The organism is Neochlamydia sp. EPS4 (assembly GCF_000813665.1).
GTDB lineage: Bacteria > Chlamydiota > Chlamydiia > Chlamydiales > Parachlamydiaceae > Neochlamydia.
This window is the reverse complement of sequence record NZ_JSDQ01000041.1, coordinates 1-57,671: the sequence shown is the minus strand read 5'-3', so window position 1 is coordinate 57,671 and position 57,671 is coordinate 1. Positions and strand designations below refer to the sequence as shown.

Genomic DNA, 57,671 nt, shown 5'->3' with positions numbered 1-57,671 from the left:
AGATTTCTTCTTATTTTGTTTATAGCTAAGCGCTTACTTATCTTTTCTTGTATTTTTTAGCCTGATATTTTTTCCAAAATTTTGTTTCATTTTTCGTTATAAGAAACTTTTTACACACACCTTCTAAACAAAATTTCCACAGAATTAGTCCTCCTAGCTCTCCATTTTTAGGGCATAAAGCGTACAAAAAGCATACAAAAAAGGAGGCTTACTAGCTGTTTGCAAAATTTAGAAGTGTTCTTATTTTTATATTTGCTTTTGGTGAGCGTTTTATTTACGATGCTAATCTTTAAAAAATTAGGGATTCCATGAAAATTTATACTCTTAGCAAATCCCGCTCCATTCTTGTGGCCGGCTGTAAAAGCTATAAAAGAAAATATAAGGCCTTAGCTTTAGAGCAAAAAGCTACCTTAGAAAACCTTTTAGAGAATTTGGATCAAGCCATTCTTCAAAAAAATAAAGAAGAGGCTAGTAAATTAGCACGTATCCTAGAAACGTATAACCAAGTAACTTTAAAAAAATCCTTATTTGAATACCTCCGAGAATTTGGCGTAGTTATCATCATCGCCTTATTGATGGCCACCCTTTTACGTCAGCTAGTATTTGAAGCCTATGAAATACCGACAGGTTCGATGAGACCTACTTTCCGAGAACAAGATAACGTGTTAGTTAGCAAAACAAGTTTTGGTATTAACACCCCTTTTACGACAGGTCACCTCTATTTTGATCCTTCTCTTGTACAAAGAACCGGGATTGTAATTTTTTCAGGGGATAATATTGATTTGCCGGATACTGACTCTCACTACTTATGGCTTTTTCCTTATAAAAAACGCTACATTAAACGCTGTATGGCTAAGCCTGGAGATACAGTTTATTTTTATGGCGGTAAGATTTACGGAATGGATAAGAATAAAGAAGATCAGGCCGAGCTACGTAATAGCCCTTGGATAAAAGATTTAAGTTATATTCCTTTTTTTTACCTAGAAGGTCTAGTAACGCGTCCGAGAAAAAATCAATTCGTTTTTAATCAAATGCACCAATCCATCGGCCGTATGACTATCCTCCCTTCCAATCAGGTAATGGGTGAAATATACAATGGCAAGGAATGGATTAAAGATGAGCCCCTGGCTTCTGTCATACCTCATCAGGAGATCAAAACCTACAGTGATTTTTGGGGGTTTCGCAATTTTGCGCTTTCTCGTCTTCTAAATCAACAGCAGCTAGTAGATCAAGAGTTGTTTAATCAAGATGAAGTTAGCCCAGGCCTTCTTTATTTAGAAATGCGGCATACTCCTTGCCTTAATTACCCGGAAACGCTTTTCCAGCAAAGTCGATTGGGTATTAAGCCCCTGGTAGGTGCTTTTACCACAATCATTCCTTTATCTCAAAACCATATCGATACCTTAATGAACACTATGTATACGGCTCGTTTTGTGGTGCGGGAAGGACGTGCTTCACGCTATAGCTACAATTCTTCTAGCGTAGCCAAGGATAGCCCTTTAATGCCGACAATCCCTGACGGCACGTATGAATTCTACAATGGTATCGCCTATCAAATAGGCCTTGCAAGCCTGGCTTGGGAACTTCCTAGAAACCACCCTATTTATAGTCGTGATCCTGCTCATGTTCAGCTGCTATACAATCTTGGCATGGAAATGAGCACTCATTATGAACCTACAGCTGCTAACCAATTTTTATATCCTGCACGTTATGCCTATTTTAGGGACGGAGCTTTATGCACCTTAGGTGCGCCAATTTTTATGCCAGAAGATCCTTATCTTCTTGACTTTAACGAAAATGAGAAGATGCGAGAAGAGAAAGCTCCAAAAGCTGCACCCTATATTGCTTTTAAGGACCATGGAGCGCCTTTAAAAGAAGATGGCTCCTTAGATAAAGATTTTATTGAAACTTTTGGCCTAAAAATTCCTGAAGGATACTATCTAACTTTAGGAGACAATCATGCAATGAGCGCAGATAGCCGTGTTTTTGGCTTTGTACCAGAAGCTAATTTACAAGGCGCCCCTGATTGGATTATATGGCCGCCAGGGCCACGGTGGGGTACGCCTCCTCAGAAGCCCTATCCTTGGTTCAATGTTCCTCGCTTGATCGTGTGGACAGTTCTTAGCCTAATTAGTATCATTTGGTATACGCTACGCTCCTATCGCTTGAAGAGACCTCTTTTTAAAAGATTATAAAAAAACTAAGCTGTTTTTTAATAATGCGTTCTTGAACAACCCTTTATGCAATCATATACTTAATAAAAAGCTTGTTTTTAAGGAGAGAGTCAGCTTGGGGAAAGGTTAATTTCTATTTTGGTAAGGTATAAGCTAAGGATGGGGCTTTTGTAACTAACCGGACGCTTTTGAGCAGCACTTTATGCAAACATCTATTCAATAAAGACTCATTTTAAAGAAAAAATGAAGCTTTTAAAAGATTAATTCTCTTTTTTAGATTCTATTAAGGTATTTTAAACGGAATAATAGGCTTAAAAAAAAACTTAACCTACATATTCAACTTTCTGGAAGCTGTCTTGCTACTTAACGATAGGGGCTTTATAAAGTACGGACTGCATAAGAAGTAGCTTAAAAGCGTATAGTTAGAAGAGCTTCTTGCAGCTTTTAACTGCCTAGGCATAATAGAGCTGCTTTTTGGCTAACCTCGAAAAGAAAAATTTAAAAGAAAATAAACCAATATTCTTTAAACAGCCGAAAGATATCTCTTGGTTTTAGTTTAACAAGCTCTCCCGCTAACTTAAAAAACACGTGATATTTCTTGAACTTTTTAAATAAAGACTAGGATTTAATAGACTTCCACTAAGCTAGAGTTTAGGAAAGCTAAAGATTCTAATTTATATCCTGCGCTTAATGTAGTGTTTGGTTTTTTCTATGAAACCCTCCCAATGAATCTTTCCTTCAACAATTTTCAAATTCATCTTTAACCAACCGATTGGCTGGCCAGAGAGAGCTAATTCATCAAGTTTTACCCTATCTTTTTCCGTGCATAAGATCCACTCAGCTCCCTTTGCCTTAGCTCTTTCACAAAATTGGATTAAACTTTCTGTAGTAAAAGTTAAATGATCTAACATGAATTCGGTATCCACCGGCTCTGCCCCTAATTGTTTCACAGTTTGATAAAAATAATCAGGATGAGCGATTGCGCAAAAGATTCCTACTTTTTTTCCTACTAACTCCGCTAAGGGCTGTCCCTGTAAATCCAATACCTCTGCCACTTCCATTTTTGTGGCTATCAGCGGAGCTTCTGAAAACTTGCGAATCTCTTTTGTTATTGACTGAAACTGCTCTTTATCTTGTATATGATTAAGGACAATCAAATCTGCACGAGAAAGAGAAGAAACAGCTTCCCGCAGAAAGCCACGTGGTAGAAAGTACCCCTGGCCAAAGGGGTCTAAAGCATTAACAACCACAATCTCATAATCGCGAGCTAATTTACGATGCTGCATCCCATCATCTAGTAAAATTAGCTGGGCTCCTGCCCTAACCGCCATCTTGGAAGATTGCTGGCGGTTTTTACCTACAATGATATGAGCTTTTGGTAAATTCTGTGCTAAAAGGTAAGGTTCATCCCCACAATAAGCTGCAGGATGTACAGGTCCGTTGCCATAGCTTAAAATCACCGGTAAAGGAAGATGCTCGGCTTTAGAACGATAACCTCGCGATAAAATAGCAAGAGTAAAGTCATTGGAAAAAGCTTGTGCCACCATCAAGGTAACAGGAGTCTTGCCAGTACCTCCAACCACAATATTGCCAATGCTAATCACCACGGGCACAGGTGCATGATACTGCTTACAACAACCTTGATCAAACGCCCAATTGCGGCCAGCTATAATCAGTTGATAAATCCAGCTAAGAAATCTAAGTAAAGTTTTGGCTATATGAGCCAAAGCCCCTTGCTTTTTACCTTGAATAAGATCAACCAAATAAAGTTCTAGCTTTTTTAACATACAAGTTTAAGTCATAGATTACAGGGTTATGAAGAGCCAAAACTTTTATTTACCTAAAGCGGATGCTGAAGAATAAAAAAGCCTATTTTCTACCAGTTCAATGATGATATGGATAGCAGCCATGTGTGCCTCTTGAATTCTATCAGAGGTTTCAAATCCATCAATAACTATTTCTAAATCTGCCATGCCTTTTAGCCGCCCACCGGTCTTTCCTAAGAATGCGATTATTTGCATTTGATAAAGACGAGCAGCTTCAAAAGCTTTAACAATATTCAAAGAATTTCCACTAGTGGTCAAGCCAACAAAGATATCGCCAGGCTTTCCCAACGCCTCTATCCCTCGAGAAAAAATATTTTCATAGCCTAAATCATTCCCCACGCAAGTAAGATGACCAGGTTCTGACAAAACAAGAGCGGGCAAAGCAGGTCGTGTCTGCCGAAAAACTCCTGTAAGCTCCTCTGCAAAGTGTGCGGCATCACATAAACTACCACCATTGCCGGCAATAATCAATTTATTTCCCCGACTAAAGCACTCTGCAATCAAAGAAGCTGCCTGCTGCAGGAAAGCTTGATTATGGGGCAATAAGAGCTTTTCAACGGCTTGGATGCTTTGCCGAATGGCCGTAAGGACCTTAGAATTAGACATTATTATTCTCAATTTTTAATAACATTCTTTAAATGCTAGCAAGCTTGCCTATTTCAAATCAAGAAAGGAAAAAGCAACGCTGTAATTCTTGCAAATAAGAATTTTAATATTATAAGGTAAACAATCTGCAGAAAGTTTTTTTATAAGTAAAAGTTTTCCCCGCGCTTTTGCTACAGGGTGTTTTCTATATCACATAAGTCCTATGAGATCAGAGGGTTAGATTTCATTTTAAAATTTTTATATCAATAAGTATCAGGGGTTATTAGCCGCGCATATATGCTATCGACAAATTAGGGAACAAGAAATGTGGCAAAAAATTTCGCAAACCGTTTTCTAGACGAGCTAAATTGAGTAAAGAAAAGATTTCACCCCCACCGAAAGAAGATTTTAGGTCCTCCAAGCAAGCCTTGTTATGTTTTTTTAAGATGAGTTTCCTTTGGCCCTTTTAAGATCTTAAGTAGGCCCTTATTTGAAGGCTCAGGATTGAAGAGGAAAATCATTCGGCCAAGTTAACCGCTATTGAACCGTAACAGGATATCAGCAAATAAGGTCAACTTTGTCTTAAAAAAAACCTTTGAGTGTGTATACCCGCTCCTTTAAAACCTGCCGCTCTACTTACAAAATGACTTTATAAAGTAGGGGGTTACATAAGAAGCAGCTTAAAAAACATATCAATGACGCTTCTTAGTCCTAAGGATTACACATTTATTAGCACTAGTTAGAATAAAATTCTCATCGAGTAGCTTTAACAATTGCAATAACCACATTGATGACAATATCCACAAGGCGTTTCCTCTTCAAAGTTTGAAAGGATTCCCGAACTTTCTTTGCTCAAAATCGTAGATATAATATCCATAATTAGGCAAATTAAACCTCCAAGGACAGGAATACTTTCAAAAGCTCCTCTTGCCATCCATTTAAAGCTTCGGGCGGTTAGTGAATGTAAGTGTATACTATTAAAAAAACGATACTCTTGAATCCCTTTATAAATTCGAAAAATCCCCATAGCAGTCCCAATGATAGGGACATAGCCTAAAACTTTAGAGGAGCGCGTAGTAGTAAAGCTTATTGTAAGTTTAGCGCCCGAAGGAAAAAACTGGATCAGTTTGTTTAAGGGGTAGCTTTCGGATTTCCAAGCAAACGGACACTCCATTTCTGACGTTAGAGACATTGGTTTTATCTCGGAGAACAGTTGAGATATTTGCTCTGCCTTCAAGAGGGGTTGAGATATTTGCTCTGCCTTCCAGAGGGATTGAGATATTGGCTCTGCCTTCCAAAGGGATTGAGATATTGGCTCTGCCTTCCAGAGGGATTGAGATATTGGCTTTGCCTTTGGTAACAGTCGGGATATTAGCTCTGCATTCGGTAAGCTTTGAGATATCAGTTCTGTTTTCGGAAACGTTTGAAATACTCGGGACGTATTTGATAACGTTTGAACCATTGGCTGTGTCATTGGTAACGTTTGAAATATCGGTTGTGCTGAGAAAATCGACATTTAATCACCTTAGTTAAATTTGTTGAATAACTTATAATTATAACTATCAAAAACAATAAAAACCAGCGATTTAATTTTCCACCCACACAAAATAATTATTAAACTTTCCCAAGGATGTATTAGTGCTAGCACCTGTAATTTATCCTCTTTAGGGACTCTAACGCCAGAATAGGAGAGAGGCTCTCCCCCTCCCGGCCTTCCTCTAAAATTGCTTTTTCTCCATCAATCTCCTTGTAAACCACTAGATTATATGTTGTACAAGGAAATGTCTTTATAAGTTACTGTGAATGAAATCCCATTTAGAGCTTGTCAAGCGTCACTGTTCATGCTAAAAAGGCAATAAATTCATTAAGTTTTGGAAGTAGCTTATTATAAAAGGCGATTCGAAACTAAAAGCCTGCTAAAAAGAAGAAGCTATCCATCCATTTTTTTGAGAATAGATACACAAAAATTAAGTTTATGATAACCTTCGCTTAAATTTATAAAGGTATCCAATGATCGGAATTTTTCTTTCTGCACTCGCCGCCCTCTTCATACTTTTTACTCCTTTTACGCCAGTTAACCTGCCGAATGAAAACTTACTAGGCTGCCTCTTATTGATAATAGGCACGGCTTTCTTTGTCCTCTTTTGTTTAACAATTGCTGGCAGCTTAATACCTCTGCAAAAAGCTGCGCAAAACTCCACGCCCTATTTATTAAGCTTATTTAAAAGAGATAAATATTTATTAGGTATTTATAGCTGGATAGTGCTCTTCGCCCTGCTAAGCTACATGCTTGCCTTAGATACCCTCTGGCTAAATTACCTACAAAAGAGCCACCGATTAGCTCTCTGGGTTTTTAGCATAGGAATCACCCTGGATATTTATTATACGCTTTTAAAAAGACTTATCACTTATTTAAATCCTTTGGATCAGGTGCTTTTATTCACCCAAATAGCCAAAGAGAGCATTCAAAACGATAAAAAATCAGAGCTTTGTGAAGCTGTGGAGGCGCTTACCGAAACAGCTTTAATATCTACTCATCATATGAACCCCACTCTTTGCAACCAAGCTTTACAAGCCATGCCAGACATTATAAGAAACTTCCTATCTTCCTCTAAAAGGATAGCACAGATAGCCGCAGATACGCGGGATAAAAATTCAGATATTCATGATCACACGAGTTATATATTGTATTATATATATGAACGTATCTCACTTATTAATGAAAAAGCCTTAGCAAAAAAGCTTGTGCAAGTGGCTGCTACCCTCGTAGCAGTATGGGGAAAGATAGTCCTTCATTGCGCAAAATTTGATTTAACCTTGGTCAACTATCCTCTCCACCTCCTAAGCTGCCATGCGAAGGCAGCGATCAATCAAGGCTTACCTGATATAGGTGTTAAAGCCAGCTTGACCCTTTTAGAAATAAGTAGAACCATTTTAGAAGAGATTGATTACACCTCTTTAAATTTAAAAGATCCTTTTTTTAGCCTTACCAATGGATTGGAAGAAATTACTCAATCTACTTTCCTTCAAGATAAAAGCATTAACCTGAAGATTCTAATGCAGCCTTTTCAAGATTTGAAAGGTTTATTTAACAATCCTAAACTCGCCGCCCACAGGGATACCTCTCTTATTATAAAGAACATTGACCGCGTGTTAGGAGAATATGAAGCCTTAGAGCTCGTCATGAAAACTATCCCGCCACTTCCAGACCTCCCTGAAGAAAAAAGTAAAATCTAAGATTTTAGGTTTATCTACATGCCCTTCTGCAACTCTTGCCTGCAATCTGTTGCTTTTTTCTTGAAGATAGCTTGCAGCTGATGATGCTGCTTGGTTATAAAAGCTTAAGCATCTCTTCGGGCAAGGTAGCATGCAGGGTAATAGACTTTCCTAAAGTAGGATGAGGAAACATTAACTCCGAATGATGTAAAGCAATACCTGGAGAAAAACAAGGTTTTTGGCTTCCATACTTAGCATCCCCCACAATAGGTTTTCCAATGGCAGCTAACTGAGCACGAATTTGGTGGTAGCGGCCCGTCTCCAAAATAACCTCCACTAAAGAAGTCTGGTTAGCATGCTTAAGAACTTGATAATGTAAGCGGCATAATTTTGCGCCAGGTCTATTGCCTGAAACTACTAGACTTTGATAGGCATCATGCAAAAGGTAATGCTCTAAAGTATCTACCGACTTTTCAGGAAGACCTTCGACGATTGCCAAATATACTTTACGAAATTGTTGCTGGCGTAGCGCAGCATTTAATCGGCTAAGAGCTTTACTAGTGCGTGCAAAAACTACAATGCCGCTTACAGATTTATCTAAACGATGAACCGCTTCTAGAAATATATTGCCCGGCTTATTATAAGTTTTTTTAAGCCAGGCTTTACAAACATCTTCTAAATTTTTTTGCTGAGTGCCACTAGGTTGCGTTAAAATTCCTGCAGGCTTGCAAACGACAAAAAGATGATTATCTTCATAAAGAATTTGGGGGTCCATATGACTTACCCTCGTCGTTGACGTAAAGCTTCATATAAAAGTAAGGTAGTGGCCATAGCCACATTTAGTGAATCGGCTACCCCTAGCATAGGAATTTTTACCTGAATATTAGCCTGCTGCATCCATGCCTCCGATAGCCCCAGCTGCTCGGTGCCAACAGCAATAGCTACCGGTTGCTTTAAGTCTGCTTGCGTATATTCTAACTTAGCGCTAGGAGTAGCAGCAACAATAGAGATGTTATGCTTTTTTAACCAATGAATGGTTTCATGGCCTTTGCTTTCTATCACGGGGACAGTAAACAAAGTCCCTACACTAGCACGAACTACATTAGGATTATAAATATCTGTACATTTATCGCAAACAATCAAGGCATCAAGATGAACAGCATCGGATGAACGTAAAATGGTACCTAGATTGCCAGGTTTTTCAATAGCTTCTGCCACCACTAAAAGAGGAGAATGAGTATTTTTCTTAATTAAGCTTGGTAACTGATCTAGCCCTCGCCGCTGTTGAGCAGCTATAGCAATTAATCCGTCGGGACGATCACGATACGACATTTTTCGAAAAATATTTTCCCGGCAAAGAAAAAGTTGAGCTCCTTTGCTACTTAAAGATTGGATCAAAGGCTTTTCATTTTCCCCTAAGAACAGCTCCTGGCAATAAAAGAGACTATCAATTTTATATCCTGCTTCATAAGCACGTAAAATTTCTCGATATCCCTCTATAATGAATTGCTCGGACTTATCACGTACCCGGCGCTCACGAAGGTCAATCACTTGCTTAACGCGAGAATTTTGTAAGCTGGTTAACGCAATGACTCTACCCTGCATATTGCCACCTTGCAAAAGTTCCACTAGGAATAGGAAAGGTTTCGGTAGAACCTTCTAATAACATTTCTCCTTCATCAATCGTTCCGGAAAGTCCATCTAAGTTTTGATGGAGAAGATGCTTCATCACTAAAGGAGAAAAGCCAGGAGTATGGCAAGAAAACAATATGAATAAAGGTTTGGGGGTCAGCAGCTCTCGACAGCTTCTTAAAAGCTTGTTGATCTCCTCCTCAATTTTAAAAACCTCTCCATTAGCCCCCCTGCCGAAGCTAGGAGGGTCGAGAATGATGGCATCATAGCGAGACCCACGTCTTAATTCCCGCCCCAAAAACTTGAAAACATCATCAATAATCCAACGAATAGGAGCTTTTTCCAGATGATTTAAAGCTGCATTTTCACGGGCCCAGGCTACCATTCCTTTGGAAGCATCTAAATGGCACACTTCTGCTCCAGCTTGTGCGGCTGCAAGAGTTGAACCACCTGAGTAGGCAAATAAATTTAACACACGCTTGCCTTTAATAGGCGTACTTTGAATCCACTTCCAAAAAGCTCTTTGCTCGGGAAAGATGCCTAGATGGCCAAAATCCGTTGGAGAAATTTTGAAGGCTATATCTGCCACTTTGATCTGCCACATATCTGGAAGCTTTTCTTTCCGAAAAGTCCATTTATTTTGTCCTTCTCGAGAAAAAAAAGCATGAGCATGATCCCAGCTTTCTTGAGAAAGGCGTGGCTCCCATACTGCTTGTGAGCATGGTCGTGATATTGTATAAGGACCAAATTGTTCTAATTTGTAACCGTTTCCACTATCTATTAAAGAATAAGTATGCATGCAATTTTTCATGGTTTCTAATATACACTACCAAGCAATAAATTATCTATAGTGGCCTCTACTTTCTATCTGCTTAAAAAGCTTCTTTTTCATTAATTTTTAGCTCCTCTGCCAGCTTATGAAAGCTTATTTTAAGCTGTGGCTATTTAGCAAAAGATCTTCTTATGCTAGCCTTTTAAAAAGTGGCTTTTATGGAGCTTTTCTATTCAGGGATTGAAGATTTCGTCGAGTGAGGAATTTGGACTTGCAAACCTCTATTTTCTAGCTGCGGATGTTGATTGATCCAAGAAAAACACTTTTTTCCTAAGCGCATAGGCACATTTATCAATTTATTTTTAATTAAGAAAGGGGTGGGTACAGTATATTTTCTTTGCCATTGTTGAATCAATCGAAACAAAGCCGTATTCGCATAAGCTTCTCCTACTTTATACACGGCATGGGTTTGAGGATCTTGATAAAGTTGGGGATATGAAAACTGCAGCCCCCACGAGACGGGATCTTTTCCTAACACCATCGAACGAAATTTGTTGTCAGCTACCGAATAATCGAGAGTGTGCAGCTGCAGCTGCACGACCGGTTTTGCAATGCGTATGAGTTGGCGATCGTTGCCTATTGACAAAGCATATAAATGATCTGCAGAAAAAGTCAGCACAGAAGTAAAGAATGTACGAAAATATTCCATTTCATAAGTTCGTCTACTTTTTAGTGATTGAATGTATTGAGTATAATTAGCTAGAAAAACTTCATGAGAAATTTGTCCTTCTCCGCTTTTTTCTACCTTTCCTATGGAAAAAATTTTAAAATCTCCTAGGGCTTGAAAAAGAGTCTGTATTTCATCTTCATCAATCAACATAGCTAACGAAAGCCATTTGGAGGCTTGATAAGGAACAGGACTAGATTTTACATTTAGCATAGTAGCAGGTTATATGGTGGACTTTTCTTTTTCAAAAAGGGAGCTAATTAATAGCCAGGCTACTCCCACTGTAATACAAGAGTCGGCTACATTAAAGACAGGAAAATCATACCCCCATAAAACAAAATGAAACATATCTATTACATGCCCATAGACAAAGGTATCGATAATATTTCCTGCCGCCCCTACGATAATTAGTAGAAGAGGCAGCCGCCAGCTTTTATTTCGATTATAAAAAAGAAAATAACCTATCAATCCCCCCATCATGAAGAGGCGCAAGACTAGCAAAAAGTCCTTTAACTCAGCAAACATTCCCCATGCAGCCCCATGATTAATGGCATGAGTGATAGAAAATTCCACTCCCAGAAAGTTTTTAAACAGTCCAATTCCTCCATAAGGATACCATAGGAACAAATGATTGGAAATAGGTAGGTAATAATAAGTAAGGTATTTTGTAACGATGTCTACCATTAAAGCGCTACATCCAATGAAAGCTAGCATCTGCCATGATAAACAAATGGTAAAATACTTAATCATGATCAAATTAAACCTTTCTCCAACTGCTCCTGGGCTTTTACAGTCATAGTAGCATAAGGAACTGCTTCCAAGCGAGCTAGCGGGATATCTTCACCGGTAAGATCGCAAATCCCATAAGTATTTTCATCAATTTTCTCCAATGCTCTTTCGATCTGTCGAAGAATATGATATTCACGGCTAGTCACCTCAAGGCTAATGGTTCTATCAAAATCATCCGTGCCTTGATCTGCTTGATGCTGAGAATAACCTGTAGCTTCATCAGGAGTTTTAACTTCAGCAGTCGAACCTTTCAAAATATGGGTTAGCTGGGCGCGCATTTCTTCTAGCTTCTTTTTAAATTGGGCAACCTCATTTTTCTTTAATCCCATGGGGACCTCCTATTAAAATATAACTTTTTAATTTTTTAGACTTTCCGCTAAAGGCTTTTCCGTCGAACAAGCCTGGGAACTTTTATTTAAACTTTCTTTAGGTTGAATGGTTTTAATTGCTTGCATAAGTTCTTCAATATCTTTAAATCGCTTATACACGCAAGCAAACCGAATATAAGCAATCTCATCTAATGCTTGTAAATGCTTCATGGCTATTTCGCCAAGTTCCTTAGTACTGACCACATGAACTTGGCGTTGTGAGAGCTCCTCACTAATTTCAGCAGCCAAAGCAATGACATGGTCATGACTAATAGTTGTATGACGGCATGCCGCCTCTAAACCATTCACCAGTTTTTGCTGTTGAAAATCTTCATAATGTCCATCACGTTTATGCACTTGTACCGTAAGTTCTACTGTCTCAAAAGTAGTAAACCTTCTTAAGCATCCTAAGCATTCTCTTCTACGTCGAATAGCATTTAGTTCAGCAGCATCGCGCGAATCGATAACCTTAAGCTCACGATGATGGCAAAAAGGACATTTCATTAAACACTCTTTTGTTACAGTTGTGCGTTCATATACATGATTTTTAACTCACATTGCAAGTATAAAATAATATACTTTGAAGCAAATTTTAATCTGTATTTATCGACGTTTTAAGGATCCATAAAAAACACCCATTTTACTCAACTTTTAGAGTATAAGTATACATTTTTATTCAATCCTTCCTTACATTTATTTCATTCCCTTTTTCTATCTCTCAAATGCCCTACATTTATCTTTTAACTTTCTAATGAAAGAATTAAGAAACTACCCTTCAAAAATTTTAAAAATAAATTATATCTTTAAAGTTTTGAGAAGGGATTATCTTTTAGGATAGCTTAAGCCAAGTAGCTTTCTTGGCAAAAGTCTTCCCTAGCATTTTGCTCTTCTAATTATCTTTACTCGATAAATATTAAGATAAAAGGAGGGTCTGTAAGGAGAAAAACTTATAAGGTCGAAAAAGATTCAATTACAGCCTCGACTTAAAAAAAAGGCCTCCTTCTAAACCCTTAATTTATAATCAAAGGCCAGCAGCCAAGCAAACAAGAGCATTTAAGACAAAAGACTCTATAGCTACATGGCTCCTCAGGCTATCTGAAAGCCTGTTGCTTATTAGGCTATTACTTTTCCAAGCTGTTCCTCCATTTGTTGGGCATCTCTTTCAATGCTTCTTAAAAGATTAGCTTAAAAAAATATAGCAAATTGGAATGTGATCGCATTAAGTGAGAATGGCCGCCAATTTCGCTTTTGCATTTTTTATCAAAAACTAGAAAACCTGATAATAAACATGGAAGAGTATCGCTAAGCTTATAGGAAGCTATCCATTCTTCTTTAACTTTCTTTGGCTTTTTGTGCAAACTAAAGTTTGATCTTTAGGAGCAACCAAACGCTCCCCTGTAAGCCAGGAAGAGAAATGGATATCTCCGTAATCTTATAACCTGTTAAAGGAGGGATCTACAAAGCTAGGGAAGCCAGTTTAAGAGAGCATAAAAATTAATTTAACCTCTTCTTTTTTTTATTTATAAATGGCTTATGAAGCTAATGAGAAAAGGCTACAGGCTCAAAAGTATAATATTTAAAGATGTTTAATCCATGCTTATCATATTTTTTGGCTCTAGGCTCGCTTAAAAAGCAGGCTTATATGCATATTTAAACGAGCAAATTTAAATGTCTGTAAAAAAAATTACTTTTTTTGTTTAAGCTTAAGTTGTTGATTTTAAAGCATTAACGCTTTAACTTTTTTCTTTTTTTGGCTTTTTGCTATATAAAGATGAAATTCCTGCTTGTCAGCAAATCCTTATCTTTTCATAATTCAAGTCATAAGGTGATACTACAAACTCTATTCTATCGTAGTGAATATGAGAACTGAAAATTACACCTGAAATTATCGCAATACGAACTTTCAAACTAGCAAGCTAGCAAGCGCCTAATATCTCTTATCACCTGTCAGTGTCCTTTTACTAACATTTGAAGGAGGTTATTTATGCCTACTAGAAAATCGTCTGGAGCAACTCGCCAAGAAGCAGGCCAAAAAGGAGCTGAAGCTCGTTCAGGTAGAAGTTCTTCTGATCGTGGTGGACGCGGTGGCCGTGGACATCAAGAGCCTATGAGCCGCCAAGAAGCAGGCCAAAGAGGCGGAAGAGCTGTCTCGGAAAAATATGGGCCAGAATTTTACCAAGAAATTGGACATAAAGGTGGCCAAGCTGTGGCTTCCAAATATGGTCCTGACTTTTATCGCGACATTGGCCACAGAGGAGGAGAAAAGGTAGCTTCCGAACGTGGACATGAATACTATCAAGATATTGGTCATCGAGGCGGACAAAGAGTCGCCGAAGAGTATGGTCCTGACTTTTATCGCGACATTGGCCGAAAAGGTGGCCGTGCCGTCGCTTCTAAATATGGTCCTGACTTCTATCGTGAAATTGGCCACAAAGGAGGAGAAAAAGTAGCTTCCGAACGTGGACATGAGTTCTATCAAGACATTGGTCATAAAGGCGGACAAAGGGTGGCTGAAGAGTATGGCCCTGACTTTTATCGCGAAATTGGCCGAAAAGGCGGTCGTGCCGTCGCTTCTAAATATGGTCCTGACTTCTATCGTGAAATTGGCCACAAAGGAGGAGAAAAAGTAGCCTCCGAACGTGGACATGAGTTCTATCAAGACATTGGTCATAAAGGTGGACAAAGGGTCGCCGAAGAGTATGGCCCTGACTTTTATCGCGAAATTGGCCGAAAAGGTGGTCGTGCCGTCTCTTCTAAATATGGCCCTGACTTTTATCGTGAAATTGGCCACAAAGGGGGAGAAAAAGTAGCCTCCGAACGTGGACCTGAGTTCTATCATGATATTGGTCATAAAGGCGGACAAAGGGTCGCCGAAGAGTATGGTCCTGACTTTTATCGCGAAATTGGCCGAAAAGGTGGCCGTGCCGTCTCTTCTAAATATGGTCCTGAATATTACCGTGAAATAGGCAGCAAAGGAGGCCATGCACGCGGGGGCTATGAGGAAGGTCATGAATCTGATGAAGATTATGAAGAGGAGGATGAAGGCTATAGAGGCCACCGAGGTGAAAGCCATGGCCGCTATCAAAGAGCTGGCTATCACAGCGAGGAGCCTCATTACGGCCATGAATCCGATGAGGATTATGAAGACGAAGATGAAGGCTATAGAAGCCATGGTGGCTACCAAAGTGGCCGTCACGGCGAGGAATCTCATCAAGGCTATGAATCCGATGAGGATTATGAAGATGAAGATGAAGGCCATAGAAGCCAAAGGGGTGCAAGCCATGGCTATAGCCAAAGAAGCCAGCACCAAGGTGCGGAAGCGCATCACGACGAAAGTGATGAAGAAGAAGGCGATGAAGAGTATAGCCACCAAGGTAGTGGCAAGATGAGCCGCCAGGAAGCTGGTCGTAAAGGCGGCCTAGCTACAGCCTCTCATCGTTCTCGCGAAGAGTATAGGGAAATGGGCCGTAAAGGCGGCCTAGCTCGCCGAGAAAATAGATAATAAAATTATTTACTTTCTCAAACAGCAGAAGAAGGGGTTGTTAAAAACAACCCCTTCTCTTTTTCTTTAAAAAAGATTGAGTGTATCAATCATTGCTCGCAAGATTCCAAAATCACGATGGGTATGCTGAAAAACCAGACGTGGTAAATTTAAATGGTCGATTTCCTGGGGTAATGGTCCGCTTTTCTCTATCTTTCCTTCAACCACCAGAAGTTGATAATGCTTATTTAGATACTCTACTTCTCGATCTGTTAGCTCCCTATTTAGACGGATGACAAGCTGTGAACCTACATAGCGACTAGAATGATAATGACGGTAAAACTGTTGGACATGTAAAACGGCATCTTCAACCGAGCGAGCAATGTAAAAAAGATTAAGATCCTCAGGACTAATCCAGCCATTAGCTAACAAATGCTCATCGATATTCATTTTCCAATGAGGCCAATAGACTCCATTTTTACTTTCAACTAGGACTAAAGGCATTAAATTTGCTTTTCCTGTTTGCATAAGAGTTAGCAATTCAAACAATTCGTCCATCGTCCCAAATCCCCCAGGAAAAACAGCTACTGCATCTGAATGGGTTAAGAACATTAACTTGCGTATGAAGAAATAACGAAAAACAATTAATTTAGGGTCGCCTGCAATAACTGTATTAGTGGGTGCCTCAAAAGGCAAACGAATAGAAAGGCCAAAGCTTGATTTTTTCTGAGAACCTTCTAAGCCTGCTTTCATAATTCCATCAGCTCCTCCTGTAATGCACATCCAGCCTAGTTCTGCAATTTGAGTGCTAAAGCTTTTGGCTGCAAAGTAATCAGGATGATTTTCGGGGGTGCGTGCTGATCCAAAAATACTGATACAACGCGACTGCTTAAATTTACTAAAGATGCGATAAGCATGCCGCATCTCCTTTAAGGAGCGATTAATAAGTTTTAATTGTCCGGTATCATTATTCTCGATAAGCAACTTAAGGCTCGTTTCAATCATCTGCGTGACTAGCTCTGCTTCGAACGTATCAGAAGGTTTTCCACACATTTCTATAAGATTTTTAATCGCCAGCTGAGCCTTCTCATCCTTAAGCTCTACCATAAACCTAACTCCTTTTTTTTCAGTGGCAAACCTATTCTTTTTTTAAGCAGAAAGCCCCTCAATTATCAAGCTAATAACCGCAAAAGAAAATAGCCATGCATAGCAAAATAAGCATTTATGAATCTACAGCAAATATAGCAATCTGCTAAAGAAGCAGGAAAAATATTTGTCTATTTTATAGCTAGCTGCTTGCTTTTTTCTTCCCTACTTATGCACTATAGATGATTAAACACTCGATAAAATGTTTTATGATTTTCTTATTACCTTTGCTACTCCTTCTTTTCATTTTAATTATTGTCTGGTCAATAAAAAATGGTATCGGTCCTATGCCTACTTCCCCTGCTGTAAAACAGATCTTAATGGACAAGCTGCCATTGCAGGAAAAAGGTCTTATTTATGAGCTAGGCGCAGGATGGGGAACTCTAGCATTCTTGCTTGCTCACAAATATCCTCAATGTACGATTCTAGCTTACGAAAGCTCTCCTATCCCTTATTTTTTTTGCCGCATACGCCATTTCTTTTCGCGTTCACCTCATTTGCATCTTCAGTACCATGATTTTTTTAAAGCTAACCTTACAGACGCCAAGATGATTATCTGCTATCTCTATCCTTTAGCCATGCAGAAATTAAAAAAGAAATTTGAGGAAGAATTACCTAAAGGGGCATGGGTAGTCACCCATACCTTCGCTGTTCCTTCTTGGAAAGCTGAGCAAATTATAGAAGTTCCCGACCTTTATTCCACTAAAATCTATATTTATAGATACACCTGATTCATTTTACTCCCTTCTACAACCTAGTAAACAAACTTTTTAGAGCGCTCTGAGGATAAATTTTAGGTAAACTTCAGCTTACCTTAAATAAAAAAACACACCACTATTTCGATAACCAACTATTTATAATAGAACCCATATTCTCCACGGTTTTTTGTAAGCATCTGAATCTGAAAAATTTATAAAATTTAAGTTTAAGGATTAACTTTTATAACACATTAGAAATCAGCAATTTAAATTTCAGGTGAAGAATATGGGATAGAATATACACGTAGCCTATGCACTTTTCGAAATAATTACCTAGAGGTCGAGATTTTTAAAAGATTTAAATAAATTTCGGCGACTCCTTAAATACTAAAATAAGTTTTCGCTGAGCGAGGAATAGGGATTTTTATGCAAGCATTCACCTTAAGCTCTTGCCAATCGCTGTTCTTAAAAATAAAAATATCTTTCGTGTTTCTCTATTACTTTGAAAACATTTCCTATTATTAATGTAGGCAAAAAGCACTCTTTTCAATTAATGTATGTAAAAAATAGGCCTTGTTGCGTAAATGATTTAATAGCTCGTATCCCTAAGTTAGCACCCATTGCCCTTTGGGCATTCCAAGCTTTATCATCTTATTCATAACCCAGGATTTGGCATATAATTCTGTTTGTTGATAGGCTAATTTCCTAGAGGGAAAGCCTCCTCCAAAGCTTCTTTTAAAGCGGTACATCGCCGTTTCGGCAAGCGATCTTCTGTGCTAGCCGCAAAGCTTCTTCCAGAGCTACCTGGCCTCCTCATCTTCTCCAAAGCCTTGAATGATTTTTAAAGCATCCTTTCTTTTTTTTTTATCCAGGGCTTGTCCTCCTCTTGGCTTAGCCTTCCTCCTCTTTTGGGAGGTACCAAAGGATCTATACCCCGCACATAAGATGATCAACAGAAAGCTTGTCTATCATAAGCGCCATCTCCATAAGCAGTTTGTACACTCTTTGGTAGCTCAAAGATCATTTGGCTTGCCATTGAATCATCGGCTTTATTGCTCCTCGTTAATTCACTTATAATAATCTCATGCGAATCTGGGCAAATGGCTAGATGAATTTTTCTCCAAATTCTTCACTTAGTTTTGCCATGTTGGCGCACTTTCCACTCTCCTTCGCCATAGACCTTTACCCCAGTGGAATCAAAGACTATGTCTGTTGGACGCTTTAAGGCTTAACTTTTTAAGTTCTTGTCCAAGCTTCTTAGCACGCCTGCAAATGCGGGTATAACAAGGAATAGGCAATCCCAAAGTCAGCAAAGTAATCAGCGATAACAAAAATCCTCGCAAGGCTTAGGAGAGGCAAGTGATAAACCGCTCTAATCATCAGCGCGGATAGGATAGCATCAGCGGAGTAAATTCTTGGGTGTCTCTTCTTACCCGTGCTTTTATTTTCCCTCCATCCTTTAATGGTTTCATCCGAAAGCCATAATGTTATGCTTCCTCTTTGCACTAAAGCTTTGTGTTACTCAGGGCCAATTACGTATGCGGTAGTTAAGCTTTTTTTCCATAGCTTGCTTATATTTTTGTTTTTGTAAACTAATTTTATAGCTCTTAGGCGTTAAAGAGCAATCTTATCGCATACACTTCTTATCATTTACGCAACAACGCCACTTTAAGGCGAAAATGCTTTAAATCATGTTGGACTATATAGTAGGAGATAGCGCTCTCCATACGCAAACTACCTTACAAGTCTTTAAAAGAGAACAAAGCTTATTTGCCACACGTGTGCCCATGCAAATCAAAGAGGCCAAAGAACTTATATGTGAAGCGCCTTACGACAAAACGGTAGAGATAGTAGAGGGCTATCGAGCTCTTAAGAATACCCCTTGCCATGCAGGCGTTGAACTAAAGATGGGCAACCATCTTCAGCTAAGTGGCCTATCTAAGAGAATGCCGTACTTTAGCCAAGCATTACCTTAAGGGCAATGAAAAAGAAGCCGAAGCCTTTATTAAGCTCATGCAGCAAGAGTTTTTATGTCCAAACGATGCTAAGCGCCAATTAGATAAGTTTGTAAAAAAACTTAAATATATACAAATTATAGAACCTCGATTTATTGCAACTCAAAAGCATACTACGTCTGGTCGGCCTGAAGCTGCGCAAAAACCTTCTATATCTAGCTATCGCCTACAAGACATAGTAGCTTGCTCTTTGCTTAACAAGTTAGCTGATGCCCTCCTGGTGATAAGGATACGAATTCGTTTGACTTGCTTCTTTAATTTTTTTATATTGCCTCTAATAAATAAAATGCTGAAAAGTCATCACTACCCAAGGAAATAAAATGCATCCTATCTCTTCGGCCTCTATTGAAAGCTTGCCCAATGAATTGCTGCTCCCTATCTTAGAGGCTTGCGCAGTTCCTTCCTTATTTAGCGTCTGTAAAAGATGGCATCATCTGCTGGCTTCTGAAGTGATGCCTTCTCTTTATAAAAAAATCGGTAAAGTACATGTTTCCCAAGGGGATATTAGCAAGCAGGCTTTTATTTTAGCTAGGATTTATAAGCTGGATGATAGGCTTTCTGAAACAGCAAAGGTAAATGCAATCTTTAAGCAAATCTTTACTTTAGCTAAGTCTTTTTCTTCTTTAGAATTTAAAGAGAAAACAGAAGAAAAAAGAGGCTTAACTCTGGCCAATTACTCTTTTTATCTCTTAAATATTAATCGCCTTTTACTTTGGAAAAAACTTCCTGGTGGGAAAGAATACTTGAGAAGAAGAGAAATTAAGCACTTGCCTCTAGGAAAAAAAGGAGAGCTTCTTAGAGGTTGGATTAAAGAAAATTGTAAAAACTTCACGGAATTAGATTTATCTGGAGTAGGCTTGACTTATTTACCCCCAGAAATATGCCAATTATCTAACCTGCAAACCCTTTCCTTAAATCAAAACCTGCTCACCAGTCTGCCTACAGAAATCAGGCAGCTGTCTCAGCTGAAAGAGCTTGATTTAAACCAAAACCAGCTCACCAGCCTACCTATAGAAATTGGGCAGCTGTCTCAGCTGCAAAGGCTTTCCTTGAATCAAAACCAGCTCACCAGCCTACCTATAGAAATCGGGCAGCTGTCTCAGCTGGAATGGTTTTACTTAGATCAAAACCAGCTCACGAGCCTTCCTGCAGAAATCGGGCAATTGTCTCAGCTGCAAAGGCTTTCCTTGAATCAAAACCAGCTCACCAGCCTACCTATAGAAATCGGGCAGCTGTCTCAGCTGGAATGGTTTTACTTAGATCAAAACCAGCTCACGAGCCTTCCTGCAGAAATAGGTCAATTGTTTCAACTACAATGGCTTTTCTTAAATCAAAACCAGCTCACGAGCCTTCCTGCAGAAATCGGGCAATTGTCTCAGCTGCAATATCTTTACTTAACTCAAAACCAGCTCACCAGTCTGCCTGCAGAAATCGGGCAATTGTCTCAGCTGCAATATCTTTACTTAACTCAAAACCAGCTCACCAGTCTGCCTGTAGAAATCGGGCAATTGTCTCAGCTGCAAAGGCTTTCCTTGAATCAAAACCAGCTCACCAGCCTACCTATAGAAATCGGGCAGCTGTCTCAGCTGGAATGGTTTTACTTAGATCAAAACCAGCTCACGAGCCTTCCTGCAGAAATCGGGCAATTGTCTCAGCTGCAAAGGCTTGAATTAAATCATAACCAGCTCACCAGCCTGCCTACAGAAATCGGGCAATTGTCTCAGCTGCTAAGGCTTTCCTTGAATCAAAACCAGCTCTCCAGCCTTCCTGCAGAAATCGGGCAGCTGCCTCAGCTTACCGAGCTTGAATTAGCGGAAAATCCTTTGAAAAATATTCCAGAAAAAATAAGGCAGCGTTTTCAATTGTAGAGTGGCCATAAGTACTTTTAAATTGGGAGGGGCTAAAATGAAATAAAAACTTTTAGCCATCTTATCTTTAAACAAATAATCCGCACTTACATCAAAACCAGCTCTCCATTCTGACAGCAGAAATCGGGCAGATATCCAAGCTGCAAAAGCTCCACTTAAGTGGCAACCTGCTTACCATCCTTCCTATCATCTTATGTGCGGGTATAGATCCTTTGGTACCTTCAAGAAGAGGAGGAAGGCTAAGTCAAGAGGCGGACAAACCCTGGATGAAAAAAAAGAAAGGATGCTTTAAAATCATTCAAGGCTTTGGAAGAGATGAGGAGGCCAGGCAGCTCTGGAAGAAGCTTTGCGGCTATCACAGAAGATCGCTTGCCGAAACGGCGATGTATCGCTTTATAAGAAGCTTTGGAGGAGACTTTCCCTCTAGGAAATTAGCCTATCAACAAGCAGAATTATATGCCAAATCCTTGGCTATGAACAAGAGGACAAAACTTGAAATGCCCAAGGCAATGGGTGCTAACTTATGTGATATATCTTTAGAGGAGCTATTAGATCATTTACGCAACAAGGCCTAAAAAATACCAAGCTCTTTTTTGAAAGCTAATAAAAAAACTATGACTTTATATGCATAATGAATACTCCAGCAATAAACACTCTTCTTTAATCCACTTTCTTAAAAACTTAAGAGATGAGATTATTATCGCTTTTGAAACGCTTGAAAACAGCAATCGTTTTACAAGGAAACCATGGCAACATCCCACAGGGGGAGGGGGTGAAATCTCTATTTTACGAGGAGAAGTTTTTGAAAAAGCAGCAGTTAATTGGTCGGGAGTCTATGGGCCTCATTTTCCTATGAGTGAGAGCTCTGGGCCTTTTTTTGCTACGGGAGTAAGCTTGATTACTCACATGGTCAACCCTCACGCACCCACTGTCCATATGAACATTCGCTACATCGAAACGCAAGAACGCTCATGGTTTGGAGGAGGCTTTGATTTAACTCCCATGGGCTTTAGCTATGACGAAGATACTGCTCACTTTCATCAAACAACTCAAGAGTTTCTAAACTCTATCGATCCTACTTTATATCCTAATTTCTCGCAAAATGCTCGTGAGTACTTTTATATCCCCCATCGTCATAAAGAACGTGGGGTGGGAGGCATTTTTTTTGACCATTATAACAGTGGCGATTATGAAAAAGATCTACACCTATGGCAAATGGTAGGAAAGCAATTTTTAGCAGCAATCCTTCCTATCTACATAAAACGCGTACCTCTTCCTTATTCTGCTCAAGAGAAAGAAAAGCAGCTAGAAGCTCGAGCTCATTATGTAGAATTTAATTTAATGTATGACCGAGGAACAAAATTCGGATTTCAATCTGGAGGCAATCCTGAAGCCATTTTATGCTCGCTGCCCCCTTTAGCCAAGTGGTAGCCTGATTGTCACCTCTTAAGCCTATTTCTTTATAGCCAGGGTGAATATTTTTTTCCTTAAGCGATTGAGAGATCGACAAAAAAGCTAAGTTTCAAGATATAAGCACTTAAGAGGAGTATGCATAAAATCTAATCCTTCGCCATCGCCTGGCCAGCAATCCAACCAGTTGTCCAAGCATTCTGAAAGTTAAAGCCACCTGTGACTCCATCAATATCCAGTACTTCGCCAGCAAAAAATAAGCCAGGGCATTTTTTACTTTCCATAGTTTTGAAATTAACATCATCGAGATGCACTCCCCCGCAAGTCACAAACTCCTCTTTAAAAATTGTTTTCCCTTGAATGTTAAAAGTAGAGTTTTGTAACAATTCTAGTAGCGCATTTAAATGAACTTTTGATAGATAGGAACAGCGCATGTCATACGGGATGCCAGCCATGATAGTAAGCTTTTTCCAAAGATTTTTTGGAAGAGCTACAGGACTGTCTGAGGAAATTAATTTGGCAGGATTTTTTACTTTATAATTGCCTAAGCATGCTGCTAGAGTCTCTTTATTCATCTCTGGCAGCCAGTTGACTACTAAGGTAGCTTGATAATTCATGCCATGCAAGATTCTTGCACCCCAAGCTGATAGCTTTAATACTGCTGGTCCACTAAATCCCCAATGAGTAAGCAAGAGAGGACCTGTTTGCTTAAGATCAGTGTGCTGAATACGTAAGCCCACATTAGAAATCGACATGCCGGCAAGGTCTAGCAAGGGAGAATTAGGAACATTAAAAGTAAATAATGAGGGCACCGGAGGCACAATCTGATGTCCTAAAGCGGCTAATAATTCATACATTTTAGAGTTACTCCCTGTGGCAAACAGTAACTTTTTACACTCTACCACTGAGCCATTCGTAAGGTGAATAACAAACCCCGCCGATTGGACCTCAATTTTTTCAATTCCACTCTCTGTACGAACCTCTACATGGGCAGCTTTGGCAGCACGCATTAAACAGTCAATAATGGTAGCAGAATCATCAGTAAGAGGAAATAGGCGCCCATCTTCTTCTACCTTTAACTCCACGTGACGATCTTTAAACCACTGAATAGTATCTCGAGGTTGAAAACGAGTGAAAGGACCAAGCAAAGCTTGGCTTCCGCGTGGATAATTTTTTACTAAAGCTACTGGGTCAAAGCAAGCATGCGTGACATTGCAGCGCCCGCCCCCTGAAATGCGCACTTTAGATAAAAGCTGTCTATTCTTTTCTAAAAGAATCACTTTTTTGGCTATACAAGCTTGCGCGCATGCAATGGCTCCGAAAAAGCCTGCAGCTCCTCCACCTACTACCACAAGATAATCTTTTATATGATTGGCATTTAAATTTTTAGGCATTTGAGAAGCGTGTTGTAGGTATGCTTATGTAACCATTTGAAAAGAGGTTTAAGCACAACTTATATTTTTGTAAAGCGTCGTTTATAAGTTAGCCCGCAAAGGCAATTTTCTTATAAAGGAAATAATTGCCTACATGCTGCTCGAAGGTTGTAACTTACTTTTGACAAGCCAGTTTACCCGAGCATTCATTTGTTTTTCAAGAAAGCCTAACATTTAGGAAAAATTCTTGTTAACCTTTACATTGCAAGCTTGACCAGCTGACCAAGAAAAGGCTTTTTAAGTTAAAGGAGATGCGAGGGATAAAAGAGCAGGGGTATTTAACAGAGGATAAACATTCCTATAGGCTAAAAAACTTTTACTTCTTATGTTCTTAAAAATGATCAATTGTCCGATATTGATAACATTAAGTCTTTTTCATACACTCATTAAGCTTAAAAAAAATTTCACAAGGCCCCCTTCATGCTCTTTACTTTAGAAGAAGTTGTACAGCAATATATCAAACTCGATTTTCCTTTACACTCAAGGATTCATAAACTTAAAAGCTATAGCTCTTCCCACCTTCATTGTTATATTAAGCGAGATGATGAGCTAGGGCTCATGGGCTCTAAAACAAGAAAATTTAGCTCGTTAATGACCTTTTTGATTCATCAAAAAGCTAAGACAGCAATTGTCATTGGAGGTATTAACTCAAATCATGTATTAGGCATTTCTCAGCTCTTAATTGAAAATCAAATCCAGCCTTTTCTTTTTCTATGCAAAAGCCATCAACAGAAGCTAAAAGGTAACGCTCTTCTCACCCAGCTACTCGTTCCCAAGCATCAAATTCATTGGATAGAAAGACAAGATTGGCCAACGGTCTATAAAGCTGCCTTGGATTTTGCAGATCTGCAAGGCAATCAAAGCACCTACATCATTCCTGAAGGAGGATGCATGCCAGAATCTTTTCCAGGAGCGCTTACACTTCCTATAGATATCCTTTATAATGAACTCCAAGAACAGATCCATTTCAATCATATTTTTGTGGATAGCGGAACAGGCCTTACCGCAATTGCCTTAATAGTAGGACTGGCTTTTTTACAGCATTCAGCACATGTACATGTGGTTTTAATGGCGGGCAAGGAAGACGAATTTTTAGATAATTTAAAATGTTACCATCAACATTTTGAAAAACTTGTTAAATTACCTTGTCGGATGCCTACTCATTTCTCTTTATGTCGCCCCCATCAAGCAAAATCCTTTGGCGCGACCTCGGCAAAAACCTTTAAAGACATTCATGAGATAGCCCAAACAGAAGGAGTTCTTTGTGATCCTATCTATAACGTCAAACTTTTTAAAGAAGCCCAACGGATCATTCAACAAAAAAACTTAAAAGGAAAAGCCTTGGTAATACAGTCAGGTGGGACTTTATCGCTGCTGGGTTTTTTATAATTTCCATGCTATGACGTTTTGAGTTAAAGAAAATTAGCATCTTTACTTTAGGGCTCCTTTCCTACCAATTATTCTGGTTATCCTGGTTATACCGAAAAGGCAAACTTTACCCCTCCTTGAAATTATATGCTTATACTACTCACTCGGTCTCTTTTCTTTAAATCAATAGGTATACTTTTGATTAACACTTAACTAAATTTCCTTTATTTTCATCAGTTTTCTAGGGGCACACAAAGCAATTCTTATAGCCTCACATATCAACCCGAGTGTTGAGAGAGTGGTAACCTGTATGAAAAACAGTGAAAAAATTGCTTTGCCCATAATAAATTTTTCCTAAGGTGAGCAAGAGGTAGATGTACTGAGTCTATATACATTTAGATTGACTTATCACTGAGTGCTACTCCCTTATGCCCCTAATGATCCTATTAGATAGCCTTGAGAGTAATGAGTTTATAGGATAGTTAAGCGACAGGAACAACCAACAGCCTTTTTGGCAACAGTATCCCCACCTTCCTTTCTCCTAGCTCTTTTATCTCTTTATATCTAAATTTTCAAAAAGGATTTGAAAATAAAATATTATTATAGAATATTGGAGCGAGGATTCCTTAAACTTTATTCCAAAGGAGAACAATTATATGGAACTTACTAACGTAAATATTTGGGCAGTACTAGTATGCACGATGATTAACAACTTTTTAGCCTCTATTTGGTATTCCCGTAAAGTTTTAGGCGATGCTTGGGCCAAAGAACATGGCTTTAATGTGGAGCTATTGAAACCAACTCCTTGGCATTTTGCAGGCGCTTTTCTGAATGCTTTTATTTTATGTTTTGTTTTGAATATGTTCTTCAATAATTTTGCCATCCATGGCATGGGAAATGGCATGACTATAGGCTTTCTTATCTGGCTAGGTTTTATTGCAACGACTCATTTCTCTGGTGTCATATGGGCTAAGAAGCCTTTTAAGGCTTATTTGATAGATTCAGGATATTTACTCTTGAATTTGATTTTGATTGGTGCAATCATGGGTACCTGGCAGTAATTTAGCAAATTAAAATGCATGAGGTTGATTGTGAAAAATAAGACACTTACTTTAATCCTAGGAATGATAGCTATTTGTGGGTCTATGGATGCACATAGCGAAGAGGCTGTTTGTCATAAATGTGAAAAAGTTCGGGAGTATAATGCTGCCCATCCTGAAAATAATTATTATTGGTATGACGATTACTTAAAAGAGAAGAAAGAAGAGAGCCAGGGAGCTAAACCTCAAAAGGAACCTACCTCGACCTCTAAATTGTAGCTTACTTATCCATAGCTATATTTAGCTTAATCATAAGGGCGAAAAGTTAAAAAAACCTTTCCTTTATTAGATAAAAAAGCTTTTTAACGTCAATCTAAAAAGCTTTTTTATCTATGAACCTATCCCGCTTACCAGCCTATAACACATTATAGGACTAAAATTTAATAATCCTTTCCACCATTTCACTTGTCTTTCCCATCGCACAACGGTTCTTCTGAACTTCCGTTGTAGCCAAGATATTGCCCTTTCAACTTGCCATCTCCATTTCTTAAGGTGGCAGATAACTATCTCAGCTTTCTTGATAGCCCCCATCCTTTGCTTAGGTATAAACAGATATGTTTTTCTTTTTAGCAACTATCCTCAATTTCCTCAAAGTTGTATCCTTTATCAGCTTCTAAAATAAGGATGAGTTAACGAAATTCATAGAGTCTCCGTAGCTTATCCCTCGGATCAATCAGCTTTTCCACCTGTTTCCTTTCATCTCCTTCAGCACTGGTTACTTCAAAACTTAAAGGGCTGCCATTATCGTCTACCAAAAGATGGGTAGGCTTGTCTTTACACTTGTGACCATAGCCTACTAGCTTACCGCCTTTCTTTCCCCCTGAAAAAAAACCATCAATGGCTAGTCTCTCCCCATTAATCATTCTTCGCTACTAAGCTATTTGCTGAGCTGCTATACGTTGAATGTCTTTATCTTTTTTGAGCTCTTCGCTCGCTGAATGAATTGCCCTGCCATTTTGCCGTACTGCTGCAAGTACAATTTCTTTATCATTTTTAAGCTTTTCGCTAGCAAATTGAAGTGCCGAGCCTTCTTGCTGAACTGCTGCAAGTACAATCTCTTTATCATTTTTAAGCTCCTCACTAGCAAATTGAAGCGCCGAGCCTTTTTGTTGAACTGCTGCAAGTACAATATGCTTATCATTTTTAAGCTCTTCGCTAGCAAATTGAAGTGCCCAGCCTTCTTGCTGAACTGCTGCAAGCACGATCTCTTTATCATTTTTAAGCTCTTCACTCGCATATTTTAACATGCCACCTTCTACCTTGACAATAGCATGTACACAGCTTTTGTTCTTCATAAAGATATCTATAATTTCATCTTCATTATTTTTTCTAAACTCTTGTCCAACATACTGAAGGGCTAACTTATTTTCTATAAAAGCAGCAACTATAACGTCTTCATCGTTTTTAAGATCCTCACTAGCGTATTGAAGCGCTAAACCATTCTGCTTAACAGCAACAAGTACGACTTCCTTATCCTGCTTTAATTCTGGGCTAGCATATTGAAGCGCTAAACCATTTTGCTTAACAGCAATAAGTACAACTTCCTTATCTTGCTTTAATTCTGAGCTAGCGTACTTAAGTTCTAAGCCTTTTTGAGAAAGCCTCCTAAGCATGTAGCTTTTATCCCTCATGCTATAGCGATAGAAGTCATATACCCCTACAATAATATTTCCTAAAACAGGAATTAATAAAACTACACACCGCTTAAAACTTTTTCGATCCAGATAATCATAGTAATGACTTAGAGTAACATTTTTTTTAAAATTTAAAAGGACGCATTTTTGAAAAATATTTACTAAATTAGTTATGCTACTTACTACAGGCACATAGTCCAACTTATTATCCATAGTCGCACATAGATTAGATAAAAAATTTATTTCCACACCGACCTCAAAATTAGATTTAGATTTAATTCTTTATCCCTTAAGAGAAGGGAAGATTAATAATAAGCTATTTCTATATAAAACGAAAATATTTAATTTAAAAATTAAAATTCAATAAAAACAAATCCATCCCTTAACAAAACACGTGTGCCAGGCGTTTATAATTTTTAGCAATCTTTTAGTAAGGCAGCATTACTTTCTAAAAAAATTTACATGCTAGGAGCATAAGTTATCTGCCTTGCTTAATTTTGAGCAATCTCTCTTCTATAATATGAGGTTTTTAAGACAAATTACTTTCTTAAACAAACATGGCCTATAGAGAAAAAAAGCGCCTCCTTCCAGAGGAGGGCACTTTGGCAAAAAAATTACTCTTCAGGAACAGCAGCGTCGGGTTCTAAACTAGGCGAAGGCAGCTGATCATTAAGATTGAATGGAGCATTTTCTTCTTCTTTACCTTCTAAAGAAGGAGATGGCTCCTGAGGAATAAGCGAAGGGACGTTATCTTCGGTAATAGGCGGTATAATAACAGAGGGAGGAAGTTCTTCCTCTACAGTAGGAATTTCAGGTTTCTGTAAGCTTTTCTTAAGCTTTTCCCATGCCTCTTTCACTTGGTCTAGCGAACTGCTTCCAATTTTAACATGGTCTTTTTCCATAAAATTAATAGTCACTGAGAGAGCTGCACTTTCCTTTGAAGCTTCATTTGCTAAGCTCAGAAAAAAATCTATAATTTTTTCTTCCTTATCCTCATCTATGATGCTTAGGGATAAAGGTTGCTTGTTAAATTCAGCGATTTTTTCCAAAACAGGATGAATACGATTAAAATAAGCAACTAGATCATGAATCATTTGTTTGTAATTTTTCCATTCAAACTCATACTTACCCTGAGGGTGGTTTTCAATAAACTCGGCTTGACCATAAGATTTAATTCCATAAGGCTGTGTAATCAAATCAAAATTATGGATAATTATTTGATGAAGAGAAGGTTTTTTTGCCACATCTCTAATCTTCACATCTGTATCAAAGATAAAGCTCTTTTTACCCAGTTTGGCGTAATCGGGTATAATATCTTCTAACCTATCTTTACAGCATTTTAATAGCTCATCTAATAGCTGACTCTCTTGCTCTGAAGCAGAGGAAGCAGACTCAGAGGCTTTCAACTTAAGCCCTTCCATAAATTGCCGGTGTATAGCTTCTATGCCTTGGGGAGTTAAGGTAGAGTCTGTACGAAATTCAAGATGAAGGTTTCTGTGATCATTCTCTTCTTGGGTATGAGCGATTTTGAAGGTAGCCGAAACTTGGCCATATAGATTTTTTATATTCAACTTATGAAGGGTGATGTCGAAATTCTCAGCACTTAAAAAATTCCATAGCGCAAGATGAGGAGGTAAGCTAGCTTCAAACTCTAAATTAATCGTATTTTTTCCCGTGCTTAGAAGATAAGGAATATCTACAGTTATATCTGGATTAAGCTCCATAATTTTCTTGAAATGTTCTAGCAGAGCTTTACCTTGTTTTGCTGCCTCAGCATCTTCTAGGTCCAAGTTAAATAAAAATTTATTTTCTTTATTTTTATGGGGATGATGCTTCCAACATAGCTCTCCTTTAGAAAAGCTTAGCCATTGTTTTTGATCCTCACCATTTTTTTCAAATAAAACAAAATCGTGGTCTTCATAGCTTACCATTTTCGATTCTCTTAAAATCTCGTAAATAGAAAAATTTTCTGCATTGAAGCCTTGGGGTAGCTCTGCAAAGGGATGTATAAAAGCATAAGAATAGTGGGGATGAGCTGTCTCTAACCTAATTTCTCTATTGCCTTTGCATATGTATTCTTTGGCATTTGCCTGACTAGAATTTGGAACTATATACTTCAGATCGCCTTCCTGTTTTAGCCAGTAAGATTTTCCTAAAATATCGGTTCCTATTTTCAAGGACCCCTCGATGCCCAAAGTCGGAGAGAGCATGGATTTTTCCCCTTCTTGAAGTAAAGTATAGCGAGGTTTACTTAATTTAACCTCGTAGCTAAAAGGAAATCCTTGCACTGATACATCGTCAGTTTCTAAACGATAGAAGCCCGACGATCGTTTTTCATAATTTTTAAGGTGAGCCAGAACAAATTCTTTTGCTTGATGGGCGCGGTAGAACCAATGGCCTACATAGAGAAGAGCAAAAATGGCAACAATAGAAACTGTAAGACGATTGATAATTTTCATGGTTTCCTCAAAATTTTTATTAGGCTTTTGCCACAAATCTCTTAATGCTTAGCCTAGTTTAGAGCTTGTGTTTTTCTTTTCACTCTAGGAAAAGAGAAATCATTTATTTACACGTCATACCCTGGAGTTAATCTTACTTGTATATTAACGCTTTCCCTATAATAAACAAATATTTTAGTAAGAAAAATTATGGAAAATTAGTGGAAAAGCTTATTTGCTTCTTAGAAGAGAATATTTATCCTTATTGACAAACATGATAATTGCCTTGGACGAGCCTCTTATAGCTCATCAATTCTTTTAAGGCGAGAGGGCCTGGAATGCGGAGCTTATGGAGATTAATTAATGTTTCTGGCTCTCCACCCCTGGAGGCTTCATCTAGAAAACGAAGAGAGGAATTAATCATAATAACTTCAGAGCTTACTAAAGAGGAAAATTGCATGGCATGTACAGGGTGATCAGAAAGAATGCCATCACAGCTTCCTGCTCCATGCAGATGGATATGTTCGATAGCCTCCTCCATGTCTTTAACCAACTTAATATTTAAGACATTTGAATGCCAAGCTGTATCCCAATCTTGTAGTACAGCCAACTGAGCATTTCCAAGATTTAAATAACAAGAGGCAAACAGATTCCAACCTCTATCGTCCAAACGCAAAGAAATGCCTTTGTCAAGTAATGTTTTAAAAAGGAAAGGAAGAAAAGAATCTGCTATAGCTTCATGGACAAGCAAAGTGCTGAGGGAATAGGTAGTCTCTGCCTCGTGCATTTTAGCATTATGGATGACTTCAAGCGCTTTCTCACTATTGATCAATTGATCAATATAAAGATGACAGACACTTTTATTCTCATAAATAAGAGGAATGAGGCTATTTTTTTGGCAAAAAGATGTAAGAGAGGCACTTCCTGCTAAAAGAACGAGATCCACGCTTTTTTTACATTGAACAAAATCTTTTAATTGCTCTTCGTCATGAGAGTGAAGAAGCTGAACGCTCTCGATAGGTAAATCAGCTGCCTCCAACCCCATTTGAATTATCTTAACTAGAAAATAACAAGTGTTTTGAGTCTCTTTTCCTGCCCAAATGATTAAAGGATTTCCTGATTTGATAGCTAGAGCTGCCACCCTTATAAGCGCAGCGGGATTAGTATCTAAAACATATCCTAGGACACCTATAGGAACACGATATTTTGCTAATTTTAAACCATTGGAAAGTGTTTGATCATCAAAAATTTCTCCATTCAGATCAGGCATTCTTCTAATATCAGATATATATTCTATCACCCGATCTAAGCAGCCAAGTTCTATTAATTTCTTTTTATCCTCACCTGACGGAGAAAGCTCCTGTGGATTAGCCTGCTTTATTTCTTCTAGGTAAGCTGATAAAGCTTTGGATATTTCACTTAAAGCCAGGTTTTTTTGGCTTTCGGCGGCGTTAGAAAGTATTAAAAACGCGTTTTTGGCTTTACTTGTTTTTTTATCTAAATCCGACATCATCCTATCCATAAGCTCTACTCTCCTTAAGCATAATCTGCATGCTATTAAGTGAAAAGGTGGCCTGTCAAGTAAAAAAGCCTTTAAGGAGCAATACCTCCTCCCCTTGTGAGATAAGCGAGCAAAGAAATGAGCAGTAAGCCCTGTCTGACTCTATGTTTATTTGACTTACAAGCTCATTGCATAGTTAAAATACCTGGCATAATTTTTAAACTTTTTGCCAATTTTTTAAGATGACACCTATTATCATACGAATTATCATACAAAAGCTGGTAACTTAAAATTTTGATAGTCGGCAGAATTTTTTCTCAATTTTTATGAGTTTTCTCTTGAAAACAGCTTAAAAGCTAGCTATTTCCAAAAGAAAAAAATCCGCAAAATAAGAGCTAAAACTCTTAGAGGATTTTCAGAAAACTTCGCTCTTTTTAAATTTTACAAAAAAAGGATGGCAATGCAAGTTTCTTTGGCTATTCTTTTTAATATCAAGCTAGCATTATTTAAAGATCTTAATCTTTGTTTAACTTAAGCGCTACATGCTAGACATTCTTCTTTGTTATTTGCACTACAAGCCGCAAAAGGCTTGGCTTCTAAGGTAAATTTAATTGCATCCACAGCAGCTTGCGTTCTTAAATAATACATGCCCGTCTTTAAGCCACATTTCCATCCATAAAAATGCATAGAGGTCAGTTTGGCAAAGGTAGGATTCTTTACAAATAAGTTTAGCGACTGAGATTGACAAATAAAGGGCCCACGCTCTGCGGCCATCTCCACTAATGTTTTTTGCTTGATTTCCCACGCTGTTTTATAGAGTTGCTTAATATTTTCAGGAATTTCTTTAATACTTTGTACCGAACCGTTAGCAGCAATCAGCTGATTTTTGAGCTCTTCACCCCATAAACCTAGATGGATCAAATCTTTTAATAGATGCTTGTTCACTACGATGAATTCCCCCGATAGCACACGGCGTGTATACAAATTTGAAGTATAGGGTTCAAAGCATTCATTATTTCCCAGGATTTGGGAAGTAGAAGCTGTGGGCATAGGGGCTACTAAAAGTGAGTTCCTTACTCCATATAAAGCTACTTCAGCTTTAAGAGAGGGCCAATCCCAGCGCTTCCCTGGCACCACATTCCACATATCATATTGAAAGATTCCTTTAGACATAGGAGAGCCTTCATAAGTTGAATAAGGGCCATGAATTTTAGCCAGGTCTTTTGAAGCTGTTAAGGCAGCAAAATAGATTGTCTCAAAAATCTCGCGATTTAATTGCTTAGCCTCCTGAGACTCAAAAGGCATTTTTAATATCAGAAACGCATCTGCCAAGCCCTGCACCCCAATGCCAATAGGGCGATGACGCAGATTAGAATATTCCGCTTCCGCCACAGGATAATAGTTGACATCAATAATTTTATTTAGATTCCGCGTGACCACTTGAGTAACCTCAAATAGCTTAGGATAATCAAACTGTCCATCTTTGATAAAACGCGGTAAAGCTAAAGATGCCAGATTGCACACGGCTACTTCTCCTGGAGCTGTGTACTCTACAATTTCGGTACATAGGTTACTCGATTGAATAGTCCCTAGATGTTGCTGATTCGATTTTCTATTACAAGCATCCTTATAAACCATGTAAGGGCTGCCTGTCTCAATTTGTGCCTCCAAAATTTTAAACCAGAGCTCTTGAGCTTTAATTACTCTACGGGCACGCCCCTCTTTTTCATACTGTTTATAGAGTTTTTCAAACTCATCTCCCCAGCAGGCATCTAAGCCTGCCGCTTCATTAGGACAAAACAAAGACCAATCTTGGTTAGCCTCCACCCGCTGCATAAAAAGATCTGGAATCCAAAGCGCTGTAAAAAGATCACGCGCACGCATTTCGTCCTTCCCTTGATTTTTTCTTAGATCTAAAAATTCAAAAATATCAGCGTGCCAAGGTTCTAGATAAACAGCAAAAGATCCTTTACGCTTTCCTCCTCCCTGATCTACATAGCGAGCAGTATCATTAAATACTTTAAGCATAGGGATAACTCCATTGGAGATACCCCCTGTTCCACGGATGTAAGAGCCCGTTGCACGGATACCATGGATACTTAAGCCTATGCCTCCTGCAGCTCGAGAGATTTTAGCACATTGTTTAAGGGTATCAAAAATGCCGTCGATGCTGTCTTCTTTCATTTGTAGTAAAAAACAAGAAGAAAGCTGAGGAGTTGGTGTACCAGCATTGAAAAGGGTAGGAGTAGCCTGAGTAAACCATCGATCGCTCATCAGATGATAGGTTTCCATGGCAGGCTCAATATCTCCTTTATGAATGCCTATCGCTACCCGCATTAACATATGCTGAGGCCTTTCCACTACTTTACCTTGCATTTTTAGTAAATAAGCTTTTTCTAAAGTTTTAAATCCAAAGTAATCGTACAAAAAATCTCGATCATAGATGAGAGTAGAGTCTAGAAGCTCTGCATGTTGTTGGATAATCTCATAAACATCTTCAGCAATGAGAGGCGCATGTTTCCCGCTTTTAGGATCCACATAAAGATAAAGGGCTTTAATGGTCTCAGAAAACGATTTATTGGTATTTTTATGCAAATTAGAAATCGAAATTCTAGCCGCTAAAATCGCATAATCAGGATGGTTAGCCGTTAAAGTTGCCGCCACCTCAGCAGCTAGGTTGTCTAACTCGCTGGTAGTCACCCCATCAAAAACACCTTCGATGACACGCCTAGCTACTAGCACAGGGTTAATATGCTTAGCATCTAGGGCGTAGCATAACTTTTGAAGCCGAGCTGTAATTTTATCAAACTTCATCGCCTCTTTTCTTCCGTCGCGCTTAATTACAAACATACCACCTCCTTCAAAATTCTTCATTTAGAGTAAATTCGTGATTCCTTTGAGTAGACATCACACCTGGTTTCTGATATTCAGAGACTCTTTTTTCAAAGAAATTAGTTTTACCCTGCAGCGATATAAGTTCCATGAAATCAAAAGGATTATTCACGTGATATAATTTAGAATAACCCAGCGCATTTAATAATCGATCGGCTACAAATTCGATATACTGGCACATCAAATCTCCGTTCATGCCAATCAATTTGACGGGTAAAGCCTCCATGACAAATTCCTTTTCAATCTTGACTGCATCTCCAATAATCTCTTTAACAAGTTCTTCGGATAGTTTATGAGCAAGTTGCGAATAGATTAAACAAGCAAAGTCACAATGCAGGCCTTCGTCTCTAGAAATTAATTCGTTGGCAAAACTTAAGCCTGGCATAAGGCCCCGTTTTTTAAGCCAAAAAATTGAGCAAAAGCTTCCTGAAAAGAAAATACCTTCGACGGCAGCAAAAGCTACTAAACGTTCAGCAAATCCCCCTTTAGAAATCCACTTTAAGGCCCATTCTCCTTTTTTAGCTACACAAGGAAGGGTATCTAAGGCATGAAAAAGCATGCTTTTTTCTTGCGAATCTTTGATATAGGTCTCAATTAATAAAGAATAAGTTTCAGAATGAATGTTTTCGATCATGATTTGAAATCCATAAAAACATCTTGCTTCAGGGTATTGGACCTCGTTAAGAAAATTCACAGCCAGGTTTTCATTTACAATCCCGTCACTAGCAGCAAAAAAAGCTAGAATATGCTTGATAAAGTGTCTTTCATTTTCATTAAGTTTTTTCTCCCAGTGCTGTACATCCGTAGACAGATCGATTTCTTCAGCTGTCCAAAAGCTAGCTTCAGCTTTTTTATACATCTGCCAAATATCTTGGTGATTGATAGGAAATAAAACAAAGCGTTCTTTGTTTTCTAGTAAAATTGGTTCATGCAAGGCCTGCATAAGAAACTCCCAAAAAAAATAAGCTTAAGGTCTACCATCCTATCTAGAATGATAAGCCCACGATTTAATAATTAAAGAAAGGGAGAAAATAGACCGAGCAGATTGGCCAAAAAGAGAAAGAATATCACTCTTTATTTTCCCCATCCTGTCTTTAACGAGACAGTTCACCTTTTATAAAAAAGATGCGATGAGCAAAGATAAGCAGGTCTTCTGACTCTGAGATCATCCTACTTGCCAGCCTTCCCACTAATAAAAGCAGTGGCATTTTAGCTTTCGTCACTCATTACAGCGGCGTTACCGCACAGGATTTACACCTGTTTCCCTATTCTCTTCTAGCCTTAACTAAAAGCACTTATCTTAAATCCAATGAATTTCTCATTGTGCTAGTAAATATATACGTTGCCAAGATTTTGTCAATAGGAATCAAGAATCTGAACGGTTTTCTTAAACTTTTCATGCCATTAAAAAAATTTTGAGAAGGATACAATCTGCCCCTCCCTATTTTAGCTAGATAGCCAAAAGCTTATATTGCTGGAGAGAAAAAAGAAAAAAGTGTATCAATTTGCAAGCAGTTAATCTTAATGCTTTTTTAGAGAGTGCCTCAGGAAAGTCCGCTTCCCACTAAATTTCTTGAAGAATAAAAAAGCAAGCCGATAGGCTTTAATATTTATTAAAGAATCTTTTTAACAGTCATTCATTTTATTTTAAGGAATAGCGATGAGTTCCCTTACGATTTCTTCAGAGAGGTCCCCTTTTATTCCCTCTTCCCTTAGTCAAGAAAAAACTACACGCTTTCCAAGGGAGAGTTTGCAGAGATTTTCCCCAGAGGTTATCCTTGGTCTTATGCAAAGACGGGGAGATTTGGACAATCCTCTTTCTTCTTATAAAATTAAAGGGACGCCATCCCGAGGAGAATGGCATTACTTTAAGTCTCCTAGAAGAAACCTTCCTTCTTCTAGCTTATCCTCTAAAGCCCCTATACTTTCTTCTGAGTGCGCCAGAAGTGAGAAAATTAATTTTTTTTCTAAGGAAGCAATTAAAGAAATTGGTTGTGAGACAGTTATATTAACAATTGCTCATCTTTTAAAAGCGCTAAATTCTTCTGGCTTTCAAGAAATTAAAATAGGAGGCATCCCAGCTACAGCTTTGCTACCTATCCTGATGATTAACTTTAATAGATTGGCCCCTCAATTTCCTGCAGAGAAAGTTCATTTATATGGCCTGGGGTATTCTGCTGAGCAAAAAGAATTTCTAAATTTAAGTATTGAGGCTCTTTTAAAATCCAGAGGGAAGAAAAACATTACTATTACTGGCTTTAGTGAGACTAATCTTTTTCAAAACATAAACTTGCAAGAAAAGTATGAACGTCATATTGGCACATTTGACATTATTTATAATAATCTCTCTTTAGATAAGCTTTCAGAGCTTAAGGCTCTTTTAAAAATAGGAGGAGCCCTAATTTTTAAAGAAACTCTTAATATACAAAAAAGAGCAAAATCGCATGAAAATTTGCTCTCTGAAGAAGAAAATAATTATTATAAAGAGTTTCAAGAAATTTTCGACAGCATCCATGCTCCTGTTGAGCATCATCTTCCCCTCTATGCAATATGTAAAAAAATCCTGCAAAGTGGTTTTCATTTCTACAAAAGAAATATTAGCTCCTCTTATCAACCTACCTATGTTTTTCTTTTAATAAATAAATAGCTTGATTAAGGAAAGAGTCTAGTGTACTTATTCAATAGCAGGAAAACCTAAAGATAAGCTGAGGATAGGAATGAAATCGCCCAACTTTCGTAATCAATTATATAACAATGCGGTAGCTATCATTAGCTTAATAGTGGCCGTTATTGCTTTAGCTGTAAACACCTGGCGCTTAGAGCAAACGGAAAGAAACCGAAACACCCGCCAAGCAGGCTTTGAAATGCTTAAAAACTTAGGGGGATTGCAAGCCGTTGTTAACACCACTTTATATAAAGAAACGCATTCAAAAATAGAGGCTATTGAGGGATGGAATTATATTGCTATGATGAGTGACATTGTTATTCTTCTCCCCTCCCCTGTCCCAGAGAATCTTAAACAGCTGGCTAAAATATGGAGTGTGCATTGGAAAAACTTAGCTACAAACCATAATGGTGTCTCTCAGGTTAATCATCAAATAGATACAACAAGAGAAGCCGTTATGCATGCTTTAAATCAATTACATTAAAATTAAGGTTAATTTCCAAAAAAAATAAAGGGTCCCTAGGATAAAAGCCTAGCCATAGGGGATCAAGCTAAAAGATTCAAATGCTTTGAAGAAGTAGGAAAGATTAGGAAAGCTTTTTCCTATTCTTCGTAAGAGGGTTTTTATATGATATTTTCTACATTTAACTTTTCTAGCTAAATTGTGAAGAGAAAAGTAATAAATTTGCTCCTTTAGCTGAGTTAAAGAGGCGTTTATCAAAATGGTTACATTTATTGCCCAGGAAATGTAGAAGATTTAACTAAAACTTTGAGGATCTTAAAGGAATTTAGCTTATGCGCAAAACGATAATACAATTATCAGAAATTAAACTGGTAGGCATTACAAGCCGCACTAACAATTCATGGGAGAAGGACCCCTCCTCTGCTAAAATTAGCCCAACGATCCAAAGGTATTTTCAAGGTGCATGTTCAGAAAAAATTCTTTATCGCGCCAAGCCAGGTACAACCTATTGCGTTTATACCGATTATGAATCTGATTTTAATGGAGATTATACTTATTTTATTGGTGAAGAAGTCAATAAATTCGATGCAATGGCTGAAGGATTTTCCGCCCTTGTTATACCTGCTCAAAATTACGTAAAATTCATAAGCAATCCAGGTACTCTACCTTCCCTATGCATTAATATGTGGCAAGAAATTTGGTCGATGTCCGCCCAGGATTTGGATGGCGAAAGAGAATATTTGGCTGATTTTGAGATTTACGATGATCGTGCAAGCGATCACCAGAATGCAATACTTGATATTTACATTGGCATTAAAAGCGAAAATCAAAAGCCTCCTTGCACTTAAGTGGTAAGATTTAAAAAATGGCGATTTTTTTCTCAGGTTTTCCTACTATAAGCCCTAGCCCCTTACCCCAGGTAAGGAGCTAGAAAGACTTTACGAATACCCATAGAACTTGCTTGATTATACTTACCTATTAAAATTAGTAAACCCTCACTCATCTAAACTTAAAGCAAGACTGTATTTCTCTTGAGGCAATGTCCAGGTTCATCGGGCAAGCCTTATAATTATTAGTATAGCTCTTATATTTTGATAAAGGATTTGTCTAGAACAGAGTATGGTAGAGGTTCTAAAATAGCGTTTTGCATGCTTAAAAATGTGTTAACTTTTAAGTTGGGTAAACTCAAAAAATTAATACATTTTACTAAGTGTTGTGGAAGGTGAAAGAAGGACAAAGTGTGGAAAAACTTAAGCCCAATAAAAAGAGAAAGCAAAGCAGATCTAGGAGTTTAAAATTTATGTCCTCTTCTGAAAAGCCTGCCAAATGCAAGGCTTTAAAGCTTTATCTGTCTTATGCTGAAGTAAAAGAGAAAAATTTACTCAGGTAAATAGGACGGAGAGGGTGGGATTCGAACCCACGGTACGTTTAAAAGCGTACACACGCTTTCCAAGCGTGCTCCTTAAGCCACTCGGACACCTCTCCAAGATTAAGGAATCTGCAGTAGATTAATCCATCTTTAAAATAAGTTGCAAGGATAAAAAATTTTAAGCGTTTGATCTTTCATTTTTTTCATTAGCAAATTGCATCCATTGCTACATGAGAAAACTTTTATGAACTTTTTTCAAGATCTTTATTTATATTATAATTACTTGCTTTAATTCTTAATTCTCAGCATAGTGAAGGTAAATTATTTATCTTATAACTATAATTTATGATGATAAGCTTTAAAAAACATTTAATATTTTTTGCTATTTTCTTCTCTTCTTTTTTGCTATCCCATCAGATATTTTCTAGTGAAAATTCAGCGCGCTCTCAATATGTGCTAGTGAGCGTAGCCCCTCATAAATTTTTTGTAGAAAAGCTTGCAGGGTCTACTCTTCAAGTAGGAGTTATGGTGCCTGCGGGCGCTAGCGCTCATACTTATGAGCCGACGCCTAAACAGATGTTAGAGGCTACTCAAGCTGATCTTTGGTTTTATGTAGGAGAAGGATTTGAGCCAAAAGTTAAGTCAGCCTTAAAAAGCTATAATCCGCGCATGCAATTGATCGATTTAAGACAAAATCTTGATCTTATTTCTTATGAGAGCAAACACCCTCACCATTGCTGTCACTCGCAGGAAAACAGCTATGACCTGCATTATTGGCTAAGTCCCATTCAAGCTAAAATTCAAGCTACCACTATTGCAGAAGCTTTAATTAAAACCTATCCAGAAAATGCCTTGCTCTATCAAAGCAATTTAGCTCATTTTCATCAAGAGCTCGATCACCTCCATGAGGAGATTCATACTCTTTTAAGTAAGCCTCATAATTCTGTTTTAATGGTCTCTCATCCAGCTTATGCTTATTTTTGCCGTGAATATAATTGTCGACAGCTTTCTATTGAGTTTGAGGGCAAAGATCCTACCCCTCAACAGCTTACTCGATTGATTAAAGAGGCGCAAAGTAATCACATAAAAACTATTTTCGTGCAAGTTCAATACAGTAGTAAAGGGGCCAAATTAATTGCTGCCCAATTAGGTGCTCGCCTAGTTAATCTAAATCCGTATGCTGAAAATTATTTGGAAAGTATGCGAGAGATTGCCAAAGCTTTTGGGGCCTCTTAAAAAAATTTGACCCCATTTTTCCTATGCTTAAGAGAAGGCTTTGACAAATATTCTTTCATCTTAAAGCTTACCCTCTGTTTTTCTTGAGTGTATGGGCAGCTAAGCTTTTACCTTACTTTTTCTTCTATCAAATAGCCTAGGAGAAGAAAGTACATCAAACTTTCCTGTCTGCAATTGGTCTCCTAATAGAAAGCTTGCCTGCACACCTAAAGCTGGGTGTATGTATCTAATTTCCTGAAGAATTTTGCCCCTTATCATTTACGCCCTTCCTTCTTAAATTTTGCTGACAGCCGATCTATTTAAACACCATCCTATATAACAAAAAAACTACTCGTGGTAATCAAATCAAGAAATCCAGGACTTAAAATTAACCAAGCTATTTAATTTTCTGATCGTGCAGATTCAAAAATATGGGTTAATTTTCAGGACTTCAGAGATAGATGGACAAATTAATTCTGAAGACTTTAATATAAAAGACCATTAATTTAGTCTAAAGGCTTTTCTTGATGCCTCCTGTTATCCATATAGATCATCTCAATTTCGCCTATGCCGAAACGCCCGTTCTTACTGACATCCATTTAACTATTGAGTCGAATGATTTCATCGGTATCATAGGACCCAATGGAGGGGGCAAAACCACCCTTCTTAAGCTGTTAATGGGATTTTTAAAACCCTCTTCAGGCAAAATAGAAATTTTAGGGTCACCTCCTCAATCCTCTCGTCATCAAATTGCCTATGTTCCTCAGACACACCGTTATGATCGCGAGTTTCCCATTTCAGTTTTAGAAGTGGTGTTAGCCGGGCGCCTTTCTAAACTTCCCTGGTATGGAAAGTTCTCTTCAGCTGATAAAGAAGCTGCTAAAGAAGCTTTAAACCGCGTAAAGCTGCCTAACTTTTATAACAAACCTTTTGGTACATTATCAGGTGGGCAAGCTCAGCGAGCATTGATTGCTAGAGCTTTAATCTCCGATCCGCAGCTACTGCTGTTAGACGAACCGACAGCCCATGTGGATTCACAAGCAGAAGCTGACATTTATGATATTTTATACAGCCTTCGCCAAAAAATGGCTATTCTTATGGTAACCCATGATTTAAACACTGCGATCGAACAAGTAAAACAGGTTCTTCTCGTCCAAAACACAGCTTTATTGTTAAAGCCAGAAGAAGTTTGTGAACATTTCGCTATGGGTCTTTACCATTCACCTTTGATTCAGTTAAAGCGAGAAATTCAATGACCTCTTTTTTTGACGCCTTACATACCAATCCGCTTTTATTAGCAGCTATATTAGCTGGAATAGCAGCTTCATTTGTAAGCGGAATTATAGGCTCTTATGTGGTAGTAAAAAGAATTATTTTTATTTGTGGCAGCATCTCTCATGCAGTTCTTAGTGGAATAGGCATTTGCTTATGGTTAGAAAGGGCTAAGGGCTTTGTAGGGGTCTCGCCTTTGCTAGGTGCTCTTATTGCAGCCATAGTTTCTTCTTTGCTCATCGGATGGATTCATCTTCATTATCGCCAGCGTGAGGATACTGTCATTGCTGCCATTTGGTCAATAGGTATGGCAGTAGGGATTTTATTTATTTCGCAAACCCCTGGTTTTAACGTTGAACTCACCAATTTTCTTATTGGAAATATCTTATGGGTCACTCCTACTGATCTAAAAATTTTACTTACCTTAGATATCGTCATCTTTTTAACCGTGCTTTGTCTCCATAAACGCTTTTTAGCCATTTGTTTTGATGAAGAACAAGCTCAGCTCCAAGGCATCTCTGTTAATTCACTTTATCTTTTATTGCTGGTGTTAACGGCTGTTTCTATTGTGCTTTTGATTCAAGTGGTGGGTATTATCTTAGTGATGACCATGCTTACCATCCCCGCTGCGATTGCCAATCTATTCACAACCAGGCTTTCTCAAATGATGGCCATTGCTATTTGTATCAGCGCAGGATTTTGCTTTTTCGGAATGCAAGCAGCTTTTTATATGGATTGGCCCGGTGGAGCGACGATTGCGCTAGTAGCAGGCTTAACTTATGTGCTCACCTTACTAGGAAAATATGGGATAAAAAGAGCTCGGAAGACTAGCTTAGCTATCTCTTCCGATAAATAAAATAAGAGTAAGATGTATTACAAGTTTTGTTAACTTGCATAGCCTTAAGTTAACTACGGAAAGAGAGGGATTCGAACCCTCGATACCCTTGAGAGGTATGCGTCCTTAGCAGGGACGTGCTTTCGGCCACTCAGCCATCTTTCCATAAATACGCTGATTAAACAGATATCCTAGCGTGCAGACTGTTTTTACGCAACCCTTTATATAGAAAAAGAGAAGTTTTTAACAAGAAAACCGATTTAAGACTCTACAAAATTCCTCGGCCTTGCAATTTCTTGCTACACTCTAAAATCCTGAAACAAAAGGTAAAGCCATCCTTAAAGCTTTTAAGAATAATTCCATAGCACTCTTTTATCTGGGTAATCGGCAACTTTTTATGGTGATTAGATATCCTCGAAAAGCCTAATAAACAAAAAAGCAGGTAATGTAAGGCGAAGGCTCTAAATAGCTTTTTTGCTGCTTTATTGCCCTTTGCCCTAAATGCTATACTGACGATCTCCTCTACGCCTCTAGAGCTTTTCGATCTAACAAACTAGGCACTAAAGATACAATTTTTTTTTATTTACAGCCTAAAAATAATTATTATAGCTGAGATATCTTCCATCTGAAATTTTTAGCGGATTTCCTAGTAACTCAAAGTATAACCGTGTATGTGAATGCTCTATTTCTGAAGGAAGAGAGGTGAGCTGGTTGTCGTTTAAAGAAAGATAGTACAAATGAAATAAACACCCTATATCGGGAAGAAAAGTGGTAAGCTGGTTATTATCTAAGTCAAAGGCTCTCAACTGGAATAGCTGCCCTAGGCATAGCTTACGTAGAATGGCTAGACTTCTTAAAGATTCTTCGGCAGCATTATTGATTGGACATAGAAATAGCAGGATCTTTCAAGCAATTTCCTTAAAGGCTTACCTTATAATTTGTTTATCATTTATCTAATTATTGGTATTTAATAGGATTTAAATTATTTGATTTTGTTCATGGATGTTACTCTCTAAAAATTTTCTAAATTAACTTTAACGTAGGACTAATTGTATGATGCATTTATCCCCCACACAATCTAACAAAGATATGGTCGCGTATAAATTTTTATCTTTAAGCACATTATTTACTACCAAAGCAAAGACTAGCATTAACCATCTACCAGAAGAGCTGATAATACGGATCTTCTCTTTTTTGTCTCCCCAAGAGGTTAACCACGCTCAAAGCGTATGCCAGAATTGGGAGAAAATAGGAAACAAAACTGCATTATGGGACCGCCTTTACCGTCGAGATTTTAAAAGTAAAATGGGTGAAAAAAAAACAAAGCAAGATTACATAGGTCGCTATAAACTCAAAAAATATCAAATCTTTGTTAAAACAAAAAAGATTGACTCTTCTTATAGCCTTTTACCCATAAGTTTTTTGCCTCTTGTCAATAGAAGAGAAAATGTAGCCAGATTTAAGCTGACAGATTGAAAGGTAGGATTAGTAAGCGGCACAGCGTAAGCCCAACTTTAGATGTGATTCTGCGGGCATCTGCAAAGCCAAAAATGTTTGTAAATAACTGTTTTTCCTAGCATCAATAACTTAAGTAATTCTACCTCCCATGACCGCTTACCCTGAAAGGGAGAAGAATATAGGTGAAATAAAATTATTTTTACCTTTTTACCTCATTCTTTACCGCGCTTGTTTCTCTTTAAGTAACTGCTAACTAGCTCATCATTTTTTAATGAATCTCTATCTTAAATTAAAGCATTCTTTAGCAATTAACCACTCCTCGCGCACATGCACGACAAAAACCTTTACTTTAGAACCGGCTGGTGATATCTCTCCATCATTTTTCCATGTGCCGTTTAAGTTAGAGTCTACTTTAACACCCAAATATTCAAGGCCCTCTATAACCTTTTGCCTTACTGGAGCAGCATTCTCTCCAATTCCTCCTGTAAAACATAGAATATCTAGTCCATTTAAGGTAGCTGCTAAGGCCCCCACCGCTTTTTTCAAACAATGTACATATAGGCCTAAAGCTAAAATTGCTCGCGAATCTTTCCTTTCGGCAGCTTTTAAAATCTTACGCATATCGAAGCTACCCCCAATGCCTAATAAACCTGATTTTTTATTTAAGCAATGGTCCACTTCCTCAACAGTCATGTTTTTCTGCTTTTGGAGATAAAGAATAATCCCAGGATCGATAGAACCACTGCGTGTCCCCATCATTAATCCTTCCAAAGGAGTAAATCCCATGGTCGTATCTATCCCTTTTCCATTTAAAATAGCTGTACAAGAAGAACCATTTCCTAAATGACACGTAATTAATTTATGGCTATCCGAACCTAGTCTCTCTTGAATGGTTTCCATGCAATACTGATGGCTAATTCCATGAAACCCATAACGACGAATTCCCTCTTTAGTCCATTCACTAGGAACAGGATAAGTCCATGCTACTTCGGGCATGCTAGTGTAGAAGGCCGTATCAAATACTCCTATCTGTGTGGCAGAGGGAAAATAACGCTCGGCCTCCTGTATTCCTTCCAAATTTATAGGATTATGTAAAGGAGCTAAATGAGAGAGCTTTTGAAGAAGCTTTATAGTTTCAGGAGTAATAAAAGTAGGCTTTTGAAAGAGAGAGCCTCCATGGACAATGCGATGGCCCACTCTATCAATGGGCGTTGGAACTTCCTCGAATGCTTTCTTAATAGCTGCTCGACGATCTTCCCAGCTATTTTCAAATTCTACACTCTTTTGCCATAAGGGCTCAAGATCGCGCAAAAAAACGCTTTCTGCTTCAAATAAAGCAAATTTAAAAGAGCTTGACCCCCCATTAACCACTAAAATTTTCATGCAAGCCTTTGCTCTGTTAAGTCCCAGTGAAGAAGTAATAATTAAAAATAAAAATTGAAAGGCATAATCATTATCTAAAATGCTTTATACATTATTCTATAAAAACAAAAAAACTTTTTTTAGAATTCTTATTCGGCAGGTAAGCCTTTTCCTATTTTATAATGCCCTAGGTCTGCCACATTATTTCCTATTTAATTTTTCCTCTATCTTTTGCTACTTTGAATTCATCTTTGGAGTCTGGATTCTTTAAAAGCTAAAATAAGCCATCTAAATAATGAGGGCTTTTTTAATATATGTTGTGTGTGTTAGCTACCTATCTTCATTATGCTTTGCTTTAAGCTCAACATAATGTAAATCTACTTGATCTATTTTTTCATAAAGAAAGCAAAAAACCTCTTTTACTTTTGCTCTACTATTAGTCGCATCCTTTAGGCTGAAAAAAATAGTACGTCTACTTACAAACATTATTAAGCTATTAGGGGTAGATACAGAACACGAGAGAAAAAGCAGATAAGAGCCAAGCGGTAAAAGCCAATGATAATAATTTTTTGCTGGCCTATCCTCATAGTGCTAATTATACCAAAACCCTTTTCTCATTATTTAAAAAATTGAGGTTTTTTGATTGTATCAAAACCTGCGCCTTCTTAAGATAATTTATCATTCTCATCCCTAAAGGTAAATTTATGCACGTCCTTGGAACATCTATACCTGAAGTCAAAATTATAGAACCCCAGGTTTTCGGGGATGCCCGCGGCTTTTTTTTTGAAAGCTTTAACCTGACGATGTTTCGCGAAAAAGCTCATATTCATGATGTTTTTGTACAAGACAATCACTCTCATTCTCCTAAACATGTCTTACGTGGACTCCATTATCAGATTCATCAGCCCCAAGGAAAGCTTGTTCGGGTCGTTAGCGGTGAAGTTTATGATGTTGCTGTGGACTTACGCAAACATTCGCCTACCTTTGGTCAATGGGTAGGATTAATATTATCCGCGCAGAATAAACGGATGTTATGGATTCCTAAAGGCTTTGCCCATGGTTTTCTAGTATTGTCAGACCAAGCTGATTTCCTATATAAAGCATCGGATTTTTACGATCCTGCGTCGGAGCGTACAATTATTTGGAATGATCCAGATTTAGCCATCGAATGGCCCCTTCAGGGAGATGTACCTATTCTTTCGGCTAAAGATCAAAAGGGAAATTTATTCAGACATGCCGAGGTATTCCTATGAAAAAAATTCTTATCTTAGGCAAACAAGGGCAAGTAGGCTGGGAGCTCTGTCGCACTCTTTCACCTTTGGGACAGCTTATCACCTATGATCGGAAAGCTTTAGATCTTGCTTCTCCCCTCTCTATTCGCGAGCTTTTAAACGGATTAAAGCCCCATATGATCGTTAATGCGGCGGCCTATACAGCAGTTGATAAAGCTGAAGCTGAGAAGGAAGCTTGTATGGCCATCAATGCACAGGCTCCTCAAATTCTTGCTGAGGAGGCTAAAAAGCTTAATGCGCTTCTCGTTCACTATTCCAGTGATTATGTCTTTGATGGATGCTCGCCCAATCCTTCTACCGAAGATACTGTTCCTAATCCTCAAAATTTTTACGGCTACTCTAAACTTGAAGGAGATCGTGCTATTCAGGCCTCAGGCTGCGCTCACCTAATCTTACGTACTAGTTGGGTTTATGGAAATCGAGGCCGCAATTTTTTGCTAACTATGCTAAAATTAGGTTTAGAGAAAGATACATTAAAGATTGTAGACGACCAAATGGGTGCTCCTACCTGGAGCCGTTTAATTGCAGAAGCTACAGCACAGGTGATGGCCCGTTATGAAGGCCAGGATGGCATTTACAATCTTACCTGCCGCGGAAAAACCTCGTGGTTCGGCTTTGCTAAAGCCATCTTTGAGGGGTATTGTCTTAAAAAAGGAGTAAAGATGCCTACACTTGTAAACATTCCCTCATCAGCCTATCCAGTAGCTGCCCAACGCCCTCATAATTCTTTACTAAGTCACGAAAAAACAGAAAAAACATTTGGCATTCAACTCCCTGATTGGAATGAAACACTGCAGATGTGCCTCGAGGAGGTATAATTTATAGAAGTTGTTAGTGCACAAGCTAGAAAAGTACGCTAGAGCGCTAATTCTTAAGTTTTTTAGAGGCAGCTATTTGTACCCTCTGCCTTAAATCCTTTTAAGAATCATTTAATTACACTTGCTGTTGAATATTTAAACGAATAGCTTCACGTAATTCAGGCAGGCCATTACCCAGCATAGCTGAAATTTGGAAAATCTTCTCCTTAGCAGCAAACTTATTCTTTAAAAAGACTTTAATATGCTGAGAAGCTTCCTCAGCATCTACTTTATTTAACACGATAAGATAAGGACGTTCAAGCATTTCAGGATTATAAGCCTGGATTTCATGACGTAATACTTCAAAGTCTGAGCTGGGATCTCGTCCATCGATACCTGAGGCATCTAAGACAAATAACAAAAGTTTTGTACGTTCTATGTGTCTTAAAAATTCAAAGCCTAATCCTCGATTACAATGAGCGCCTTTGATAATACCTGGAATATCAGCAATAAAAATGCGTTGGTGTTCTTTATAAGTAATAAAACCAAGGTTAGGTCGTAAGGTAGTAAAAGGATAAGGAGCTATTTTTACTTTGACAGAAGCTAAAGAAGAAAACAGTGTGGATTTTCCAGCGTTAGGAAAGCCTACCAATCCTACGTCAGCAATTAATTTTAGCTCTAATTCGATGCTACAGGCTTGGCCTTCGGTGCCTTCTGTGCGCGTATTGGGTGCACGATTAGTAGGAGATTTAAAGCTATCATTACCGCGTCCACCTCGGCCACCTTTACAAATTTCCCACTTTTCTCCATCTAGAGTAAAGTCATGAAGAATTTCACCCGTATGAATATTCTTTACCAAGGTGCCACAAGGAACTTTCAGGATAAGATCTTTACCATTACGCCCTTGCTGGCAATTGGGACCTCCTTCACGGCCATTTTCTGCTTTTAAAATACGGCGATTGCGAAACCACTCTAAAGAAAAAACCTGTGCATCGGCTTGAAGGATAAGCGAACCGCCTTTACCTCCATTGCCACCACACGGCCCTCCCTTAGGGATATACTTTTCCCGCCGCCAAGCAATAACACCATTTCCGCCTTTACCGGCAGCTAGATCTATAGTCACACGATCAACAAACATATTTTTATATAAAAAGGGAAAGTTAAAAGAGAATAATAATTGACAAAGAAGAATGAAGAGAAGAACTAGTGCTCATCATTCCTCTTTCTGTGCTCTAAAATGGTTAGGCTCCAGCTTCGATAGAGATGTAAGTGCGATCGGATTTACGAAAAGAAACGCATCCATCAGCAAGAGCGAAAAGCGTATCATCGCTACCACGGCCTACATTTTTACCTGGGTGCCATTTTGTGCCCCTTTGTCTAACCAAGACACTACCTGTCTTGACGATTTCACCCATACCTACTTTAATTCCCAGACGCTTTGAGTGAGAGTCGCGTCCGTTACGGGTTGAACCCTGTCCTTTCTTATGTGCCATAATTCTCCTTCCTTATGCTTTGGCAATCTCAGTAATTTTTACACGTGCATAATGTTGACGGTGGCCAAACTTCCTGTAATTATTATGACTCGGTTTATATTTTAAGCTTACAACCTTAGGACCTGCTACAATATCTAGCAGCTCACCCATAACTTTGAAGCCTTCTAAAGCTTGGGCACTAACATGGGAAGAGTTTTCTTCACCGACAAAAAGCACTTCAGCAAATTCAACTTTTTCTCCTGGTTCTGCGTCAAGCATTTCTACTTGGATGATGTCATCTTTAGCTACACGATACTGTTTTCCGCCAGTTTTGATAATCGCGTATGATTTGTTGGAACTCATTCTAGCCCCCTTAGGCATTGTAAAACGATAAAGTTTTTTTAAGGAAATCAATAAACTGTATGCAGTATAGCGCATTAGTGGTTTCCAATCAATCGAAATCTAAAGCCATCCAATGAGTCGATCTCTTGTCAATAAAAAAGTGCATCTTAAAATTAGCCAAATACTCTTTTGGGGCAACCTGCTGCCAATGCTTTTCATAAAAATTACCCTACACCTATTTTTTTATATACTTAATAATTGCTAACCCTTTTATGCCTTGTTTGATAACGCGTGAAGTTACAAACTTGTACTACTCCTTCTCTCATAAATTCTTACGCCCTTTAAGCTAAGTTATAAATATATTGAAAATATCCGCGCTAACTCTTAGTATGGATTCATTAAATAAAAAAACTGATTTATAGTTATGCAGGCATTTGCAATCATCCCCTCACTTTTCTACTTACCTTCTTCCCAGCATGCTGGTCGCGAGAAGTTAGCTAAAGCGGAAAAACTGCTGGCTCAAGGCCAGCTTGAAAAAGCGCAAACATTTTTAAAAGAAATTCTTGATGACACTCATCACAACCCAGAAACAATCATTAAAGCCAAGCTAAACAGCCAAATTATCCTTGCATATAATAATGAGGCCAAGTTTAACGAGGGTTTATTCTTAGAACTATTTGATACACTCCGACATTCCAGCTGGCTGGAAGAAGAAGAGAAGCACAAAACTTTATTGAGTATAGAGCTTATCGGGCTTTATAATCCTAGCTTAGCCAATGCTTCATCTATAGAAAACATCATCGATAATTATCCAGAAAGCCATCCTCTTGCAATTTTAGGGAGATTTTGCCTAGCTGAACGCTTACGTATACAATCTACTAATGATGATGAGCAAAAAATATTAAGCTTGTATAAAAGTGTTCATACACAGCAAGTCAGCTCTATATTTACCTACATACGAGGAATAGCCGCCCTGCAAGCCGCAGAGATTATATCCTCTAGCACTTACTCTGGCGAGCAAAGTTGGTTAGATGCCGATGAGTTATACAGTGCAGCCCTAGCAGATTTTTCTCCTCAAGCGCTCACAGACTTTGATGAGAAAAAATGGGATCTTTTTTTTGAATTTTCTCGCCTTATTTTAGAAAAGATCTATCCTTGCCCCTCTCTCACACATCTAGCTTACGTAGGAAAAGCCTATATGTATGGCATGGGCAGCAAAGACTTAAAACCTTCAGTAGAAAAAGCCATTTTTTACTATGAAAAGTCTTTAGAGACTAATATCGCCCTCGAAGGGCAAATAGAGCCTAAGTTCTGCTTAGCAGAGTTGTATTTTTCTCATGGCGAAGCTTCTAAAGCTCTTTCATTTTTTGATGAAGTCATTGATTCTTCTACTCATGATAGCCATATAGCCTATTCTTTTATGTCCAAATGCTCTAAAGCTGATATTTTGCGCCAGGATTTTCCTGATATAACTAAAAATTTGGCACTTTCACAAAGTTTATACCAAGAAGTATTGGAAAGTTCTTATAAAAATGATCTTCTTTTGGCTAAAGCTGGGCTAGGATTAGCCATTATTTTTCGCGATGGAGATGACCGAAATATTCTCAATTGGCCTGATGCTATCTTTTTATTTAAGCAAATCATCGAAGCTAAAGATTATTTAAAAGAAGCTCCTCAACTTGTCAGCCAAGCCCAGTTAAATTACGCAGAAATGTTATATAAAGGGGGTAATGAGATTGAACAATGCTTACCTGAGGCGATGCAATTGTTTACTTGTCTTTTGCTGGATGAAAAGCAGGAAGAAGCAATAATAGCTAAAGGCCTAAATAGCTTGACCCAACTAATAGAAAAAGAGCCTCAGGCTGGACAGATCCAAAAAGTTTTAGATCTATTTGAACAAGTTATCCAGCAGAAACACTTATCCAAAGCCTTAGTTGCTCAGACCTATTATTGCAAAGCTAAAATCTATAGGCTCCAAAATCGGCTAGAAGATGAGCTCTATCATCTTTTTGGAGCCCATATATTTGGTGACTTCATCATGCAACAAACGATTAGCGAAGAAATTCAGCGAAGTCCTTGCACTGCAATTTCCAAAATAGTTGCTTACCATTCAATACTAAAAAATGTAGAAGCAAGCCTTGCACCCGCACCCGATTTTTGGATTCCTCCTTTAGGCCCTCTTTCCCAATTTCTTGAAAGCTTTTTAATTGCTAAGGACCTAAACACCTATGCTATTAAAAAAAGCATTCTTATTGGTTTAATAAAGCATGAGTATCAAATCAACAGCTACATTGATCCCCTCCTGCCTGAACCCATAAAAAATGAATTATATGATGTTTTAGGTAACTTTTGCCTTTCGGCTGCGGATGAACATCCCCACTTAGCTATCAAACTCTTAAGAAATGTGAGCGAAAAAGCCTCATGTTATCCCGCTTCTTTAGGTAAATTAATTAATTTAGTTTATGCCTCTAAACTTGAAAGTTTAAGATCTGAATGGAAAGCTTATGAGGCTATAACCTCTTATTTAGAAAAAGCAAAAAAAGCAAATCGGCTCTCCCCCACCCCTCTCCTTGACCTTCAACATACTGAAAAATGGGAGTTGGCTGCTAGGAAAGAAAAACTTAAGTTTATTCAACAGCATCCCATCGATCGCCTCATTAGCTGCCCCATTAATAGATTCAGCATCTAACTTAATGTTCTGTGATTGTTGAGCCTTATAGGTAGTTTATAGGGGGTTAAGATTTGCTATTCTGTGAGACCTTACCACCTGAATTTTTCAAAAAATTTTTAAATTTAATCATTCCTTCAAAATCATGCCTTTTATACTTTAAGATCGCTTGGATTGCGCATTGACTTAAGTGCAGATAGCTATTTTTGAGGATAGGCTAACAAAAAGAAAAAGAATCATGCAGCTACTCATTTCGGAAAAATCTCTATTTAATTTATAGGGTTCGTATTGTTATTTCAAGAAGACTAGATCTTCGCTGAACTTCAATTCTAAAGTCTCTAAGGCGCCTCAGTCGGAGGAAGCTTATGCATTTGATAATGAAAATATTTAGAGAAAAAAGAGAAGCACAAGTTTTCCAAAAACCTACTTTCTCTTATCAATCTTTTGCCAGGCAGAGCGGGAATTTTTACGTGGGGTAGAGTTGCTCTAACGCCGGCAAAAATAATTTTTTCCGTAAAAAAAAGTCTTCTGCTAGCTGCTTCCATGGTTTGCTAACTAAAGCTGCCCTGCCTCAATCTTCTTCTGACAACAAACTAAAGATAGCTACTTGTAGCTCATTAGGTAGATAATTAAAGTTAGGATAGAAATCTATTCTTATCGCTTTTTTTCAAGGCTCTGCTTGTTCGATTATAAGTTGGGCAAAAAATCTAAACTATAGCTAGCTTTTTAAAGCCCATCTAAATTTTTTAGAATTAAGATGCGATGATGTTAAGCAAAGTCTAATAAGAATAGGACAAAAAAAAGCCGGATTAATAGGATTAATCCGGCTAAAGTGGCCAGAACTGGAATCGAACCAGCGACACAAGGATTTTCAGTCCTCTGCTCTACCGACTGAGCTATCTGGCCAGAGATAAGTAAGCAAGATAGACTATCATCCCTTTTTTATGCAATCCTTAATTTGCTGTAGCAGCTTAAAGAGGAGCAATATCGCCTTTAACCTCTTGATTCTGACGTTTCTTGCTATGCAAATAAATCATATCTTTGAGCACATTTATAGTCTCTTGCATCTGTAGATCTTCTTTGCCGTAATTGTTTGATTCCTTGCCAAGCTCATCTTCGGTAGGCGATCCAAAAAGCGTTATCTCCTCTGTATTTCCTGCTTTCTTTTGTTTTAAAAACATTTGATAATTTTTATTGTTCTCGATGCGATAAGCACTATTTTTCTTTAAATAAGGCAGTATTTCTTGCCAGGTTGAGACCTTGGCTTGAAGAGTAGGCGTATAGTATTTCATATACCAAGACTTTACACTAGGCTCAATATCTTGAAGACTATCTTCAAAACCTGCCTTAATAAGATCGGGCTTCCACGGCTGCTCTAAATATTCCTCTCCAATAGGCTCATCATGATAAGGGCCAGGCACCACGATATCAGCTTTTACTCCCTCCAATTGAGGAGTTTTCCCTGAGACCGTGTAATATTTACCCACGGTCACCTTAAAAAAAGAAGTGGTTTCCCCCTCATTGCCCGTCACCGTTTGACTTTGAATAGTGCCCTTTCCATAAGTATGTTCGTCTCCAACAATTAAGCCTACCCCATAATCTTGTAAAGCTTGTGCCACAATTTCAGCAGCAGAAGCAGTAGCTTTTGAAGTCAAAATAATAAGAGGTCCCTGATAAGCAGTCCTAACATCTATGTCGCGATAAATACGCTTTTCTCCGTCAGAATATTTAGAAATTACAATGATACCGTTGGAAATAAATAGACCAGCTACCTTTACAGCTTGACTAAGAAAGCCCCCACTATTTTCCCGTAAATCTAAAATCAGCCCTCGCAAATTACCTTTTCGATCTAACTCTTTTAAGGCTTTTTGCATATCACTGTCGCTACCCGTTCCATCTTCACCCTGGTAAAAAGAGTGAAGGGTGATAATGCCAATAATGCCGTTGCCCACTTTTTCCTGTTTTACATCTATTCGCTCACCTTTAATAGGAATAGATTCTTTTTTAAGAATGACCGTTTCCTGCTTTTCCATCTGCTTTCCATTTTCTTCTTGGAAAGATCTACTGATGACCAGCTCTATAGAAGGCTCTTTTGAGGCTCTTATTGTGTTCATCACCTCAGGCAACGTTTGGCCGGACGTGGCCTTACCATTGATTTGAAGAAGATAATCATTAGCAAAAATTTTGCCACTTTTGGAAGCCGCTCCTCCTTCGATTAAGGAAGAAATAATTATTCCTTGAGGAGTAGACTGTAAAACCACCCCTATACCATCAAACTCTTTTTCAAGGCGCACTTTCATATCGTAGGCTTCTGTATCACTGTAGAAAGCCGTATGAGCGTCTAAAGAGCTAGCTAAAGCTTTTAAAATATGTAAAGCTAAAGCACTTTCTTTTTTACCTTCACTATACGCCTTACCCTCACTCGTTTGATAGAGATATCCCTCTTCAATATTTTTCAATGCCTGATCAAACATGACAAGGAGTCTGGATTTGTAGTTAGAGACCTGCGCTTTTCCATATCTTTTCTGCTCAGCCTGAATGAAAGTTATCATTTGCTCTTTGGTACGTCTTTTAAGCTGCTCAAAATTAGAAGCAAATGAACCATTTAAATTAAGCTCTAATCCCTCTGTATTTTTATTGCTTGCACCTCGCTCATCTGCTGCTTTGAAAAGCTCTTCGGTATTTTTTATAAGATCTTGGCGATATTGACGTGCCCGCAGGATAGATCTTTGAATGACCGCATTAAGCTTTTCAAAAGAAGAAAAGTCTTCATTTTTGTAGGCGGTAATGTAGATTTCCATTTGCTCAGAAGATAATCCAAGGAAAGGCTCTACCTCCGTGTAGGTTAAATAGGTACGATCAGGATCGAACTGATCGATATAATTTTTAAAAGCATTTCTTAAGATTTTCTCGTTAATCGTTTTCTGACCTAAATGCTCAGCAAAGATCTGCCGCATAATTTTGCTAATATCTTGCCTTTTAAGCTGATCGGGTTCCTGGCCCAAAAGAAAAGAATTAACTAGAAAAATAAAGATGATAAATAAACTAAAACGATTAAGCAAGCGCATATCTTCAATCCTAATTTGCTAATAATAAATCACTTGTGAAACAAAAACTCTTCACCTCTTTCTGGATTATAGAGAGCCTCAGGTTTAACAACAACATTTTTGAAAAATTATAAAATTATTTTTATCAGCCATTTATTCTTATCCTCGATATACTGATTTTAATGCCTTTTTTCTTAAAGGTAAGATTTTTATATTTATAGAGAATTCTTGCTCTAGTAGACTTATTGATATGAAAAACTTATATAGTGAAGATGTATTTGCTCTAGAAAACTTTGAAGGATCGCTGGATTTTTTGCTCCATCTTGTTCAAAAGCATGAAATTGATCCCGTCGAAATTTCTTTAAAAAAAATTACTGAGCAGTATATCCAAAAGCTAAAGGAATGGCAGGCCTCCTCTGTGGATTCAGGGGCTGAATTTATTGCTTCGGCATCCTTTCTTTTATGGCTTAAAAGCCGTATGCTTCTGCCTACGCATGAACAGCCTCTCTCTTTGGGAGAGGAAGAGCATGATCCCCGTTTTGATATTATTCATCAATTACTTGACTATTGTCGTTTTAAGGAAGCAGCTAAAAACCTTACTCAGCTGGAGATGTCTCAAAGTGCTTATTATTTACGTGAGCCAGAGCCCCTAGGAGAAAATAACAAACCGTTGGGTATCGAGCATTTGACTTTAGAAGACTTAGCGGATCTCTTTAAGCAAGCTTTAGCTAAAGCACCGATCAAAACGGCAAAATTTATTCAAGAAGAAGAGTGGAAAGTTGCTGATAAAATTAAAGCTATTCGTCAATATTTAAACGTCAATCATCAGCTTGAAATCGAACAACTTTTTTTAAATGCTACAAGCAAGCTAGAAATTATTGTTATCTTCCTGGCTGTACTTGAACTGATGAAAATTGGTGAGAGCTATTTAATCAAGAATGTTGCCTCTCAGAAAATACTATTATGCGTGAAATTATAAATATTTATGGCTAAAGAAATTAACTTTTTCGAACAACAAATGGAAACGACGGCAAGCGAATTAATTCCTGTGCTTCCTTCTGAGGATCTTCCTCCTTCTCCTCCAGAAAAGCTTACAGCTCCTAAAGCCTTCTCTCCTAAAAAGCAATATGTCCAAGGCTCTCTTCCAGGCATTCCCGTTAATAATCAGGCTATAGAACAAAAATCCACTGAAAAAACTACAAGAACACGCCTTAAAAGAATCATAGAAGCCCTGCTTTTTGTCAGCCGTGAGCCGCTTAGCTTTAATAAAATCCGCGAAGTGCTGGATGCTGTTGAGCCTCTTAAACCCCGTCAAATTCAAGACTTATTGCAAGAGCTAGCGGAAGAATTTATCTTGCAACAGCGCGCCTTTAGATTAGAAGAAATTGCCCAAGGCTATATTTTACGTACCTGTAAAGAATATAGCCCTTACCTAGATTTACTTTTTCGTAATAAGCGCACGGAGAAGCTTTCCCCCGCTGCTGCTGAAGTGTTAGCCATTATTGCTTATCGGCAACCTATCACCCGTCCTCAAATTGATGCTATTCGCGGTGTAGATAGCTCGGGTACCCTTCAAAGTTTGTTGGAGAGGCAACTTGTCGAATCTGTAGGCCGCTTAGAGGCACCCGGCCGCCCTACTCTCTACGGAATCACTCCCTATTTCCTTAAACACTTTGGACTCCGGGATTTAAAAGAACTGCCTGGTTGGCAGCCTCCTGTAGAAAGTTAAAATACAATTAAAATATTCACTTCCCTAATAACTAACACCTATGAATGCCAAAATTACGATTCTGTATGGCGTTAATTATCAAAATTTAATAGCATGATAATTGGCCTACTTCTTCGTAGCTCACCCTCTTCAAAATCAAATGAAGTTTGCTCTAGCTTTTCGATTGTAGAAAAATTGGGTCTCAGAATTTCAGCAATTTCTACCTTCTTATTGCTTCTATTACACTATCCCTTTTCAAGGCTAAGGGATTACATAAAGCCTATTGACAGATCCTTTTGCAACTTAATTATAGTTATTTGAATTCTATTTTTCTAAGGATATATGTATAATCAATTGGCATGGTATATTCACACGATTTAAGAAAAAAAGCTTTGAATTATATAGAGAATGGCGGCTCAATGGCCACAGCTAGTGGGGTGTTTGGCGTAACAGTTCGCACGTTAACAAACTGGATTAAGCGGAAAAAACAAGGTTGCCTAGCTCCTAAAAAAAGACGGCAGAGCCCCAGTAAAATTGATAGTGAAAAGCTAAAATTATATATAAAACAAACTCCGGATGCATACCTTAGAGAAATAGCTGAGGCATTCGGAGTGACAATAACTGCAGTTTTTT

General features: G+C 38.2%; 49 protein-coding genes, 3 tRNA genes and 1 riboswitch. Of the genes, 24 read left to right on the top strand and 28 right to left on the bottom strand.

What is annotated here, in order from left to right:
- Nucleotides 1-308: 308 nt before the first annotated feature.
- Nucleotides 309-2,195: a signal peptidase I gene (gene lepB, locus DB42_RS04045; protein ID WP_044881848.1), complete on the top strand. Its 1,887-nt coding sequence runs from the start codon at nucleotides 309-311 to the stop codon at nucleotides 2,193-2,195.
- Nucleotides 2,196-2,848: 653 nt separating this feature from the next.
- Here the strand turns inward: lepB and lpxK are convergent.
- The 3 genes from lpxK to DB42_RS04030 all read right to left on the bottom strand — a co-directional run bounded on the left by lpxK (nucleotide 2,849) and on the right by DB42_RS04030 (nucleotide 6,101).
- On the bottom strand, nucleotides 2,849-3,961 hold the full coding sequence (gene lpxK, locus DB42_RS04040) for a tetraacyldisaccharide 4'-kinase (RefSeq protein WP_042243774.1): 1,113 nt from the start codon (nucleotides 3,959-3,961) through the stop codon (nucleotides 2,849-2,851).
- Between the two features lie 45 nt (nucleotides 3,962-4,006).
- On the bottom strand, nucleotides 4,007-4,606 hold the full coding sequence (locus DB42_RS04035; protein WP_042243771.1) for an SIS domain-containing protein: 600 nt from the start codon (nucleotides 4,604-4,606) through the stop codon (nucleotides 4,007-4,009).
- A gap of 745 nt (nucleotides 4,607-5,351) precedes the next feature.
- Entirely contained in the window at nucleotides 5,352-6,101 is a 750-nt protein-coding gene (locus DB42_RS04030; RefSeq protein ID WP_044881847.1) for a hypothetical protein, read from the bottom strand.
- 494 nt (nucleotides 6,102-6,595) lie between these two features.
- Here DB42_RS04030 and DB42_RS04025 point away from each other — a divergent pair, with 494 nt between their 5' ends.
- Nucleotides 6,596-7,822, top strand: coding sequence for a hypothetical protein (locus tag DB42_RS04025; RefSeq protein ID WP_044881846.1), 1,227 nt, complete (start codon nucleotides 6,596-6,598; stop codon nucleotides 7,820-7,822).
- Between the two features lie 94 nt (nucleotides 7,823-7,916).
- Here the strand turns inward: DB42_RS04025 and DB42_RS04020 are convergent, their stop codons facing one another.
- The 7 genes from DB42_RS04020 to nrdR all read right to left on the bottom strand — a co-directional run bounded on the left by DB42_RS04020 (nucleotide 7,917) and on the right by nrdR (nucleotide 12,593).
- On the bottom strand, nucleotides 7,917-8,576 hold the full coding sequence (locus DB42_RS04020) for an RluA family pseudouridine synthase (RefSeq protein ID WP_044881845.1): 660 nt from the start codon (nucleotides 8,574-8,576) through the stop codon (nucleotides 7,917-7,919).
- Nucleotides 8,577-8,581: 5 nt separating this feature from the next.
- Nucleotides 8,582-9,406, bottom strand: coding sequence for an RNA methyltransferase (locus tag DB42_RS04015; RefSeq protein WP_044881844.1), 825 nt, complete (start codon nucleotides 9,404-9,406; stop codon nucleotides 8,582-8,584).
- Nucleotides 9,396-10,232: a class I SAM-dependent methyltransferase gene (locus DB42_RS04010; RefSeq protein ID WP_130589464.1), complete on the bottom strand. Its 837-nt coding sequence runs from the start codon at nucleotides 10,230-10,232 to the stop codon at nucleotides 9,396-9,398. The genes DB42_RS04015 and DB42_RS04010 overlap by 11 nt, the downstream gene beginning before the upstream one ends.
- Nucleotides 10,233-10,434: 202 nt before the next feature.
- Nucleotides 10,435-11,145, bottom strand: coding sequence for a hypothetical protein (locus tag DB42_RS04005; RefSeq protein WP_044881843.1), 711 nt, complete (start codon nucleotides 11,143-11,145; stop codon nucleotides 10,435-10,437).
- Between the two features lie 9 nt (nucleotides 11,146-11,154).
- Nucleotides 11,155-11,682, bottom strand: coding sequence for a signal peptidase II (lspA, locus tag DB42_RS04000; RefSeq protein ID WP_052435967.1), 528 nt, complete (start codon nucleotides 11,680-11,682; stop codon nucleotides 11,155-11,157).
- A gap of 2 nt (nucleotides 11,683-11,684) precedes the next feature.
- Nucleotides 11,685-12,050, bottom strand: a complete 366-nt coding sequence (locus tag DB42_RS03995) for a TraR/DksA family transcriptional regulator (protein ID WP_044881842.1) — start codon at nucleotides 12,048-12,050, stop codon at nucleotides 11,685-11,687.
- Nucleotides 12,051-12,077: 27 nt separating this feature from the next.
- Nucleotides 12,078-12,593: a transcriptional regulator NrdR gene (gene nrdR / locus DB42_RS03990; RefSeq protein WP_044881841.1), complete on the bottom strand. Its 516-nt coding sequence runs from the start codon at nucleotides 12,591-12,593 to the stop codon at nucleotides 12,078-12,080.
- A gap of 1,480 nt (nucleotides 12,594-14,073) precedes the next feature.
- On the opposite strand from nrdR, the gene DB42_RS10340 reads away from it, so the two are divergent.
- Nucleotides 14,074-15,591, top strand: coding sequence for a KGG domain-containing protein (locus DB42_RS10340; protein ID WP_052435966.1), 1,518 nt, complete (start codon nucleotides 14,074-14,076; stop codon nucleotides 15,589-15,591).
- Between the two features lie 66 nt (nucleotides 15,592-15,657).
- Here DB42_RS10340 and DB42_RS03975 read toward each other — a convergent pair whose 3' ends face one another.
- Complete coding sequence (locus DB42_RS03975) at nucleotides 15,658-16,677, bottom strand: LOG family protein (protein WP_042243741.1); 1,020 nt, start codon at nucleotides 16,675-16,677, stop codon at nucleotides 15,658-15,660.
- A gap of 326 nt (nucleotides 16,678-17,003) precedes the next feature.
- Between DB42_RS03975 and DB42_RS03970 the strand changes: the two genes are divergently transcribed.
- Entirely contained in the window at nucleotides 17,004-17,447 is a 444-nt protein-coding gene (locus tag DB42_RS03970; protein WP_238578987.1) for an SAM-dependent methyltransferase, read from the top strand.
- Between the two features lie 1,224 nt (nucleotides 17,448-18,671).
- Here the strand turns inward: DB42_RS03970 and DB42_RS11840 are convergent.
- Entirely contained in the window at nucleotides 18,672-18,920 is a 249-nt protein-coding gene (locus tag DB42_RS11840) for a transposase (RefSeq protein WP_080502726.1), read from the bottom strand.
- A 185-nt stretch (nucleotides 18,921-19,105) separates the two neighbouring features.
- On the opposite strand from DB42_RS11840, the gene DB42_RS03965 reads away from it, so the two are divergent.
- The 4 genes from DB42_RS03965 to hemF all read left to right on the top strand — a co-directional run bounded on the left by DB42_RS03965 (nucleotide 19,106) and on the right by hemF (nucleotide 22,728).
- Nucleotides 19,106-19,390, top strand: a complete 285-nt coding sequence (locus DB42_RS03965) for a hypothetical protein (RefSeq protein WP_044881838.1) — start codon at nucleotides 19,106-19,108, stop codon at nucleotides 19,388-19,390.
- A gap of 359 nt (nucleotides 19,391-19,749) precedes the next feature.
- Complete coding sequence (locus tag DB42_RS03955; RefSeq protein ID WP_052435965.1) at nucleotides 19,750-21,297, top strand: leucine-rich repeat domain-containing protein; 1,548 nt, start codon at nucleotides 19,750-19,752, stop codon at nucleotides 21,295-21,297.
- Between the two features lie 266 nt (nucleotides 21,298-21,563).
- Entirely contained in the window at nucleotides 21,564-21,872 is a 309-nt protein-coding gene (locus DB42_RS03950) for a hypothetical protein (RefSeq protein ID WP_052354667.1), read from the top strand.
- Nucleotides 21,873-21,921: 49 nt separating this feature from the next.
- The gene (gene hemF, locus DB42_RS03945) at nucleotides 21,922-22,728 is read left to right on the top strand and encodes an oxygen-dependent coproporphyrinogen oxidase (protein ID WP_044881836.1); all 807 of its coding nucleotides are present in this window, start codon (nucleotides 21,922-21,924) and stop codon (nucleotides 22,726-22,728) included.
- A 128-nt stretch (nucleotides 22,729-22,856) separates the two neighbouring features.
- Here the strand turns inward: hemF and DB42_RS03940 are convergent, their stop codons facing one another.
- Nucleotides 22,857-24,101, bottom strand: coding sequence for an NAD(P)/FAD-dependent oxidoreductase (locus DB42_RS03940; RefSeq protein WP_044881835.1), 1,245 nt, complete (start codon nucleotides 24,099-24,101; stop codon nucleotides 22,857-22,859).
- A 459-nt stretch (nucleotides 24,102-24,560) separates the two neighbouring features.
- On the opposite strand from DB42_RS03940, the gene DB42_RS03935 reads away from it, so the two are divergent.
- The 3 genes from DB42_RS03935 to DB42_RS03925 all read left to right on the top strand — a co-directional run bounded on the left by DB42_RS03935 (nucleotide 24,561) and on the right by DB42_RS03925 (nucleotide 26,827).
- Nucleotides 24,561-25,529 (top strand): pyridoxal-phosphate dependent enzyme, encoded by a 969-nt coding sequence (locus tag DB42_RS03935; RefSeq protein ID WP_044881834.1) that lies wholly within the window; start codon nucleotides 24,561-24,563, stop codon nucleotides 25,527-25,529.
- 635 nt (nucleotides 25,530-26,164) lie between these two features.
- Nucleotides 26,165-26,569, top strand: coding sequence for a DUF1761 domain-containing protein (locus tag DB42_RS03930; RefSeq protein WP_044881833.1), 405 nt, complete (start codon nucleotides 26,165-26,167; stop codon nucleotides 26,567-26,569).
- 30 nt (nucleotides 26,570-26,599) lie between these two features.
- Nucleotides 26,600-26,827, top strand: a complete 228-nt coding sequence (locus tag DB42_RS03925) for a hypothetical protein (RefSeq protein WP_044881832.1) — start codon at nucleotides 26,600-26,602, stop codon at nucleotides 26,825-26,827.
- A gap of 410 nt (nucleotides 26,828-27,237) precedes the next feature.
- Here the strand turns inward: DB42_RS03925 and DB42_RS03915 are convergent, their stop codons facing one another.
- From DB42_RS03915 to DB42_RS03890, 6 genes are all read right to left on the bottom strand, one after another.
- Nucleotides 27,238-27,471: a hypothetical protein gene (locus tag DB42_RS03915; protein WP_044881857.1), complete on the bottom strand. Its 234-nt coding sequence runs from the start codon at nucleotides 27,469-27,471 to the stop codon at nucleotides 27,238-27,240.
- A gap of 9 nt (nucleotides 27,472-27,480) precedes the next feature.
- A complete protein-coding gene (locus DB42_RS03910; RefSeq protein ID WP_155117417.1) occupies nucleotides 27,481-28,491 on the bottom strand; it encodes a DUF4116 domain-containing protein in 1,011 nt (336 codons plus the stop codon).
- Between the two features lie 365 nt (nucleotides 28,492-28,856).
- On the bottom strand, nucleotides 28,857-30,701 hold the full coding sequence (locus tag DB42_RS03905) for a hypothetical protein (protein ID WP_155117416.1): 1,845 nt from the start codon (nucleotides 30,699-30,701) through the stop codon (nucleotides 28,857-28,859).
- 241 nt (nucleotides 30,702-30,942) lie between these two features.
- On the bottom strand, nucleotides 30,943-32,202 hold the full coding sequence (locus DB42_RS03900; protein ID WP_080502724.1) for a glutamate-5-semialdehyde dehydrogenase: 1,260 nt from the start codon (nucleotides 32,200-32,202) through the stop codon (nucleotides 30,943-30,945).
- Between the two features lie 510 nt (nucleotides 32,203-32,712).
- The gene (locus DB42_RS03895; protein WP_044881856.1) at nucleotides 32,713-35,031 is read right to left on the bottom strand and encodes a ribonucleoside-diphosphate reductase subunit alpha; all 2,319 of its coding nucleotides are present in this window, start codon (nucleotides 35,029-35,031) and stop codon (nucleotides 32,713-32,715) included.
- Nucleotides 35,032-35,041: 10 nt separating this feature from the next.
- The gene (locus DB42_RS03890) at nucleotides 35,042-36,016 is read right to left on the bottom strand and encodes a ribonucleoside-diphosphate reductase small subunit (protein ID WP_042243978.1); all 975 of its coding nucleotides are present in this window, start codon (nucleotides 36,014-36,016) and stop codon (nucleotides 35,042-35,044) included.
- A 182-nt stretch (nucleotides 36,017-36,198) separates the two neighbouring features.
- Nucleotides 36,199-36,387: riboswitch (cobalamin riboswitch) on the bottom strand.
- Nucleotides 36,388-36,733: 346 nt separating this feature from the next.
- Between DB42_RS03890 and DB42_RS03885 the strand changes: the two genes are divergently transcribed.
- The 3 genes from DB42_RS03885 (at nucleotide 36,734) to DB42_RS03870 (ending at nucleotide 39,049) form a co-directional block, all read left to right on the top strand.
- The gene (locus DB42_RS03885; protein ID WP_044881827.1) at nucleotides 36,734-37,720 is read left to right on the top strand and encodes a hypothetical protein; all 987 of its coding nucleotides are present in this window, start codon (nucleotides 36,734-36,736) and stop codon (nucleotides 37,718-37,720) included.
- Between the two features lie 70 nt (nucleotides 37,721-37,790).
- Nucleotides 37,791-38,222, top strand: coding sequence for a hypothetical protein (locus tag DB42_RS10335; protein ID WP_052435964.1), 432 nt, complete (start codon nucleotides 37,791-37,793; stop codon nucleotides 38,220-38,222).
- Between the two features lie 311 nt (nucleotides 38,223-38,533).
- The gene (locus DB42_RS03870; RefSeq protein WP_044881825.1) at nucleotides 38,534-39,049 is read left to right on the top strand and encodes a GyrI-like domain-containing protein; all 516 of its coding nucleotides are present in this window, start codon (nucleotides 38,534-38,536) and stop codon (nucleotides 39,047-39,049) included.
- 548 nt (nucleotides 39,050-39,597) lie between these two features.
- On the opposite strand, the gene DB42_RS03865 is transcribed toward DB42_RS03870, so the two are convergent.
- Nucleotides 39,598-39,686: transfer RNA gene (locus tag DB42_RS03865), tRNA-Ser, on the bottom strand.
- 229 nt (nucleotides 39,687-39,915) lie between these two features.
- Here DB42_RS03865 and DB42_RS03860 point away from each other — a divergent pair.
- The 3 genes from DB42_RS03860 to DB42_RS03850 all read left to right on the top strand — a co-directional run bounded on the left by DB42_RS03860 (nucleotide 39,916) and on the right by DB42_RS03850 (nucleotide 42,913).
- Entirely contained in the window at nucleotides 39,916-40,806 is an 891-nt protein-coding gene (locus DB42_RS03860; protein WP_044881824.1) for a metal ABC transporter solute-binding protein, Zn/Mn family, read from the top strand.
- Nucleotides 40,807-41,312: 506 nt separating this feature from the next.
- Nucleotides 41,313-42,041, top strand: a complete 729-nt coding sequence (locus tag DB42_RS03855) for a metal ABC transporter ATP-binding protein (RefSeq protein ID WP_039385946.1) — start codon at nucleotides 41,313-41,315, stop codon at nucleotides 42,039-42,041.
- The gene (locus tag DB42_RS03850) at nucleotides 42,038-42,913 is read left to right on the top strand and encodes a metal ABC transporter permease (RefSeq protein ID WP_044881823.1); all 876 of its coding nucleotides are present in this window, start codon (nucleotides 42,038-42,040) and stop codon (nucleotides 42,911-42,913) included. Before DB42_RS03855 ends, DB42_RS03850 begins: the two co-directional genes overlap by 4 nt.
- Nucleotides 42,914-42,969: 56 nt before the next feature.
- On the opposite strand, the gene DB42_RS03845 is transcribed toward DB42_RS03850, so the two are convergent.
- Both DB42_RS03845 and DB42_RS03840 read right to left on the bottom strand, forming a co-directional pair.
- Nucleotides 42,970-43,057 (bottom strand) — tRNA-Ser (locus tag DB42_RS03845).
- Between the two features lie 425 nt (nucleotides 43,058-43,482).
- Nucleotides 43,483-43,698 carry a hypothetical protein gene (locus DB42_RS03840; RefSeq protein ID WP_044881822.1) on the bottom strand — a complete coding sequence of 72 codons (216 nt, stop codon included), beginning with the start codon at nucleotides 43,696-43,698 and terminating at the stop codon, nucleotides 43,483-43,485.
- 247 nt (nucleotides 43,699-43,945) lie between these two features.
- Here DB42_RS03840 and DB42_RS03835 point away from each other — a divergent pair, with 247 nt between their 5' ends.
- A complete protein-coding gene (locus DB42_RS03835) occupies nucleotides 43,946-44,368 on the top strand; it encodes an F-box-like domain-containing protein (protein ID WP_044881821.1) in 423 nt (140 codons plus the stop codon).
- A 261-nt stretch (nucleotides 44,369-44,629) separates the two neighbouring features.
- Here DB42_RS03835 and DB42_RS03830 read toward each other — a convergent pair whose 3' ends face one another.
- Nucleotides 44,630-45,733 carry an acetate/propionate family kinase gene (locus DB42_RS03830; protein WP_044881820.1) on the bottom strand — a complete coding sequence of 368 codons (1,104 nt, stop codon included), beginning with the start codon at nucleotides 45,731-45,733 and terminating at the stop codon, nucleotides 44,630-44,632.
- A gap of 683 nt (nucleotides 45,734-46,416) precedes the next feature.
- On the opposite strand from DB42_RS03830, the gene rfbC reads away from it, so the two are divergent.
- Nucleotides 46,417-46,965 (top strand): dTDP-4-dehydrorhamnose 3,5-epimerase, encoded by a 549-nt coding sequence (gene rfbC / locus DB42_RS03825; RefSeq protein ID WP_044881819.1) that lies wholly within the window; start codon nucleotides 46,417-46,419, stop codon nucleotides 46,963-46,965.
- Nucleotides 46,962-47,822: a dTDP-4-dehydrorhamnose reductase gene (gene rfbD, locus DB42_RS03820; protein ID WP_044881818.1), complete on the top strand. Its 861-nt coding sequence runs from the start codon at nucleotides 46,962-46,964 to the stop codon at nucleotides 47,820-47,822. Before rfbC ends, rfbD begins: the two co-directional genes overlap by 4 nt.
- Nucleotides 47,823-47,937: 115 nt before the next feature.
- On the opposite strand, the gene obgE is transcribed toward rfbD, so the two are convergent.
- The 3 genes from obgE to rplU form a co-directional block, all read right to left on the bottom strand.
- Complete coding sequence (gene obgE, locus DB42_RS03815; protein ID WP_044881817.1) at nucleotides 47,938-48,939, bottom strand: GTPase ObgE; 1,002 nt, start codon at nucleotides 48,937-48,939, stop codon at nucleotides 47,938-47,940.
- A gap of 103 nt (nucleotides 48,940-49,042) precedes the next feature.
- Nucleotides 49,043-49,294, bottom strand: coding sequence for a 50S ribosomal protein L27 (gene rpmA, locus DB42_RS03810; protein ID WP_039385956.1), 252 nt, complete (start codon nucleotides 49,292-49,294; stop codon nucleotides 49,043-49,045).
- A gap of 12 nt (nucleotides 49,295-49,306) precedes the next feature.
- On the bottom strand, nucleotides 49,307-49,636 hold the full coding sequence (rplU, locus tag DB42_RS03805) for a 50S ribosomal protein L21 (protein ID WP_039385975.1): 330 nt from the start codon (nucleotides 49,634-49,636) through the stop codon (nucleotides 49,307-49,309).
- 403 nt (nucleotides 49,637-50,039) lie between these two features.
- On the opposite strand from rplU, the gene DB42_RS03800 reads away from it, so the two are divergent.
- Entirely contained in the window at nucleotides 50,040-52,304 is a 2,265-nt protein-coding gene (locus tag DB42_RS03800; protein WP_044881816.1) for a hypothetical protein, read from the top strand.
- Nucleotides 52,305-53,116: 812 nt separating this feature from the next.
- Here DB42_RS03800 and DB42_RS03790 read toward each other — a convergent pair.
- Nucleotides 53,117-53,189: transfer RNA gene (locus tag DB42_RS03790), tRNA-Phe, on the bottom strand.
- Nucleotides 53,190-53,254: 65 nt separating this feature from the next.
- Complete coding sequence (locus DB42_RS03785) at nucleotides 53,255-55,351, bottom strand: S41 family peptidase (protein WP_044881814.1); 2,097 nt, start codon at nucleotides 55,349-55,351, stop codon at nucleotides 53,255-53,257.
- A 229-nt stretch (nucleotides 55,352-55,580) separates the two neighbouring features.
- Between DB42_RS03785 and DB42_RS03780 the strand changes: the two genes are divergently transcribed.
- From DB42_RS03780 to DB42_RS03770, 3 genes are all read left to right on the top strand, one after another.
- The gene (locus tag DB42_RS03780; RefSeq protein ID WP_044881813.1) at nucleotides 55,581-56,309 is read left to right on the top strand and encodes a ScpA family protein; all 729 of its coding nucleotides are present in this window, start codon (nucleotides 55,581-55,583) and stop codon (nucleotides 56,307-56,309) included.
- 6 nt (nucleotides 56,310-56,315) lie between these two features.
- Nucleotides 56,316-57,059: an SMC-Scp complex subunit ScpB gene (gene scpB / locus DB42_RS03775; protein WP_238578985.1), complete on the top strand. Its 744-nt coding sequence runs from the start codon at nucleotides 56,316-56,318 to the stop codon at nucleotides 57,057-57,059.
- Nucleotides 57,060-57,397: 338 nt separating this feature from the next.
- Nucleotides 57,398-57,671 (top strand): IS630 transposase-related protein (locus DB42_RS03770; protein WP_044881812.1); only part of this gene is annotated, 274 nt, incomplete at its 3' end.

Excerpts from the sequence above, each read along its gene's own strand:
- DB42_RS03885 (WP_044881827.1), top strand. The coding sequence starts at position 36,734 with ATGAGTTCCCTTACGATTTCTTCAGAGAGGTCCCCTTTTATTCCCTCT.
- DB42_RS03780 (WP_044881813.1), top strand. The coding sequence starts at position 55,581 with ATGAAAAACTTATATAGTGAAGATGTATTTGCTCTAGAAAACTTTGAA.
- DB42_RS03870 (WP_044881825.1), top strand. The coding sequence starts at position 38,534 with ATGCGCAAAACGATAATACAATTATCAGAAATTAAACTGGTAGGCATT.
- DB42_RS04030 (WP_044881847.1), bottom strand. The coding sequence starts at position 6,101 with ATGTCGATTTTCTCAGCACAACCGATATTTCAAACGTTACCAATGACA.
- rplU (WP_039385975.1), bottom strand. The coding sequence starts at position 49,636 with ATGAGTTCCAACAAATCATACGCGATTATCAAAACTGGCGGAAAACAG.
- DB42_RS04020 (WP_044881845.1), bottom strand. The coding sequence starts at position 8,576 with ATGGACCCCCAAATTCTTTATGAAGATAATCATCTTTTTGTCGTTTGC.
- DB42_RS03975 (WP_042243741.1), bottom strand. The coding sequence starts at position 16,677 with ATGGTAGAGCTTAAGGATGAGAAGGCTCAGCTGGCGATTAAAAATCTT.
- rfbC (WP_044881819.1), top strand. The coding sequence starts at position 46,417 with ATGCACGTCCTTGGAACATCTATACCTGAAGTCAAAATTATAGAACCC.
- DB42_RS03855 (WP_039385946.1), top strand. The coding sequence starts at position 41,313 with ATGCCTCCTGTTATCCATATAGATCATCTCAATTTCGCCTATGCCGAA.
- obgE (WP_044881817.1), bottom strand. The coding sequence starts at position 48,939 with ATGTTTGTTGATCGTGTGACTATAGATCTAGCTGCCGGTAAAGGCGGA.
- DB42_RS03850 (WP_044881823.1), top strand. The coding sequence starts at position 42,038 with ATGACCTCTTTTTTTGACGCCTTACATACCAATCCGCTTTTATTAGCA.
- DB42_RS03890 (WP_042243978.1), bottom strand. The coding sequence starts at position 36,016 with ATGCAGGCCTTGCATGAACCAATTTTACTAGAAAACAAAGAACGCTTT.
- DB42_RS03970 (WP_238578987.1), top strand. The coding sequence starts at position 17,004 with ATGCCTACTTCCCCTGCTGTAAAACAGATCTTAATGGACAAGCTGCCA.
- nrdR (WP_044881841.1), bottom strand. The coding sequence starts at position 12,593 with ATGAAATGTCCTTTTTGCCATCATCGTGAGCTTAAGGTTATCGATTCG.
- DB42_RS03835 (WP_044881821.1), top strand. The coding sequence starts at position 43,946 with ATGATGCATTTATCCCCCACACAATCTAACAAAGATATGGTCGCGTAT.
- DB42_RS04010 (WP_130589464.1), bottom strand. The coding sequence starts at position 10,232 with ATGCATACTTATTCTTTAATAGATAGTGGAAACGGTTACAAATTAGAA.
- DB42_RS03800 (WP_044881816.1), top strand. The coding sequence starts at position 50,040 with ATGCAGGCATTTGCAATCATCCCCTCACTTTTCTACTTACCTTCTTCC.
- DB42_RS03905 (WP_155117416.1), bottom strand. The coding sequence starts at position 30,701 with ATGAAAATTATCAATCGTCTTACAGTTTCTATTGTTGCCATTTTTGCT.
- lepB (WP_044881848.1), top strand. The coding sequence starts at position 309 with ATGAAAATTTATACTCTTAGCAAATCCCGCTCCATTCTTGTGGCCGGC.
- DB42_RS03900 (WP_080502724.1), bottom strand. The coding sequence starts at position 32,202 with ATGGATAGGATGATGTCGGATTTAGATAAAAAAACAAGTAAAGCCAAA.
- DB42_RS04035 (WP_042243771.1), bottom strand. The coding sequence starts at position 4,606 with ATGTCTAATTCTAAGGTCCTTACGGCCATTCGGCAAAGCATCCAAGCC.
- DB42_RS04005 (WP_044881843.1), bottom strand. The coding sequence starts at position 11,145 with ATGCTAAATGTAAAATCTAGTCCTGTTCCTTATCAAGCCTCCAAATGG.
- lspA (WP_052435967.1), bottom strand. The coding sequence starts at position 11,682 with ATGATTAAGTATTTTACCATTTGTTTATCATGGCAGATGCTAGCTTTC.
- DB42_RS03915 (WP_044881857.1), bottom strand. The coding sequence starts at position 27,471 with ATGATTAATGGGGAGAGACTAGCCATTGATGGTTTTTTTTCAGGGGGA.
- DB42_RS03950 (WP_052354667.1), top strand. The coding sequence starts at position 21,564 with ATGAAAAAAAAGAAAGGATGCTTTAAAATCATTCAAGGCTTTGGAAGA.
- DB42_RS10340 (WP_052435966.1), top strand. The coding sequence starts at position 14,074 with ATGCCTACTAGAAAATCGTCTGGAGCAACTCGCCAAGAAGCAGGCCAA.
- DB42_RS03895 (WP_044881856.1), bottom strand. The coding sequence starts at position 35,031 with ATGTTTGTAATTAAGCGCGACGGAAGAAAAGAGGCGATGAAGTTTGAT.
- DB42_RS04015 (WP_044881844.1), bottom strand. The coding sequence starts at position 9,406 with ATGCAGGGTAGAGTCATTGCGTTAACCAGCTTACAAAATTCTCGCGTT.
- DB42_RS03940 (WP_044881835.1), bottom strand. The coding sequence starts at position 24,101 with ATGCCTAAAAATTTAAATGCCAATCATATAAAAGATTATCTTGTGGTA.
- hemF (WP_044881836.1), top strand. The coding sequence starts at position 21,922 with ATGCATAATGAATACTCCAGCAATAAACACTCTTCTTTAATCCACTTT.
- DB42_RS04025 (WP_044881846.1), top strand. The coding sequence starts at position 6,596 with ATGATCGGAATTTTTCTTTCTGCACTCGCCGCCCTCTTCATACTTTTT.
- DB42_RS03995 (WP_044881842.1), bottom strand. The coding sequence starts at position 12,050 with ATGGGATTAAAGAAAAATGAGGTTGCCCAATTTAAAAAGAAGCTAGAA.
- DB42_RS03930 (WP_044881833.1), top strand. The coding sequence starts at position 26,165 with ATGGAACTTACTAACGTAAATATTTGGGCAGTACTAGTATGCACGATG.
- rpmA (WP_039385956.1), bottom strand. The coding sequence starts at position 49,294 with ATGGCACATAAGAAAGGACAGGGTTCAACCCGTAACGGACGCGACTCT.
- DB42_RS03965 (WP_044881838.1), top strand. The coding sequence starts at position 19,106 with ATGTTGGACTATATAGTAGGAGATAGCGCTCTCCATACGCAAACTACC.
- scpB (WP_238578985.1), top strand. The coding sequence starts at position 56,316 with ATGGCTAAAGAAATTAACTTTTTCGAACAACAAATGGAAACGACGGCA.
- DB42_RS03830 (WP_044881820.1), bottom strand. The coding sequence starts at position 45,733 with ATGAAAATTTTAGTGGTTAATGGGGGGTCAAGCTCTTTTAAATTTGCT.
- DB42_RS03860 (WP_044881824.1), top strand. The coding sequence starts at position 39,916 with ATGATGATAAGCTTTAAAAAACATTTAATATTTTTTGCTATTTTCTTC.
- DB42_RS03955 (WP_052435965.1), top strand. The coding sequence starts at position 19,750 with ATGCATCCTATCTCTTCGGCCTCTATTGAAAGCTTGCCCAATGAATTG.
- DB42_RS10335 (WP_052435964.1), top strand. The coding sequence starts at position 37,791 with ATGAAATCGCCCAACTTTCGTAATCAATTATATAACAATGCGGTAGCT.
- rfbD (WP_044881818.1), top strand. The coding sequence starts at position 46,962 with ATGAAAAAAATTCTTATCTTAGGCAAACAAGGGCAAGTAGGCTGGGAG.
- DB42_RS03785 (WP_044881814.1), bottom strand. The coding sequence starts at position 55,351 with ATGCGCTTGCTTAATCGTTTTAGTTTATTTATCATCTTTATTTTTCTA.
- lpxK (WP_042243774.1), bottom strand. The coding sequence starts at position 3,961 with ATGTTAAAAAAGCTAGAACTTTATTTGGTTGATCTTATTCAAGGTAAA.
- DB42_RS03935 (WP_044881834.1), top strand. The coding sequence starts at position 24,561 with ATGCTCTTTACTTTAGAAGAAGTTGTACAGCAATATATCAAACTCGAT.